This is a genomic window from Streptomyces sp. JJ38, assembly GCF_019303475.1.
Classification (GTDB): domain Bacteria; phylum Actinomycetota; class Actinomycetes; order Streptomycetales; family Streptomycetaceae; genus Streptomyces.
Map to the genome: position 1 here is coordinate 1 of NZ_JABLSI010000057.1, position 53,755 is coordinate 53,755.

Here is a 53,755-nt window from a genome sequence, read left to right on the forward strand (position 1 = left end):
CGGCAGCGCGAGCCTCCCGGGCCGCCGGGGCCGCGGCCGGGATCGTCGGGGCGTCGGCCGCGGGCGCCTGGGCCTGCGGGCCGGAGCCGTTCTCACCGGCCGGGGGCTCACCGGCCGGGGCCTCGGTGGCCGGGGCCTCGGCGGCGCGGCCGCCGCGCTCGACGATCAGCCGTGCCAGCCGCAGCGGCGTGTCGGCCTCCTCGAACAGCTCGCGCATCCCCACCTTCACGCCGTAGCCGTGCTCCAGCTCCTGCAGCATGTTGATCATCTGCAGGGAGTCGGCGCCCAGGTCGAAGAAGGGCACCTCCGGGTCGCAGTCGGCGACGTCGACACCCAGATGTGTGGCCGTCCGCGCCCGCACGTCCGCCAGAATCGGCTCGAGTTCCCGCATCGTCTCCCCGTCTCCTTCGTCGGTTCCGGGCGTCGCCGCCACGGTGGGCTCGGCGAGTGCCGGCCCCGTCCAGTACCTCCGGCGCTGGAAGGCGTATCCGGGCAGCGGGATACGCCCGCCCCCGCAGCCCTCGAGCAGCTCCGCCCAGTGCACCGGGTAGCCCCGGCAGTAGTGGGCACCGAGTGCGTGCCACAGCGGGCGGGTCCCCGCCCCCGGACGCTGGGTGGGCAGGGCCGTGAGCCGCGGGGCCTCCCGGACGGCCAGCCCGCTCAGCACCGCGTCCGGCCCGAGCTCCTGGACGAGTCCGCAGCCCGCCGCCGTGAGTTCGGTCAGCACACGGTCGAAGCGCACGCTCTCCCGGGCGTGCCGGGCGAGCCAGTCGGCGTCCGGCGTGCTCCCGGCCGGGGCGAGGCCACCGCCCGGGCCGACGGCGTGGGGCACGCGGGCGGGCGCCCAGCCCACCGTGTCGGCCAGGGCGTTCAGCGCCGGCAGCACCGGGTCGACCATGCGGCTGTGGAAGGCCCGGTCCACCGCCAGCCGCCGGGCCCGTGTGTTCCGCCCGGCCAGCTCCCGAGCGGCCTCGTCGACGGCCGCCCCGGGACCGGCGACCACATGGTGCCGCTCGCCGTTCACCACGGCCAGGCACAGCCGCGGATGCCGGGTGAGCAGTGCGTCGACGGCGGCCCGGTCGGCGAAGACCGCCAGCATGCCGCCGGGGGCGCACTCCCGCTCCATCAGCCGTCCCCGCTCGGCGGTCAGCCGCAGCCCGTCCGTCAGGGACAGCACCCCGGCGGCGTGCAGGGCGGCGAAGTCGCCCACGCTGTGCCCGGCGACCAGGTCCGGCGCGGGGCCGAGTTCGCGCCAGAGCCGTACCTGGGCCGCCTGCAGGGCGTAGAGCGCCGGCTGACCGGTGCCGGTGCCCGGCGGCCGGTCGTCCTCCGCCCCCAGCAGTTCGGCCAGGAGGGACGCGTCGTACGCGTCCCGGTACTGCTCCTCGCAGGTGTCCAGCACCTCGCGCACGGGTGGGAACCGCGCGTACAGCTCCCTCGCCATGCCGCGCCGTGCCCCGCCCTGACCGCTGAACACCCACGCCAGCGGGGCCTGTTCCGCTCGCGGCGTCACCCCGCTGGACCAGCCGTCGCCGCTCGCGGGGGCCTCCGACGCCGGATCCTTGTCCCGCGCCCCGGCGGCGAGGAAGGCGTCCAGTGACCGGGCGACACCGGCCGGGTCCTCGCCGGTCAGGGCCAGCCGATGCCGCAGTGCGCGGCGGCCGAGCCCCAGCGTGGTCGCCAGGTCCGCCTGCCGGATGTCGGGGTGCAGGGCGAGGTGCCGCCGCAGCCGCCGTGCCCCGGCGACCAGCCCCGCGTGATCCCGCCCCGAGAGCGGCACGACGCCGGGCGCCGGAACAGCGGGAACAGCGGGAACAGCGGGAACAGCCGACGCCGCGGGGGCGGCCGGAGGGGCCGGGGCCGCGGGCGCCGGTGGGGTGGGTGTGCGGGCGGGCCGTGCCGTGCCGGTCGGCAGTGCCGTGCCCGGGACCGCGGTGCGGCTCGGGGGCTGCTCGACGATCGCGTGCGCGTTGGTGCCGCCCACCCCGAGCGAGGTCACCCCGGCCAGCCGTGGGCCGTCGCCCTCCGGCCAGCGGTGGGCGCGGGTGGGCAGGCGGAAGGGGCTGCCCTCCAGGGTCAGCAGCGGGTTGGGCGCGGTGAGTCCGGCCAGCGGCGGGATGGTGCCGTACCGGACGACCAGCGCGGCCTTGATCAACCCGGCCAGGCCCGAGCACACGTCCAGGTGGCCGATGTTGGCCTTCACCGAGCCCAGGGCGCAGTAGCCGGTGCGCGCGCTCTGCTCCCGGTGCACCCGGGCCAGCGCCGCGTACTCGATCGGGTCGCCCTTGTAGGTGCCGGTGCCGTGGGTCTCGACGTAGCCGAGCCGGTCCGCCGTGGTCTCCGCGGCGGCCAGCGCGGCCCGGATGACGGCGCGTTGACCGCCTGCGGAGGGCTCGGTGAAGTGCCGCTTCGCCCCGCCGTCGTTGTTCAGGGCGGTGCCGCGCAGCACCGCGTGCACGGTGTCGCCGTCGGCCAGCGCGCGGTCGAGGCGCTTGAGTACCACCGCGGCCACTCCGTTGCCGCCCACCGTGCCGTCGGCCTCGGCGCTGAACGGAAGGCAGCGGCCGGTGCGGGAGAGGATGCTTCCCTTGACGTGCGGGTAGCCCAGCACCTGGGGCACGTGCAGCGCGGCGGCGCCCACCAGCGCCAGGTCGGCGTCCCCGGTCAGCAGGGCCTGCCGGGCGAGGTGGACGGCCGCCAGCGAGCTGGAGCACGCGGTCTGCACGCCCAGCGCCGGGCCGGTCAGCCCGAGTCGGAAGGCCGTCCGGCTCGCGGTGAAGTCCGCGTAGCCGCCGACGGTCCGGTGCAGCCCGTACATCCAGCCCCCGTCGTCGGGGCCGGACAGCGACTGCTGGTGCAGGTAGGAGCGCAGTCCGTAGAGGTGGTAGCCGGTGCTGGCGTACACGGCGGTGCGCAGGCCGCGTTGGCCGCCCGCGTACCCGGCGTGTTCGAGGGCGTGGTGGGCGCACTCCAGGAACAGCCGCTGCTGGGGGTCGGTCAGCTCCGCCTCGGTGCCGCTCATGGAGAAGAACGGCGCGTCGAAGCGGTCGATGCCGGGGAGGGTGGCGGTCGCTCCGACGAAGTCCTCGGCCTCGGCCGTCTCGCGGGGCACCCCGGCCCCGACCAGCTCCTCGGGGGTGTACCGCCGGATGTGGCTGGTGCCGGAGCGGATGGTGCGCCAGAACGCCTCGGGGGAGTCGGCGCCCGGCAGCCGCAGGGCCATGCCGACCAGGGCGATCCGCCGCCGCGTGGCGCCGGCGCTCACGAGGTGACCCCGTCGTCGGTGCGGGCTGCTTCGGGGCGCCCGGACGTCGCCGTCCGGGCGCCCGGCAATGCGGCACCGGGCCCCTGCGCGGCGGCCTCGGCACCCCCGGCGTGGCCGGTGGCGGTCGCCAGCCGCCGGTGAGTCAGGAGCAGAGCGAGACCGCAGACCAGGGCCGCGCCGTGCATGACGCCGACCACCGTCAGCGGCGTGTACCGCTCCATCAGCGCGGCGCTGACGAGCATGCCGACGCCGAAGCTGGTGTTCTCCACCGTCACGCACAGCCCGAACACCGCGCCCCGCCGCTTCTCCGGAAGGGCCTGGAGCCGCGAGACGTAGGTGTTCTCGGTGAAGCCGTCGGCCGCGCCCGCGAGCAGCATCACCGGGATGGCCAGCCACAGCGGCAGGCCGGTGAAGGCCAGGATGAAGGCGGCCGACATCACCATGACACCCACCGCGAAGGCGCGCTCCGAGGGTGCCCCGTGCCGCTTGGCGTACCGGGTGACCAGCCGCTGGGCGAGGATGTTGCCCACCGCCCAGGTGGCCCAGAACTGGCTGATGAACACAGCCGGGTGCGCCGGGTCCAGTGCGCGGGACTGGATCGGCAGGCCCACGTTGTGCGCGGACGAGCCGAAGCCGTCCACGGCCCGGACCATCAGCAGCATCAGCACCAGCGGGTAGAGCCGCAGGAAGCCGAGGAGCGCCCAGCGGCCGAGCCACCCGGAGACCCGTCCCGCGCCCCGTGCCGAGCCCCGGCCCGGGGGCGCCCCCTCGCCCTCACCCTCGTCCTCCTCGTCGCCCGTGCGGGTGCGCAACGGCAGCCAGGCGAGGTTGAGCGCGGCCAGCAGGAAGGTTCCGGCGACCAGAACGAAGGCCGCGGTGTAGCCGAGCAGCGAGACGACGACGCCGGCCGACGCGAACCCGGCCACCATCGCCACCGAACGGCAGCTCGCCAGCAGCCCGTTGGCCCAGACGCGCTGATCGGCGCCGACCATGGCCGGGATCGCGGTCCGCAGGGCGACGGTGGAGGAGGTCGAACACAGCCCGGCCACGCACACCACCCCGTACAGCAGCGCGTTTCCGGCGGTGTTCTGGAGCACGGCCAGACTGAGCAGTGCTGTTCCCTGAGTGAGTTCGGCGACGACCAGGACCCGCTTGAGATCGAACCGATGGGACAGCGAGCCCATGAGCGCGCCGCCGGCCACCCCCGCGAACAGTCGGAGCGCCATCAGCAATCCGGTCTGGAGGGCGCTGCCGGTCGTCTCGTAGGCGAACAGGTTCAGTGCGATGAGATTGAGGAAGACGCCGTACGCGGAGACCGCGTGCCCGGCCACGAGGAAACGGAAGTATCGCACTGTGTGAATTTCCCTGCGCTGGAAAAGCGGTCACTGAATCCGGACGATTTCCCCATGGGAGAGCTCGAGGGAGAATATGCCCGGAGCAGGCTGTGCGCGTCAATGGTGCTCATGGCGCCAAGTGCCCGCTGTGGCAACGGAGTTCGGTGACAGTCCGTGAACGTCTCAGGTGCGGACGGGCGTGCGCGTGCCGGCGGTCCCGCGGCCTGGTACTCCGGAGTCCTGAACGTCGCGTTCGCTCAGCGGGGCACCGGCGGGTCGCACAGTGGGGCGTACCGTGCGGAAAGCCGGAAATCGGATCTTCCGTGTATGCCGGGCCGTGTCGTCCGTGCTGTGGCGTTCTTGGCCACCGTGGTGCGCGTGGGCGCGGCGGACTCCCCAGGGCCGGTGGAGAACCGGAAAACGGGAAAGGAAACAGCGGTAGCGCGGCGCCGTCGCCACCCGGATACGCCCGCCGATCCGTTTTTCCACCAGCGGCGCCGGACTCGACGACAGGCCGTGGAACACGGGTATCCGCCGGATTCCGGAAATCCGCCGCCGTCTTCTCCGGACTCCCGTCCCCCGGCCCCGCGGCGCGGACGGAACCCGCTGCGTCATCCTGCTGTTCCGCCGCCGCCCGGTTACGGAGGATTCGCCCACGCCCGAAAGGCAACGAAGGTCTTGCCGTGCTGTAACAGTCGGGGCCCGGTGGTTCGCGGTGCGACGTCCGTGGTGTGAGATGGCGGTGACGTACGACACGACAGAGGGGGAACCGTGGCGCAATCACGGGCGCAGAACCTTCGAAGGGTGGCTTCGGCGGTGGCTTCCGGCGCCGACCCACGGCAGGTGGCCGAGGAGGAGCTCCGGCGGCGCGCCGGCGGCTCCCACGGCGGGCGGCGGAGCCCGCAGGAGCAGGGCGGGGCCGGCGAGGAGGAGCGGGAGCCGCGGTCCGAGGGGATGGACCCGGCGGACTTCCCGGCGGCCCGGGAGCAGGGCGGCTCGATCGCCACCGTGATGGCGCAGCGGACCGTGCCGCTCGACGAGGCGGGCGAGGCCCTCAACCAGAGCGGGCAGGAGGGCACACGCGGCGAGCAGACACACGTGATCTGCCCGATGGTGCTGCCGAAGGGGCGCTCGTTCCTGAGCATGCTCCCCGTCTTGTCCCTGCTGGTCCTGGGGGCGATCGGGACCGCCGTGGTGGCGACCGTGGACGACTCCCCGCTCACGAACCCGCTCTTCGGGCTCCACTACTGGTTCGTCGCCGTGGCCGCGGTCGCCTTCGTCTGGTGGCGGCAGGGCATGGTGATGGTCCCGGACGGGTGCCAGGCCCTGATCACCCGGTTCGGGAAGCTGGAGACGGTCGTCGGGCCCGGACGGGTCGTCCTGATCAGCCCGTGGAAGCGGGTGTCGTACATCGTCAACACCACCCGCGAGTACCCGTTCAACGCGCCGGTGCGCGAGGCGCCCACCAAGGGCGGGGTCAAGGCGTCGATCGACCTCTTCATCCAGTTCCGCATCAGCGACCCGACCGAGTTCGTCTACACGCTCGGCGCGGTGCGCGGCTTCGAGGAGAAGCTCAGCAACGCCGTCAGCGAGACGATCCGCAGCCTCATCTACGAGCAGGAGGCGGCCGGAATCTACGACATGGTCGGCGAGGACACCGGGCGGCTGCTGGAGCAGCTCAACCAGCAGTTCCGGCCGGCGGTCGAGCTGACGAACGCGAACATCACGCACGCCGAGCCCGCCGACCGCGGCTACCGCATGGACCTGGCCGCCCCGGAGATGGTCCGGATGGCCAAGGAGGCCTACACGCACGAGTACGCGCTGATGCTGCGCAAGGAGCAGGACGAGGGCGACCTGACCAAGGAGCTGGCGGCCAGCCACGAGACGCTCTCCGCGATCAAGGCGGAGATCGCGCAGTACCAGGCGCAGATGGACACCGCCGTGGAGCGCGAGACCAACCGGGCCGAGGCGCTGGCCCGTCAGCGGTACGTGCAGGCGGAGTCCGAGGCGAAGGCCAACGCCGCGCTGCTGGAGGCCCAGGCCCTCGACATCCGGGCGGTGACGGCGGCCGAGGCGCCGGAGATCCTGGAGTACCGCTACCAGCAGCAGGTCCTCGACGCCCTGGAGCGGGTCGCCGAGCACCTGCCGCGCCTGGTCCGCATCGGCGGCACCGGGGACGGCGACGCCGCCGGGGTCGACTTCCTGCGGCTGGCCCGCGAGCTGGTGGGCGAGCACGGGGACGAGCTGTTCTCCGAGGGCGACATGGCGGCCGTGCGCGAGCGGCTCGCCGAGGTGGGCGAGCGGATCGCCGCGCGGGAGAGCGAGGTGCAGGCGCTGCTGGCCGCCGACCGGCCGACGGTGCCGGCGGAGGCCGCCGCGGCGCCCGCCGGCACCGGGAGCGGTGACCCCGCCGACCTCGCCGGGGCTTCACCGGCCGCCACCGACGACCCCGGCGTCCCTGACGTCACCGGCGTCACCGACTTCTCCGAGGAGGCCGACAAGTGAGCAGCACCCATGTGAACCGAAGGTCGGTCATCTCCGAGGCCGTGGCGCCCTGGAGCGAGGTGGCCCAACTGCTGCGCGGCGGCGAGGCGGGGACGCTGATCCCGGTCATCATCCCGCGCCACCGGCGTCGGCTCTGGTGGATGCTGCCGCTGTGGCTCGGCCTGTTCGCGCTGCTGTCCAGCGTCATGCTGACGGTGCGTGAGTCGGGGGCCGACGGGGTGTCCGACACCGCCTACGGCGCCCTCGCCGGGTTCTCCTACACGGTCGGCGTGCTGCTGCTCGTACTCGGCCTGCTGTGGTGGTGGCGTTCCTCGATCGTCGAGATCGAGCAGGGCACCCACGGCGTCCTGACCCGGTACGGCGCCGTCACGCGCACGCTGGACGCGGGCCGCCACTACCTGTGGCACCCCTGGTCGCGGGTCGACTTCGTGGTCGACACGGCCACCGAGATTCCGTATTCGGCCCCGGTCATGGCCTGCCCCACGCGGGAGAACGTGCCGCTGAGGTCGATCGAGTTCTTCCTGAAGTTCCGCATCACCGACGCGGTGCTCTTCGTCCGGACGATCGGCGCGGGCAACTTCGACCTGGTGCTGTCCAGCGCCGTCCAGGACGCCATCCGGCAGCGGGCCCGGCAGGTGCAGACCGAGCGCGCCTACGACCTGCGCGGCTCGGACGTGGCGGACATGCAGGAGCTCCTCAACCACCTGCTCTCCCGCTACGGCGTGCGCATCACCGGTTCCAACATCCCGGACGTCCAGCTCCCGGCCCAGTACCAGCAGCACCTGGCCACCCGGGAGCGGGTCGCCAAGGAGCGCACGGCCTACGACCAGGAGTGGGGCCTCACCCGCAAGCGTCGGATCGACAGCCTCGGCATGGACATCGAGCGGGCCAAGAAGGTGCGCGACGCGCGCATCGTCGAGGTGCGGGCCGCCCTCAACCGCGCTCGTGAGGAGGTCGCCCAGCTGCTGGAGGAGCAGGAGACCAACGCGCAGCGGGTGCGGTTCGAGATCGAGACGCGCGGCCGCAGCGGGCTCATCGCCGCCGAGAACGAGGCTCGCGCGCAGCGCGCCCTCGCCAAGGCGTACCGCGACAACCGCGCGGTGCTGCAGTACGAGTTGGCCCGCCGGCGGCTGGACGTGGGTGCCGAGCTGGCGGCGAAGGCGCCGCGGCCGGTGGTCGTCCGCACCGACGGCGGCGGTGGGGACGGCTCCGCGCTGTCGACGCTGCTCGCCGCGCAGCTGCTGCCGAGGATGACGGCGCTGCCGTCGGGCGGGTCCCTGCCCGACGGCGAGGACGCCGCCCGGGCCGACGCGCCGGAGGAGGGCACCTGGTGACGCCGGTACCGGCCTGACCGTCCGGCCGAGGGCGTGTCACCCGTGCGGCCGCACGGGTGACACGCCCTCGGCGCTTGCGCACGCCGCGCAAGGCGCCGGTCAGGGGAGGGGGAAGAGGGCGGGTTCGCGCTCCACCGTCTCCGTTCCAGCCGCGGCGTCAGATCTCGATCGGGAACGTGAGCAGCAAGACCACCGCCGAGAGCAGGGTGACGATCGTGAGGGAGAGCAGGAGGACCCTGCTGCGGCCCCGCGACGCCCGTTGGGTCAGAGTGGCGAAGAACAGGACCAGCGCGAAGAGGACGGCGGTGAGGACGTAGTTGTCGGAGCGCTGGTTCGACTGCCTCGCCTTGGCGGAGAGGCTCTCGGCCTCCTTCAGCAGTGTCTCTGCCTTGTCCAGGGCGGCTGGGCGGTACTCGGGCATGGCGAACGGCGTCGACGGTGCGTCCGGGTCGCTCAGCGGTCTGGTGTCCAGCCACGCCTGTACCGCGGGCTTGAACTCGGTGCGGAACCGGTTGAACAACTCGCCCGAGAGGGTGTCGGGGTCGGGCTCGTAGTCGTCGAGGGAGGATTTCCTGTCCTCCGCGTCCCGCTCTTCCTGCAAGGCCGCGAGCCAGTCCGTGAAGGTGATCACGTCGATGGTGACGAACTGTCCGGCCGCGGTGGACTCACGGGTCGACTCCGTGCGGGACGCCGACGCCTGCGCGTAGGAGTTCGTCTGAACGCCGCCCCACTTGGCGCTCTGGAAGCCGGCCCAGGCCGTGCCCACGGCCGCCAGCGCGATGACGGCCGTCAGGATCAGCTCGTGCCACCCGTCCAGGGGCTCTCTCTCCGTCACCCTTGGATCGTGGGCCCAGACCGCCGCGCGGCGCGAGTTTTGTACGGCCTCTCAGGGGAGGTGTGCCGGTCCGGCGAAACACCCCGGACGATGCCGTGAACCCCGTGGACCCCGGGGCCCCGTCCGGACCCGCCCCTGTGGCCGTCCGCCCGGTCGGTCGCCCGCGCGGGGTCCGGGTCAGATATCCGTGATGTCAGAGAATGCGCGGTATGACGCATCCGGAGACCCTCATCCTGATCATGGCCGTGGCGGTGCTCGCCCCGCTGCTGGCCTACGGCGCGGGGCGCTGGGTCCGCGTGCCGCTGGTGATCTTCGAGATCACGCTCGGCATCCTCATCGGGCCCGACGTGCTGGGCTGGGCCGAGACCGGGGAGGTACTCGACGTGCTGGCCGAACTGGGGCTGGCCATGCTCATCTTCCTCGCCGGCTACGAGCTCGACTTCGCCGAGGTGCGCGGCGGCATCCTGCGGCGCTCGGTCTGGGCCTGGCTGCTCGCCCTGGCCGTCGGCATCGGCCTGGCACTGCTGCTCACCGGCGCGGACGTCGACCGCGGCGTCGTCATCGGCACCGCGCTCACCAGCACCGCTCTGGGCACCGTGTTGCCGATCATCCGGGACGCGGGGGACCTCGACGGGCCGTTCGGTACCGTCGTCCTCGCGTTCGGCGCGGTCGGCGAGTTCGGGCCGATCATCGCCATGGCACTGCTGCTCGGGGGGCGGCAGCCGCTCGAGTCCGCGGCGGTGCTCGCCGCCTTCGCGCTGCTCACGGCGGCCGCCGTGGTGTGGGCGCTGCGTCCCCGGCCGCCGTGGTTCGCGGACATCGTCACCAGGACGCTGCACACCAGCGGGCAGTTCGCCATGCGTTTCGTCATGCTGCTGCTGGTCTGCATGCTCGGCCTGTCGGCCGCGTTCGGCCTCGACGTCCTGCTCGGCGCCTTCGCCGCGGGCATGCTCACGCGTCTCGTCCTCACCGGTGCGGCGCCCGAGAGCAGCGCGGCGGTCCTGAGCCGGATCGAGGCCGTGGGATTCGGCTTCCTCGTCCCGCTGTTCTTCGTCGTCACCGGCATCGAGTTCGACCTCGACTCGCTCCTGTCCGGCGGGCGGGCGCTGGCGCTCCTGCCCGTCTTCCTGCTGCTCTTCCTCGTCGTCCGCGGGCTGCCCGCCTTCGCCCTGGCGCCGCCGGGGCTACCCCGCGCGGACCGCGGTGCGCTGGCCCTGTACTCCTCCACCTGCCTGCCGCTGGTCGTCGCCATCACCGCGATCGGGCTGGACGGCGACGTCATCGGCCCCGACGAGGCCGCGGCGCTCGTCGGGGCGGCCATGGCGTCGGTGCTGCTCTTCCCGTTGCTCGCGCTGCGGGTCCGCCGGACGGCCGTCCGCCCGGAACGGGCCCAGGAGGTGCGGGGGGCCTCGGAGTCCTGGTGAGCCGGGGACGGGCGCGGGCTCAGCCCTCGGCGTCGCCGTCCCGCCGGGAGTGTTCGAGCCGGCTGCGCACGTGGCGGGACAGGGCGGTCGCGGCCGAGGTGAGGAAGGCGAAGGTGTAGACGATCTGCACCATGGCGACCACGCGTGCGCTCTGCCCGCTGGGACTGATGTCGCCGTAGCCGACGGTGGCCAGCGTGACCACGGTGAAGTACAGCGCGTCGACCCGGGTCTCCAGCCCGTCGAACTCGCCCGGCTGCCGGGCGAGTGCGAAGTAGGCGGTGGCGAACACGAGGACCGTCACACACATCAGCCCCACGATGGCCAGCCCCGCGCGGGTGTCGCCGCGCTCGGTGAGGACGTTGCGGATCTGCCGCAGCAGCAGGGCCGCGATCAGGGCCAGCGCGACCGAGAAGACGGCCCAGCTCAGGGTCGGGCGGTCGGGCCCGAGGTGGCCGAGGGGCAGCGAGAAGTACGCCGCGACCAGCGCGGCGGCACCCGCGGTCAGAAGGGGCCAGCGCCATGGTGCGAGCCGGGTCCGGGCCGTGGCGCGGTCGGGCCGGGCCGGGCTCACGGCGCACCGCCCGTCCGGGCCTCCCGGCGCCGGGGCCACTGTGTGACGAGGACGGCGACGACGGCCGCGACGACGATCAGCGGCATCTGGTCGTAGGCGTCCTGGCCGAGCAGCAGCGCGGCGAGGACGGCGCCGCTCAGGGGGAGCCCGAGCACCGCGGCCCCGCTCGCCGCGAGGCCCGCGGCGAGGGCGGGGGCGGGGCCCAGGCCGGGCAGCCCGGAGCAGGCCACGCCCACCGCGGCCCCCAGCAGGAGGGCGGGGAAGACGGGCCCGCCCCGGAAGGCGCCGAGGCAGACGCCCCAGGCCAGGCCCTTGCACAGGACGAGCGCGGCCAGGGCCGCGACGGACCAGGCGTGCGGGTCCGCGGCCAGTTCGGCGAGCGTCGCCTGCCCGGAGAGCGCGGCCTCGGCGGGGTCGCGGCCGGTCAGCAGGGCGTAGCCGGAGAGGGCGCCCCCGACGGCGAGGCCGCACGCGACGGTGCGTGGCGCGGTGTGCCGGGCCGTCCAGTGGGCGGTGAGGTGGCCGAGCCGGCGCCCGAGGACGACCAGCAGGGCGACGAGCACGGCGACCGGTACGCCCCACAGGAAGTCCCCCGCGTCGGGCCGGGCGCCGGGCGGCACGGCGGGCAGGCTGAGGGCGCCGGTCTCCAGCCCCGTCCACTGGCCGAAGCCGGTGAAGACGAGGGCTCCGCCCGCGCTGGCGAGGAGGCAGGGCAGGAGCAGGACGACGAGTCGCGGCCCGGCGAGCGCCGCCGACTCGACGACGAGGACGGCCGCCACGAGGGGGCCGCCCAGGATGGTGGAGATGGCGGCGGTGGAACCGGTGGTGGCCAGGACGGCGGTCGAGCGCTTGTCGGTGCCCCGGGGGAGGTGGCGGGCGACGAGTAGCGCGAGGCCGCTGCCGACGGCCATGAGCGGGGCTTCCGGGCCGAGGACCACCCCGAGCGGCAGGGCGGTCAGCGTGGCGAGGACGACGCCGGGCACGGCTTTGGGGCCGATGGGGCTGCCGCCGAGCCCGCGCACCGGCAGATGTCCGCCGCGCCCGGGTGTCCGCGTCACGATCGGCGCGAGGGCGAGCCCGGCGGTGAGCAGCGCGGGCAGTGGCCACCACCACGGGGCGTGCTCGTAGCCGAGCCGCCGGGGCAAGGTCTCCCACACGGCCTCCTGGAGCGTGTGCTGGAGCCCGACGAAGAGGAAACAGGCGAGCGCGACGGGGATTCCCAGCAGGGTGCACAGCAGGAGGAGCCGGAGGTAGCCGCGGCTCAGCAGCACCTGGTGCAGGGCGGGTTCGGCGGGGCTCGGCGCCGCGTCGGCAGTGGTCATCGCGGCGCTCGCCCCCTCGGGCTCGCGCGGCCCGGCGCCGGCAAGGGCGCCGGGCGGGGGTCACGAGGGCGGGGCGGGCGGTGGCTCAGAAGGCCCTCTTCCGTCCGGTGTCGGTGGTCAGGGCCCAGATGATGAACACGGCGATCGCGATGGCCACCACGGACCAGACCGGCTGGTAGGGGAGCCACATGAACTGCGCGATGGCGACGAGGACCGCCAGCGCCACGCCGACGCCGCGCGCCACGGCCGCGCCCGTGAGCACACCCAGGCCGGTGAGGGCCACGAGCGCGCCGAGGACCAGGTGGATCCAGCCCCAGGTGGTCAGGTCGAACTCGTAGACGTAGTCGCCGACGCGGGCGTACACGTCGTCCTCGGCGATGCCCGCGATCCCGACGAGGATGCTCATGGCGCCGACCGTGAGCATCAGGACACCGGCGAAGATCACTCCGCCGGAGAGGTCGGAAGCCTCGGTGCTCGCGTGGCGGGTGGAGCCTGCCGTGTTGTGCGGGGTGTCGGCCATGGTCGTCCTCTCCGTCCTTCGGCCCCCGAGCCGTCGCCGCCGCCATTCGGCGGCAGGACCCGATCCTGGGCGACCGGCCTGGCCGCGGCGAGCTGTGCTGGCCCGTCCGGGTGAGGGGGAGCGCGAGCGGGAACGACGGCGTCGCCCGTGCCCGGAATCGGGTTTCCGCAGGTGGGGCTGGTGGTGGTCGCGTTCGCGGTGGTCCCGTTTCACGCTCGAAGAGGCGCCCGGTAGCATCATCTGAGCGCCGCCTAGCTCGAAAGATGAACAGTGACTGTCAACGAGGACACGTTCACCAACTGGAAGCACCGCGAGGAGATCGCGGAGTCGATGATTCCGATCATCGGCAAGCTGCACCGCGAGCGGGACGTCACGGTCCTGCTGCACAGCCGCTCCCTGGTGAACAAATCGGTCGTCAGCATCCTGAAGACCCACCGTTTCGCCCGGCAGATCGCCGGTGAGGAACTGTCGGTCACCGAGACGCTGCCGTTCCTGAATGCTCTGACCACGCTCGATCTCGGCCCGTCCCAGATCGACATCGGCATGCTCGCAGCGACGTACCGGGCCGACGACCGTGGCCTGTCGGTGGAGGAGTTCACCGCCGAGGCCGTCGCCGGGGCCACGGGAGCCAACAAGATCGACCGCCGCGAGTCGCGCGATGTCGTCCTCTACGGGTTCGGCCGCATCGGCCGGCTGGTCGCCCGGCTGCTCATCGAGAAGGCGGGCTCCGGCAACGGCCTGCGGCTGCGCGCCATCGTCGTGCGCCGGAGCGGGACGACGGACGGCGCGGACCTCGTCAAGCGCGCCTCCCTGCTGCGCCGCGACTCCATCCACGGCCAGTTCCAGGGCACGATCACCGTTGACGAGGCGAACAGCAAGATCATCGCCAACGGCAACGAGATCAAGGTGATCTACTCCGACGATCCGACGTCGGTGGACTACACGGCGTACGGCATCAAGGACGCCATCCTCGTCGACAACACCGGCAAGTGGCGCGACCGCGAGGGGCTCTCGAAGCACCTGCGCCCCGGCATCGACAAGGTCATCCTGACCGCGCCCGGCAAGGGTGACGTGCCCAACATCGTGCACGGCGTCAACCACGACACGATCAAGCAGGACGAGCAGATCATCTCCTGTGCGTCCTGCACCACGAACGCGATCGTGCCGCCGCTGAAGGCGATGGCGGACGAGTACGGGGTCCTGCGGGGCCACGTGGAGACCGTCCACTCGTTCACGAACGACCAGAACCTGCTGGACAATTACCACAAGTCGGACCGCCGTGGCCGCTCGGCGCCGCTGAACATGGTCATCACCGAGACGGGTGCCGCCTCCGCCGTGGCGAAGGCCCTGCCCGACCTCCAGGCCAAGATCACCGGCAGCTCGATCCGCGTCCCGGTCCCGGACGTCTCGATCGCGATCCTCAACCTCCAGCTCGCGCGCGAGACCAACCGCGACGAGGTGCTCGACTACCTCCGCAACGTCTCGCTCACCTCGCCGCTGAAGCGTCAGATCGACTTCATCAGCGCCCCCGACGCCGTCTCCAACGACTTCATCGGTTCGCGCCACGCCTCGATCGTCGACGCCGGTGCCACCAAGGTCGACGGCGACAACGCGATCCTCTACCTCTGGTACGACAACGAGTTCGGCTACTCCTGCCAGGTCGTCCGCGTCGTCCAGTACGTCTCCGGCGCCGAGTACCCGACGTATCCGGCTCCCCTGGCCTGACGAGAGGCCGGCACCCGGCCGCCCGGCCCAGGGCGGTCGCCGGGCACCACGCGCGACGCCCCTCGGTCCGTCCGAGGGGCGTCGCGCCGTGTGGGCCGGGCGTGGGCCGGGATCAGCTAGCGGGCCGCTCGCCCGCGAGGAGCTCCCGCAGCTCGGCCACGGCGGCGCGCAGCTCGGCGGCGAAGGTGTGCATCTGCGCCGCGACCGGAGCCGGGGTGCTCAGGTAGACGTGGAAGCGGTCGGGGAGCAGGACGTAGGCGACTCCGATGCACTGCGTGCTGGTGGAGCCGAAGCCGAAGTACCGGATGTGCGTGGACGGGGCGGAGCTGGTGCTCAGGAAGTCGTCGCGCATGATCTGCCAGCCCGGGGAGCGGTAGAGGGCCGGCTGCGGCCCGCCGCGGCGGCGCTGGATCAGCTCCAGCTCCCACAGGTGCTGTTCGGGGGCCCGGCCCGTCTGGCACTCCCTGGCCCGTTCGACGTGCGCCGTGGCGGCGGCCCGGAAGGCGGCGCGGCGGGTCTCGGCAGAGGCCGTGTCGTTCTCCATCGCGGCCACGAAGCCCTGCATCTGCGGGGTGACGACCCGCATGGCCTCGGTACGGCCGTGCCGGTACTGGCGGGTGGCGATGGACTCGTAGGTCGCGCCCAGACGTCCCTTGGCCCGCTGGTGGGCGAGCTGGTAGGCACACTGGACGAAGGCGTCGGGGGAGACGCCGAGGGCCTTGGCCGTGCCGCTGCCGAAGTCCGGGAACGCCACCGTGGCGGTGGCCGTGGCCTCGCCGTAGGCGGCGAAGGACTCGGCGGCCGAGCGCACCAGGGCGCGCAGCTCCTCGTCCAGGACGAAGCTGATCGGCTCCAGGGCGGGGAGGCCCTGGGCGGCGGCTCCCGAGCGTTCGGCGTGCTCCTGGGCGGAGGCGCCGAGGAGGGCGTCGACAAAGCCGAGGATCGTCGTGCCGTCCAGCTCGCAGTGCTCGACGTTGATGCCCGCGCGGCCGTCCGCGAAGACGACGAGGGTCACGGCCTTGTCGAACCAGCGGTTCCCGCGGTCGCCGTGGAGGAGCTCGTCACAGGCGGCCTGCTCGTCCGCGGGCGCGAAGTCCTCCAGGGAGAGGCAGAAGAGGGCGGTCTCGACGTCGTCCAGGGCCTCGGCGTTGCGCGGGTCGAGGGCCAGGAGCGAGGAGCGGGCGGCGGCCCACTCGGCCCTGGCCATCGTGGTGAGGTGGCCGACGGGCGCGGGCTCCCGCTCGGTGGCCGCCTTCGTGACGTGGCACAGCCCGGCTTCGAGGTCCTCCAGGGAGTACGGGACGCCGTCGGGGCCGATCACGTCCATGCGGTACATGGTGCCGCGGTGGAAGACGACGATGTGCCGGGCCTCCGAGGGACCGGGCCACGCCTCGGTGTACGGGGCGCGGACGGTGTCCTGCTCGGCGCCGGGGATGCGGGTGGTGGAGAACAGGTACCGGTTCTGCACCATGGACTGCGGCACCCCGCGCTGCGTCACGGGCGGCAGCTGCCCGCGGTCGATCGAGCGCTTGTAGTCCAGCGCGCCCGCGACGAGCCCGGCCGCCCGGGGGATCTGGGCCCCGCCGCCGTCCGCGCGGTCCTCACCGTCCGCGTGGTCCGCGAAGAGGAAGAAGAAGTTCGCGTTGAGTGCGATCCGGTCGCGGCGGCCCAGGTAGCGGTAGGGCCAGAAGGTGTCGAGCCAGCTGTGCACGCCTTCGGCGGCGTCGTACTCGGCCAGCGCGGCGTGCAGGGCGCGGCCGGGGCCGTCGGGGGCGAGGAAGGCGGCGACCTCGGCCTCGGTGGCCGCCAGCTCCTCGGCCGTCAGCAGCGGCGCGCACCAGGTGAGGAAGCGCTCGCAGCTCTCCTCCAGCGTGGGCAGGGGAACGCGCGGCAGCTCGGCTTCATGTCCGAAGGTGCTGTTCAACGGGGCTCTCGATTCACGTTGTCGGAACGGGACGCGGTGGGGCGGGACAGGTAGAGGTGCGCGTACATCCAGCCTTCCGCCTCCAGACCGCTCGGGTCCACCCCGGCGTCCGCCATGCCCTCCAGCAGGCGGGCCTGCTCCTCGGGAGAGGCGAACCGGCGCTGCCGGAAGAAGCCGTCGACGCGGGTGGTCTCGTAGCCGAGGTCGGCGAGAGCGGCGTCGATGGGGTCGAAGGGGAACATGCGCAGCATGAAGTGGGCCATCCACGGGCGCCGCTCGCCCTGGGCCCGGAGGACGCGGACCAGGGTGCGCTCGGAGACGTAGCCGAGCGCACCGGTGGAGACGATCAGGTCCGTGCCCGCGAGGGCGTCGCGCTGCGGGGGCGTGAGCTCGTCGCGCTCCAGGTCGGCGCGGACGGCGCCGTCGAGGAACCCGGCCTCGCGGGCGTAGGCGAGGGCCTCGGCGGAGGAGTCGAGCCCGACGACCCGCACGGCGGGGCCCGCCGGGTGGGCGGCCAGCTCGCGGTCCTGGGCGAGGAGCGCCTCGCGGGTGCGGGTGTCCGGCTCCCGCGGGCAGTAGCGCGCGTACAGCTCGTCCAGGGTCATGTCGTACTTCAGCAGCGCGGCGTTGATGCCGTACGAGCAGCCGATGTCGAGCACCTGCGGCACCGCCACGCCCCGGGCGTCGCGGTACTCGCGCACGAGCTTGGCGAAGTAGGGCTTGGCGTGCTGCGGGATGGCGTAGCCCAGGGGATGGAAGGCCCGGAAGTACGGGCGCGGGTCAGGCTGGTTGTAGACGTGGTCGAGCGAGACTTTGCCGTTCGCGTCGAGACGCACAGGTACGGGCCTCCGTCGGTAACCGTCGGTTCGTCAGTCGAGCAGCCGGTCGCCCCGGACGGCCTGGCCCCGGGCCGCCGCCAGGTGTTCTGGCAGGACGCGGCCGAAGAGCTGCCGGGTGCGGGCGACGCTGCCGACGACCCCGGGGCGCTCGCTGTACGCGAAGATCGCGGAGTGGCGTGCGATCGCGCCCCGCACGGGGCTGACACGGTGCAGCGAGAAGCGGCCCTTGAACAGTTGCAGATCACCGGGGTGAAGCGGAAGACGGCGTACCAGGCGTTCACCTTCCCCGGCGAGCACGGCTCGCACGTCGTCGAAGCGCTCGTCGTCGGCGGTCCTGATGCCCGGGCAGTACTCGAAGACCCCGCCGGCGTCGGGTTCCTGGGTGAGCATGCTGACGGTGAACTCGTTGGTGTCGAAGTGCCAGGGGTGCTCCATGCCGGGCCCCACGACGTTGAGCACGAGGCCGGAGAGCGGGTCGGCCAGCTCGTGGAGCCGGGGCAGCCCGAAGCAGCGGGCGAGGAAGTGCTGGAAGGCGGGGTCGCGGTAGAGGAGGTCGATGAGCGAGCCGTGTGGGACGCGGTCCCGGGGCACGAAGGCGTTGCCCCGCTGGAAGGTCCGCCGGCCGGGGTGGCCCTCGGGCAGCTCGGAGTCGACGGGAATGTTGTAGACGTTGACGGTCTCGACGTCGTAGTGGGCCTGCGGGGCGATGGCGGCGCACTCGCGCCGCAGCGCGTCGAGCAGTCCGGGGCGCACGAAGTCGGGCAGCACGGTGCAGCCGAGAGTGTCGAGGTCCCGGCGGGCGCGGGCGACGACGGCCGCTCCCGTCGGACCGTCGAGCTCGGCCAGGGGGTACCGGGCCGTGTCGACGGCGTGGTCGAGCGTCATGCCGTTCAAGGTGCTCATGCGTTCCTCTCCGACCTTCCGGCGGGGCGCGGGGCCGTCGCGGGCCGTCGCTGCCGGGGCATAACTCTACTGATGAGTAATGCAGTTGAACTTCCCACAGTGTCGCCTGCTTGTCTGTGACACGTCACACCCCGCGCGCAAACGGGCCGGAAACACGCGACAGCGCCGCCGCCCCCGAGGGGGGACGGCGGCGCTGTCGCGGTGGGGCTCAGCCGGCCGGGCGAGCCGCCCGGGAGAACGCGCGGACGGCCCGCGTCGGCTCCCCCGGTCGGAAGCGGTGCCCGGCCGCGGCGGGGCCGCCGTCCGCGAGCCAGCCGGCCCCGGCCGCCGGGACGTCCGTCGTCAGGCCCCAGCCGTAGGGGAACAGCGGGTCGTAGTCGGCGTCCCCGACGTTGACCGGGACCTGCTCGGCCGAGCGCGGCCAGCTCACCGGCAGGCGGCCGGTGAACGGCCGCCTGCCGTACAGGACGTCGGCGACGCCCGCTCCCTCGGTGCCGGGCAGCCAGGAGGCGACGAGGGCGTCCATGGCGCCGAGCTGTCCGGTGACGATCTGCGGACGCCCGGAGACGACGAGGACGACGCACCGCATCGCGCCGCAGACGGTGTCCACGGCCTTGCGGTCGGCGGCCGAGAGCAGCAGGTCGTGGCCGCCGTTGCCGACGTCACCCTTGCCCTCGGCGTAGGGCGTCTCGCCGACGACGACCACGCCGACGTCATGACCGCCCGTGGGGGCCGAGGCGTCCTCGGAGTACGTCATCCGGCCCGCGGGCGCCACCGCGCGCAGCGCCTCCCGGATCGTCGTGCCCTCGGTGATGTCGCCCGAGGAGCCCTGCCAGGTGATCGTCCAACCGCCCGTCTGGTTGCCGAGGTCGTCCGCGTTGGACCCGGCGAGGTACACCTTCTGGCCGGGGGAGAGCGGCAGGACGCCGTCGTTCTTCAGCAGGACCTGGGACTTGGCGACGGCCTCCCGGGCGACCGCCCGGTGCTCGGCCGAGCCGACCCGGTCGAGGTGGGTGGTGTCGGCGAAGGGCCGCTCGAAGAGGCCGAGCTGGAACTTGCGGGTCAGGATGCGGGCGACGGCGTCGTCGATCCGGGACTGCGGCACCCGGCCCGCCCGCACCTCCGCGAGCAGCGTGTCCTGGAACTCCCGGTAGGCGTGCGGGACCATGTTCATGTCCACCCCCGCGTTGACGGCGGTGCGCACGTCGGTGGCGTAGTCGCCGGGGATCTGGTCGATGGCCTTCCAGTCGCTGACGACGAACCCGTCGAAGCCCATCTGGTCCTTCAGCACGCCGTTGATCAGCTCGCCGTGGGCGTGCATGCGCACCGGACCCCGGCCGTCCCCGGCGAGGTCGAGGGAGGAGAAGGACGGCATGACGGTGCCGACGCCGCGCCGCACCGCCTCGGCGAAGGGCGGGAGGTGGACGCTCTCCAGCTCCTCGCGGGTGATCCGGGCGATGCCCTGGTCGACCGTGTAACCGTCCCCGTGGGTGGAGGAGCCGAACGCGGTGGCCCCGTCGGCCACGAAGTGCTTGGCCGTGGCCATGATCCGGTCGCGGCGGTGGAGTTCACTCCCGTCGGCAGCGCCCTGGAGGCCCTGGACGGCCGTGGCCATGGCCTTCACCAGCTCCGGATCCTCGCCGAAGGACTCGTAGGCGCGCCCCCAGCGCTCGTCCCGCGAGACGCACAGGCAGGGCGCGAAGGTCCAGGGGATGCCGGTGGCCCGTGTCTCGACGGCCGTCACCTCGGCGGCCCGGGCGACGAGGGAGGGGTCGCGGGACGCCCCGAGCCCGATGTTGTGCGGCATGATCGTCGCGCCGACGACGGTGTTGTGGCCGTGCACCGCGTCGATGGCGTGCAGGATCGGGATCTGGAGCCGGTCCGTCCGCGCCCGGAGCTGGTACCAGTCCGTCAGCGCCGCCCAGGCCGCCGGGGTGTTGGGCCGGGGCGGGTGGCTGCCGCCGTAGATCAGCGAGCCGATGTGCCGGGCCGCGAGGTCGCCCGGGGCCTTCAGCGCGTTGTGCTCGATCTGCGTCATCTGCCCCGCCTTCTCGGCCGGGGTCATGCGCGCGAGCAGGTCGGCGACGCGCTCGTGCACCGGGCGCCGGGCGTCGAGATAGGGCAGGCCGTGGGCGTCGATCACCACCGTCGGACGCTGCTCCGGGGCTCGCGCGCCCGTGACGTCCAGCTTCAGCGGCAGCGTCTCGGCGGTCTCGGCCCGGCCGTCGTCGTACGTGCGCACGGCGATGGAGCGCGTGGTACCCGAGCGGGCCCCGGCCGGGAAGGACAGCGTGCCCTCGGGCGCTTCGAGGTCCTCGCCCGGCTTCGCGCTGCCCTTCGCCGCGGAGTACCGGACGGTCACCGGCCCGGCGAGCGGCGCGGACCCGGGCGTCACGACGCGCAGCCGCACCCGCGCGGTCCCGCCCTCCCGGACGGGCTGGACGACGGAGTCGACGACGACGCGGGAACGCCCCTCCGGCTCCGCGGCCCGTGCGACGGAATCCGCCGCGCCGAGCGGGAGCAGGGCGGCGAGGGTGGCGGCGGAGGCGAGCAGGGCGCCCCCGGCGCCCCGTCTGCCGGTCTTGTGCATGACCCACTCCCCAAGGCTGAGGGCTTCAGGTGATCCGACGGCGTGGAGTCAACTGCTCGCCGCGGTACGGGGTCAACGCGTCACGCGGGAGGGCGGCGTGGGCCGACCCGATCGGCGGATCGATGGGATCGTCAGCTCATCGGTGGAGTCGGCTCATGGGACGACCGGCGTGTCGGTGTACCGGTGCGTCGACGCACCCGCCGCCCGGGCCCGTTCAGGACGGCGGGGGGCGCAGGAGGGCGTCCGGGGCGGTGGGGAGGGGGTGGCCGCGCAGGGAGTGCAGCAGCGCGTAGGCGCGGGTGTCGCCCACCAGGACGCCGCCCAGCAACGTGTCGCCGTCCGGGCCGAGGGTGAGCCGGGCGTAGGTTCCGGCGCCCGGGTTCCCGACGCTGAAGGCCAGCGAGCCCTCCGTCGTCCCGTGGGCGTCCCCGAAGCTGGCCACCTCCAGTTCCAGCAGCTTGAGCCGGGTGGCGAGGTCCGGTTCGGGCAGCGGGGCGGGGGCCTCCTCCGTGAGCTGGGCGGCCACGGACTCGGCCATCCGGTAGCCCGGGCCGACCAGCCCGTGGCAGCGGCCGCGCAGCGCCGCGCACTCGCCGACGGCCCACACCCGTGGATCGGCGGTGCGGCAGTGGCCGTCCACCCGGAAACCGCCGCGTGGCCCGCGCTCCAGCCCCGCGGCCTCGGCCAGTTCGTCACGCGGGCGGATGCCTGCGGCGAACACCACGACGGATGCCTCAAGGACCCGCCCGTCCGACAGCACGACCGCCCGGGCCCGGCCGTCCGGACCCGCCGTCACCTCGCGGACGGTCACCTCGCAGTGCGGCGTGAGGCCGAGCGAACGCAGCCGGGCGGCGAGGAGCGCGCCGCCGTCCGCGTCGAGCTGGGCGGGCATCGGCCAGGGCGCGAACTCCACGACGTGCGGGCTCAGCCCGAGCCCCCGCAGGCTGCCCGCCGCCTCCAGCCCGAGCAGGCCGCCGCCGACCACGACCCCGGGGCGCCCGGGACGGGCCGCCGCGCGGATCGCGTCCAGGTCGTCGAGGGTGCGGTGCGCGAAGCACCCCGGCAGGTCGTGCCCGGGGACGGGCGGCACGAACGAACGGGAGCCGGTGGCCAGGACGAGCGCGTCGTAGCGGACCTCGGTGCCGTCCGAGCAGGCCACCGTCCGCCGCCCGCGGTCCAGGCCGACCACGCGTACGCCCTGACGGACCGTGAGGGCGGGGCCGTCCTCGCCCGGGACGTCCCGCAGCCGCAGCTCCTCCTCGCGGCGGCCGTTCAGATACGAGGACAGGGCCACGCGGTCGTAGGCGGGCCGGTTCTCCTCGCCGAGCACCACGATCCGCCAGCGCCGCGCCGGGTCCCGTCGGCGCAGCTCGGCCACCAGCCGGTGCGCGACCATGCCGTGCCCGACGACGACGAGGGTGCCGCTCACCGCGCCCCCCGTCCGCCCGCCGCCTGCGCCACGGCCGGACGCGTGCCGTCGGCCGCGGCCAGCGCCGCGCACAGCGAGCGCAGCTCCGCCACGCAGCTGCCGCAACCGGTGCCCGCCCTGGTCGAGTCGGACAGGCCCGGCACGTCGCGGACGCCGGAGCGCCAGGCCCGCGAGAGTGTCGAGCGGGTGACGTTGTTGCAGTGGCAGACCACGCTCTCGCCGTCGGGCCGGGGCACCTCGCCCCCGCGCGGCGGGGTCCCGCGCAGCAGCGCCAGCCGGTCGGAGGGGAGGGGAAGGCCGCGCTCGTAGAGCTGGCCGACGGTGGCGGCGGCGGCCGGCAGGCCGACGAGGACGGCCCGCCGTACGCGGCCCGCGGCCAGCTCCAGGCGCGCGTAGCCGCCGCGCGCCGGGTCCGAGTACGTCACGCGCTCCACGTCGCGTTCGCCGCGGGCGTCCTCGGGTGGGCCGAACACGGCCAGCTCCAGACCGCCCACCCGGGGCCGGAGGGCCGGACGGTCGCCCCGGTAGCGCTCGCCGCGGCCGGTGAGGAGCGCGGCGAGGGTGTCGGCCTGGGCCCAGGCGGTGTGCACCGAGCCGGGGACGCCGACGGCGTGCTCCGCGCAGTCCCCGATGGCGTGGACGCGCGGGTCGGTGGTGCACAGCCGGTCGTCGACGAGCACCCCGGAGCGGACCGCGAGCCCGGCCCGCCGGGCGAGCGCCGTCTCCGGCAGCACCCCGGCGCACACCACCAGCGTCCCGGCCGGCACCTTCTCGCCGTCGGCCAGCAGCAGCCCGTCCGGCAGCCGTCGCACAGCCCGGCGCGAGGTCAGCAGCCGCACTCCGAGCCCCTCCAGGTGCCGGACGAGCAGCTCGCCCGCTCGGGCGTCCAGGCGCTCGTGCAGCGGGTGCGGGCCCTGGTGCACCAGGCTGACGTCGTGCCCCCGCCCGCGCAGCGCGACGGCGGCCTCCACCCCGAGCACCCCGCCGCCGAGCAGACAGACGGGCCCCGCCGCGGCACCGGCCGCGATCTCCGCGCAGTCCCGCGGGGTGCGCAGGACGGCGACTCCGGGCGCCGGCGCGCCGTCCGGGCCGCGCAGCCCGGGCAACTCCGGCAGCCGCGGCCGCGCCCCGGTGGCCAGCACCAGCGTGTCGTAGCGGAACCCGCCGCCGTCCTCGGTGCGCACGGTCCGGTTCTGGCGGTCCAGGGACACGACCCGCACGCCGGTACGGACGGTGGTGCCCCCGTCCTCCATCCCGGCCGCGGGCGGTGGCTCCAGCGCCTCGGCCGGGAGCCGCCCGGCGAGGACGAGCGACAGCAGCGGCCGGTGGTACGCCGCGCGCGGCTCGGCGCCCAGCACGGTGACCGGGCCGCGGTGCCCGAGCCGGGCCAGCCGCTCGGCCAGCCGGTGCCCGGCCGGTCCGTTCCCGACGACGACGACCGCGTCGTCCATACGCGCGTGCGCCGCCCCGGCGCTCACGCCGGCTCCGGGCACGGGCCGACGCGGACGGCGCACACCTTGAACTCGGGCATCTCGCTGCGCGGGTCCAGCGCCGGGTTGGTCAGCAGGTTGGCGCGGCCCCGCCCGGCGAAGTGGAACGGCACGAAGACGGTGTCGGCGCGCAGGCCGGGGACCACGCGCACCCGGGCCGTCATGCTGCCCCGGGCGGAAGCGACCCGGGCCAGCGCGCCCTCGGCGAGCCCGGCCCGCTCGGCGGTGTCCGGATGCATTTCGACGTACACCTCCGGTACGGCGTCGAGGAGTTCGGGGGTGCGGCGCGTCTGGGCCCCGGACTGGTAGTGGGCCAGGGCCCGGCCCGTCGTCGCGTACAGCGGGTACTCCCGGCTGACGTCCTCGCCCGCCGCACGGTGCTCGACGGCGGCGAAGCGGGCCCGGCCGTCCGGGTGGGCGAAGCCGTCCAGGAACAGGCGTGGTGTGCCCGGGTGCGGGGGCCCGCCCGGCGGGGCGGCGGGGCAGGGCCAGTGCAGCGCCTCCCCGGCGTCGAGCCGCTCGTAGTCGATGCCCGCGTAGTCCGCCCGGCCCCCGGACGAGGCCCGGCGCAGCTCGTCGAAGACGGCCCGGGGCTCGGCGGGGAACGCCTCCGCGGGGCGGCCGAGCCGCACCGCGAGCTCCCGCAGCACCTCCAGGTCGGTGCGCACCCCGGGCGGCGGAGGAAGCAGCCGGCGGCGGCGCAGGACCCGGCCCTCCAGGCTCGTCATCGTGCCGTCCTCCTCGGCCCACTGCGCGACCGGCAGCACGACGTCGGCCAGCTCGGCCGTCTCGGAGGGCACGAAGTCCGCCACGACCAGGAGGTCCAGCGCGGCCAGCCGCTCGGTGACGTGGCCCGCGTGCGGCGCGGAGACCGCCGGGTTGGCCCCGAAGACCAGCAGCGCGCGCGGGCCCTCCGGGCGGCCGAGCGCGTCCAGCAGCCGGTAGGCGCTGCGCCCGGGGCCCGGAAGCCCGTCCGGGTCGACGCCCCACACCTCGGCGATCCGCTCGCGGGCCACCGGGTCCGTCAGCGAGCGGTAGCCGGGGAGCTGGTCCGCCTTCTGCCCGTGCTCCCGGCCGCCCTGCCCGTTGCCCTGGCCGGTCAGGCAGCCGTAGCCGCTGCCCTCCCGGCCCGGGAGCCCGAGCGCGAGGGCGAGGTTGACGAAGGCGGCCGCCGTGTCGGCGCCCTTGCTGTGCTGCTCCACGCCCCGGCCGGTCAGGACGTAGGCGGAGCGCGCCTCGGCCAGCAGCCGCACGGCCTCGCGCTGCAGCCCGGCCGGCACGCCGGTGACCTGTTCCACCCGCTCCGGCCACCAGCCGGCCGCGTGCCGCCACGCCTCCTCGAAGCCCGTGGTGCGCTCGGCCACGTACGCGGCGTCCCAGTGGCCCTCGGCCCGGGCGATGTGGAGCAGGCCGAGGGCCAGGGCCAGGTCGGTGCCGGGCGTGGGCTGGAGGTGCAGCTTCGCGGCCCGCGCGGTGCGGGTGGGTCGCGGGTCGATGACGACGAGGGCCGCCTGCTCCAGATGCCGCAGCAGCGGCGGCATGGTCTCGGCCGGGTTGGCCCCGGCGAGCAGGACGACGTCGGCCCGGCCCAGGTCGGTGACGGGGAAGGGCAGGCCCCGGTCGAGCCCGAAGGCGGCGTTGCCCGCCGCGGCGGCCGAGGACATGCAGAACCGGCCGTTGTAGTCGATCTGGCCCGTGCCGAGGGCGACGCGGGCGAACTTGCCCAGGAGGTACGCCTTCTCGTTGGTCAGCGCGCCGCTGCCGTAGACGCCCACGGCGTCCGCCCCGTGCTCGTCCGCCGCCCGGCGCAGCCCGGCCGCGACGGCGTCGAGCGCCGTCTCCCAGCCCACCGGGGCCAGCTCGCCGTCGGCGCCGCGCAGCAGCGGGGTGCGCAGCCGGTCGGGGGTGTCGAGAACGGCGGCGGCGGACCAGCCCTTCTGGCACAGCCCGCCCCGGTTGACGGGGAAGTCCGAGGGCCGCACCCGCACGCGCCCGGCGCCGGAGCCGGACCGTGGGCCGGTTCCGGGGTCGTCGGTTCCCGGGTCGTGGGTGAGCCGGGTGCCGCACTGGAGCGCGCAGTAGGGGCAGTGGGTGGCCACCTCCCGCGGCCCGCTCACGTCGCCTCTCCGTCCGTGTCCTGCCATGCCGCCTCTCCCCCCGGGATGCCGCAGCCCGTCCGGCGGGTGCGTGCCGGGGCCGGTGGCCGGGCGCACGCGCCCGGACCCGGCACCCTCACCCGCGGCCGTCTGTGGTCACTGGTCTTCCACTCGAACCTGTGAACCGTGATCGACTATACGTTCCCCAGGTCTGCCCGTTCCGATTCCTCCTTGTGCAGGGGCCGTTGTCAGAGCCTTCTGCAAGGATGGCGAAGCACGCGGTACGACGGCAGGCGTATGGGCGATGAGAGGGATGCGCCATGGCAAACGAGCAGGTCAGCAACGTGAAAAACCCGGCGGACGAGTTCCCGAGGCTGGCGGACCCGTTCCGGCGGGAGCTGCTGGCCCACTGCTACCGGATGCTGGGCTCCGTGCACGACGCCGAGGACCTCGTCCAGGAGACCTATCTGCGGGCCTGGCGGGCGTACGAGAAGTTCGAGGGCCGCTCGTCCATGCGTACCTGGCTGCACCGGATCGCCACGAACACCTGTCTCGACGCCCTGGAGAGCCGCGGCAGGCGGCCCCTGCCCACCGGCCTGGGCGCACCCAGCGCCGACCCGGCCGACGAGCTGGTCGAGCAGGGCGAGGTGCCGTGGCTGGAGCCCGTGCCCGACGCCCTGGTCGGGGCCGACGGGGCGGACCCGGCGGCCGTCGTCACCTCACGCGAGAGCATCCGGCTGGCCTTCGTGGCCGCCCTCCAGCACCTGCCCGCCCGGCAGCGCGCGGTCCTGCTTCTGCGGGACGTGCTGAGGTGGCGCGCGGCCGAGGTCGCCGAGCTGCTGGAGACGTCCACGGCCTCGGTGAACAGCGCCCTGCAGCGGGCCCGTGCCCAGCTCAGGAAGGCGGCGCCCGAGGAGGACACGGTGGCCGAGCCCGACGAGCAGGAGAAGCGGGAGCTGCTGAACCGCTACGTCGCGGCCTTCGAGGTCAAGGACATGAGCGAGATCGTCAAGTTGTTCACGCAGGACGCCGTCTGGGAGATGCCGCCGTTCACCGGTTGGTACCAGGGCCCCGCCGTCATCCGCGAGCTGATCGACACCCGGTGCCCCGGCGGCCCCGGCGACATGAAGCTCGTCCCCGCGCCGGCCAACGGGCAGCCCGCCTTCGGTCTGTACATGCGTGCCGAGGACGGCACCTACCAGCCCTTCCACCTCCAGGTCCTCACCCTCAGGGGCACCGGGGTCGCTCACGTGGCCGCCTTCTTCGACACCGAGCTGTTCCCCACCTTCGGTCTGCCGGAGTTCCTCCCGGCCGAGGCCGGGCAGTGAGCGCGGGCTCACCGGTGGAGCACCCCCGCGTCACGGTTCTCCAGCGCCCGGCCGCGCCGGGCGCGCTGATCCTGCTCCTGCACGGGGGCCGGGCGGACGCGCTGGAGCCCCCGACGCGGTGGAACCTGCCGGGCCTGCGCATGCGCCCGTTCGCCCGGGCCGTCGCCCGCTCCTGCGCCGCCGAGCGGCCCGTCGTGGCCCAGGTGCGCTACCGGCACCGCGGCTGGAACGGCTCGCGGGCCGACGCCGCACGGGACGCCGAGAGCGCGCTGGCGGCCCTGCTGGCGGAGCTCGGCGAGCTGCCCGTCGTCCTGGTCGGGCACTCCATGGGCGGCCGGGCCGCCCTGCACATCGCCGGGCACCCCCGGGTGCGCGGTGTCGTGGGGCTCGCCCCCTGGTGCCCGGAGGAGGAGCCCGTCACGCACCTCAGCGGCCGCGCCCTGGCCCTCGTGCACGACACGGCGGACGCCACGACCCACGCCGAGGCCACCTGGAGCCTGGCCGCCCGGGCCCGGGCGGCCGGAGCCCGGGCCTGCGGCGTCGTCCTGTCCGGCAGCGACCACGCCATGCTGCGCCGCGCCGGTCTCTGGCACGCCCTGGCCGGCGTCCTCACCCAGGGCGTGTTGCGGCCCGATGCCCTGCCCGAGCGGGTGGCCGCAGCCCTGGCCCCGCCCGGCCGGGGGGCGCCCACGCCGGGCGCCGACGGGCCGCCGTGGCTGCTCACCCCGGCCGACGTGCTGGGGGAGGGCCGGGCCCGCCGTGCCGTGGAGCGTGGCCGGGCGCGTCGCGCCGTCGAGCGGGTCAACGGCGACGGGCCGCCCTGAGGAAGCCACGGTTCATCGCGGCGATGGACGGCAGCGGGACGCCCTTCGGGCAGGCCGTCGCGCACGCGCCGGTGTTGGTGCAGCCGCCGAAGCCCTCCGCGTCCATGGTCCCGACCATGGACAGCACCCGCCGGTCGCTCTCCGGCTCGCCCTGCGGGAGGGAGTTCAGATGGGCGACCTTGGCCGCCGTGAAGAGCATGGCCGAGCCGTTGGGGCAGGCGGCCACGCAGGCTCCGCAGCCGATGCACGCCGCGTTCTCGAAGGACCGCTCCGCGTCGTCCTTGGGCACCGGCACGGCGTGGGCCTCCGGGGCGCTGCCGGTGGGCGCGGTGATGTAGCCGCCGGCGCCGATGATCCGGTCGAGGGCCGAGCGGTCCACCATCAGGTCCTTGACCACGGGGAAGGCCGCCGCCCGCCACGGCTCGACGTCGATGGTGTCGCCGTCCGCGAAGTGCCGCATGTGCAGCTGGCACGCGGTGGTGCGCTCGGGACCGTGCGCCTGCCCGTCGATCACCATGCCGCAGGCGCCACAGATGCCCTCCCGGCAGTCGTGGTCGAAGGCGACGGGCTCCTCGCCCCGCAGGACGAGATCCTCGTTGAGCGCGTCGAGGACCTCCAGGAACGACATGTCGGGGGAGACGTCGGAGACTTCGTAGGCGGTCATCCGGCCGGGTGCGTCGGGGCCGGCCTGCCGCCAGACGCGCAGGGTGAGCCTCATGCGTAACTCCGCTGGGTGGGGTGGACGTGTTCGAAGGCGAGCTGCTCGCGGTGGAGCACGGGTGGTCGGCCGGGCCCGGTGAACTCCCAGGCCGCGACGTAGGAGAACTCCTCGTCCCGGCGGGCCGCCTCGCCGTCCGCGGTCTGGCTCTCGAGCCGGAAGTGGCCGCCACAGGACTCGGCGCGGTGCAGTGCGTCCAGGCACATCAGCTCGGCCAGCTCCAGATGGTCGGCGATGCGTCCGGCGCGCTCCAGGGCCTGGTTGACGTCCCGGCCGTCGCCGGGCACCCGCACCCGCCGCCAGAACTCCTCGCGCAGGGCCGGGACGCGGTCGAGCGCGCGGCGCAGCCCCTCCGCGTCCCGGGCCATGCCGCACTTGTCCCACAGCAGGGCCCCGAGCTCGCGGTGGAAGGAGTCGGCCGTGCAGTCCCCGTTGTTGGACAGCAGCGCGTACTGCCGGTCGGTGACGTCGAAGACGGCCTCGTGGACGGCCGGGTGGTCGGCGTCCACCTCCCAGGACGCGCCGCGCGGCAGCCGGGCGAGATAGTCGCCGAGGGCGGGCGGCAGGACGAAGTAGCCGTCGGCCAGGCCCTGCATGAGGGCGGAGGCACCGAGCCGGTTGGCGCCGTGGTCGGAGAAGTTGGCCTCTCCGATGGCGAACAGCCCCGGGATGGTGGTCTGGAGGTCGTAGTCCACCCACAGCCCGCCCATCGTGTAGTGGATGGCCGGGTAGATGCGCATCGGCACCCGGTACGGGTCCTCGGCGGTGATGCGCTCGTACATGTCGAAGAGGTTCCCGTAGCGCTCGGCCACGGTCCCGCGGCCGAGGCGGGCGACGGCGTCGGCGAAGTCCAGGTAGACGCCCTGGCCGCCGGGGCCGACGCCGCGGCCCTCGTCGCAGACGTTCTTCGCGGCCCGCGAGGCGATGTCGCGGGGGACCAGGTTGCCGAAGGCGGGGTAGAGGCGCTCCAGGTAGTAGTCGCGCTCCGCCTCGGGGATCTCGTGCGGGGGGCGCCGGTCGTCGGCCGCCGCGGGCACCCAGATGCGGCCGTCGTTGCGCAGGGACTCGCTCATCAGCGTGAGCTTGCCCTGGTGCTCGCCCGAGCGGGGGATGCAGGTGGGGTGGATCTGGGTGAAGCAGGGGTTGGCGAAGTAGGCGCCGCGCCGGTGGGCCCGCCAGATCGCGGTGGCGTTGGAGTTCTTGGCGTTGGTCGAGAGGTAGAAGACGTTGCCGTAGCCGCCCGTGGCCAGCACGACGGCGTCCGCGAGGTGGGTGTCGATCCGCCCCGTGACGAGGTCGCGGGCGACGATGCCGCGGGCCCGGCCGTCGACGACGACGAGGTCCAGCATCTCGGTGCGCGGGTGCATGCTCACCGCGCCCGCGGCGATCTGCCGGGACAGGGCCTGGTAGGCGCCGAGCAGCAGTTGCTGGCCGGTCTGGCCGCGGGCGTAGAAGGTGCGCGAGACCTGCACGCCGCCGAAGGACCGGGTGTCCAGCAAACCGCCGTACTCGCGGGCGAACGGCACCCCCTGGGCGACGCACTGGTCGATGATCTCGACCGACACCTGGGCCAGCCGGTACACGTTGGACTCGCGCGCCCGGAAGTCGCCCCCCTTGACGGTGTCGTGGAACAGCCGGCGGACGGAGTCGCCGTCGTTGCGGTAGTTCTTGGCGGCGTTGATGCCGCCCTGCGCGGCGATGGAGTGGGCCCGTCGCGGCGAGTCCTGGTAGCAGAACTGCTCGACGTGGTAGCCCTGTTCGGCCAGCGTGGCACCCGCCGCCGCGCCGGCCAGCCCGGTGCCGACGACGATGACGCGGTGCCTGCGCCGGCCCGCCGGGTTCACGAGCCGGGCTTCCAGCCGACGGCGGTCCCAGCGCTCGGCGAGGGGCCCGTCCGGGGCCGCGGTGTCCCGCAGGGGCGCGCCGACGCGGTAGTCGGCGTACCCGCCGCCGTTCGCGGGCGCCGGCGGCCGGGGGTGCGGGGCGGGGGTCTGGGGGGCCTGCGCGGGGGTCGAGCTCATGTCAGTTCACCACTCCGGTCATGACGGCGAGGGGGACGGAGAGGAAGCCGGCGGTCAGGACGAGCGCCAGGGCCTCGGAGGTGACGCGGACGGCCCGGGCGCTCCGCGCGCCGACGGCGCCCAGGGTGCGCCCGGCGCTGAGCAGCCCGTGCCGCACGTGGAGCCCGACGGCGAGCATGGCCACGCAGTAGATGACGTTGCCGTACCAGGTGCCGAACGTCGCGACGACGTTCTCGTAGGGCCGGCCGGGCTCGCCGTTGGGGTTCACGGTGCCCGTCGTCAGGTCCAGCACGTGCCAGACGACGAACAGCGCGAGGATCACCCCGCCCCAGCGCATCGTGCGCGTGGCGTAGTCGGTGCGGGCGCGCCGGTGGGTGTAGGCGACCGGCCGGGCGGCCCGGTCGCGCCGGGTGAGCTGGTAGGCGGCCACGCCGTGGAGCACGACCGAGGCGAGCAGCCCCGCCCGCGCGAACCACAGGAACCACTCGTACCGCAGGAAGGGTTCGCCGATCGTGCGCAGCCAGTGGGCGTAGCCGTTGAACTCCTCCGGGCCGAAGAAGATCTTCAGGTTGGCCAGCATGTGCACGACCAGGTACAGCAGCATGACCGCGCCGGTGACGGCCATGACCGCCTTCTTGCCGACGGTCGAGCGCCACACCACCGCCGCGATGGACGGTCGTCTCTCCGTCTTCGTCGCCAGAGCCATGCCCTCGACGCTAGGAGCCGCCTACTCGATCCGTCCAAGACATGGAATGCGTCAGCACGATAGTGAACACCTATCGACACCCTTAGACTGGACCCATGCAGCTCCAGCAGCTCCGCTACTTCGCCGCCGTGGCCGAGACCCGCCACTTCACGCGGGCCGCCCGGCGTGAACACGTGGCGCAGCCCTCCCTGTCCCAGCAAATCCGGGCGCTGGAGAAGGAACTGGGCACCGAGCTGTTCCACCGGGCGCGCGGCGCGGTCGGCCTCACCGACGCGGGGGAGGCGCTGCTGCCGCTGGCCCGCCGCATCCTCGCCGACACCGACACCGCCCGGCGGGAGGTCCAGGAGGTGGCCCGGCTGGCCCGTGGCCGGGTGCGGCTCGGGGCGCCGCCGAGCCTGTGCGCCAGCGTGGTCCCCGACGTGCTGCGGATCTTCCGCGATCGCTATCCGGGCGTGGAACTGGCCGTGCACGAGGGCGGCTCACGCGATCTGGTGGGGGTGCTGGCGGCCGGGGAGCTCGACCTCGCCCTCGTCATCACGCCGCTGCCCGGCCAGGCCCCCGCGCTGGTCACGGCCGAGCTGCTGCGGGAGGAGCTGGTCGTCGTCTCGGCCCCGGGGGAGCCCCCGCCGACCCGGGCGGAACGGCTGCGGATCGCCGAGCTGCGGGACCACCCGCTGGTGATGTTCCGGCACGGCTACGACCTGCGCGAGCTGACCGTCTCCGCCTGCCGGGCCGCCGGGTTCGAGCCCCGGTTCAGCGTGGAGGGCGGGGAGATGGACGCGGTGCTCGGCTGCGTCCGGGCCGGGCTGGGGCCCGCCGTGGTCCCGCGCATGGTGGCCGACCGCTCCGGCCTGCGCACCACCCCCCTCGCCCCGCCGGGGCTGCACCGCACCGTCTCGGTGGCGCACCGCTCCGACGTCTCCCCGCCCCGGGCGGCACGCGAACTGCGGCGCATCCTCGTCGGGCACCTCGGGCACCTCGGGCAGACGACGACGGGCCCCGGGCACGAGGCGCCCGGGCCCGGCTAGCCCTCGGCGGGCCGGCGCACGGCGTACGCGGCCAGATACCCGAAGGAGTTGAGCGCGCTGTGCGCCAGGGCGGGGGCCAGTACGCTGTCGCCGCGCCGCCGCAGCAGCCCGAACAGCAGCCCGCCCGCCGCGGTGACCAGCACGTTGCCGACCGCCGTCGCGGCCCGGGACGGCTCGGAGCCACCCGCCGAGGCTCTGGCCAGCGCCGGGTTGGCCGCACGGAGGGCACCGGAGGGCAGCACGTGCCACAGCCCGAAGAGCGCCGCCGTGAGGGCCTCCGCGCCCCGGGTCCCGTACGGTTCCCGCAGGAGGGCGGGCAACACGGCCCGGAAGCCGGTCTCCTCCAGCAGGACGGTGCCCAGCGGCACGTCCACCAGCGCCTGCCGCAGCGCCCCGGGGAGCGTCCGGGCGGCCCGGGCGTCCGCGAAGAGGGGCCGGGTCACGGGCAGCGCCGCCCCGGCCGTGTACGCCGCGGCCACGGCGAGCGCGGGCGGCGTCCCGTACCGCGCCCCGCGTCCGAGCCGGCCCCGGGCGAGCCCGAGTTCGTCCCAGCCCGCCCCCGCACGGCGGGCGATGCCGACGAGCGCCCCCGACGCCGCGACGGACACCGGCACACCGGCGGCGCGGGGCAGCCGTTCCCGGAGGAACTGGGCGGCGCCGAGCACGCCGAGGGCCGCCACGCAGGCGGTTGGTCTGCCGAGCCGCACACGGGTCACAGCAGCACAGGGTACGGCGGCACGGCGTCAGGCGGCGGGCGTACGGGGCCCGGGCAGCCGGAAGCGCCGCTCCTCACGGGCTGGAGAGGTAGGAGCGGCGCTCGCCGGTGTCACGCCTCCTCACTGCAGTGCCGGCACTTCACGGACTCGGGTTGACCACCTGACGGTCAGCGCTCCGCGCGTGTCACGCGCAGTGCTGTCGCCGCGCAGGCAAGGCCCAGGACGAAGGCGACACCGCCGACGATGACCTGGTTCAGGATGACGCCCGCGTCCGGACTGGTTCCGACGACCCAGGGCGAGATGATCAGCCATGCGCCGACGGCGCAGATGGCCCAGCTCAGCCCGTACATACGGGCGGGCGCCATGGTGAAACCGAGTGCCATGAGCCCCAGAGCGATTCCGATGATCAGGTTGTGGGTCGCCAGCGATGCCTGGTTGCCCGAGAAGTGCACGACCCACGGGGACACGGCGCAGTACAGACCGACCAGGAACACCGGCCCGTCAACGAGCGCCACGTCCTTGCCGCCGAGTACGCGGTCATAGCGTTCCCGCATTTCGGTGGCGTCGGGGTGACCTGCCAGGTCGCCCCTTTGATGTGAGACAGAGGCCATTGCGACTCGCCCCCTTCAGGACTGGTATACGCAAGCCTTGGCCGCACTCTCATTGTGCGCCTGACAACCGCAGAACGATACTTTTACGACCGGATCGTGATGTACCGGCAGGTAATCGGCAAATGGTGCGTACCCATATGAGGTGCTGCCCGGGCCCGTCCCGTGGGGCGGCGCGGCGCCACGCCGCGCCCGTACATTGGGCGCCATGGAGATCTGGATCAACCCCGCCTGCTCTAAGTGCCGCAGCGCCCTCACGGAGCTGGACGCCGCGGGCGCCGGCTACACCGTGCGGCGCTACCTGGAGGACCCGCCCGGCGAGGAGGAGCTGCGCGAGCTCCTGGTCCGGCTCGGGCTGGAGCCCTGGGACATCACCCGCACCCAGGAGCCGCGGGCCCGGGAACTGGGCCTGCAGGACTGGCCCCGGGACGAGGCGTCCAGGCCCCGGTGGACGGCCGCCCTGGCCGCCCACCCGAAGCTGATCCAGCGCCCGATCATCACGGCGGACGACGGCTCCGCCGTCGTGGCCCGCTCCCCGGAGGCCGTGCGGGACGCCCTCGGCCGCAACGCCCCGGGCCCGGTCACGCCGTGAGGAGCACACCGACGTAGGACAGCCCGGCGATCACCACCCAGGAGCCGGAGCCGACCGCCGCCATGCGCCATCCGGTCCGGGCCAGGGAGGGCAGGAACACCCCGCTGCCCAGCCCGAACAGCGCGGCGGCCAGCAGCCCCTCACGCAGCGTCGCGGCGCCCTCCAGCAGCCCCTCGGGCAGGACGCCGGTGGTGCGCAGGGCGGCGGACGCCAGGAACCCGGCGACGAAGAGCGGGACGAGCGGCGGCCGTCTCGGCGCCGGGCCACCGCCCGCCGCTCCGCCGGCGCCGGCCTCCTCGGGGCCGGCGGCCGCGGCGAACCTCCGCCGGGCCACGGCGGCGGCGAGGACGGCGACGAGCGGGGCCAGCAGCACGACCCGCATGAGCTTCACGAGGACGGCCTCGCCGAGCGCCTCCTGACCGGCGGTCTGCGCCGTCGCCACGACCTGGCCCACATCGTGCACCCCGGCGCCCACCCACCGGCCGAACTCCGCGTCGCCGAGGCCCAGCGGCTGGTGCAGCAGCGGCAGGACGGCGATCGCCAGCGTCCCGCACAGCGTCACCAGGGCCACGGAGGCCGCGACATCACGCTCGTCGCTGCGCCGGACCTCGCTCACCGCGCCGATCGCGGACGCCCCGCAGATCGAGTAGCCCGTGGCGACGAGGAGCGGCTGGTCCCCCGTCAGTCCGACCCGGCGCCCGAGCCAGATCGTGCCGAAGAACGTGGCGACGACGACGCCGAGCACCATCGCCGCCGTCGCCCAGCCCAGGTCCAGCACCTCGGCCAGGCTCAGCTCCAGGCCGAGCAGGACGACGCCGAGCCGCATGAACCGGCGGCCCGCGAGGGAGAGTCCGGGCCGCCCACGGCCCCGGGTGAAGCCCCCCGCGCGCGGCAGGTGGGCGACGAGGAGGCCGAGCACGATGGCCGCTGTCAGCAGCGGGACGGCGGGGAGGAGCCGGTGGACGCCCCAGGCGGCGGCGACGCCGCCGGCCACCAGGGCGAGCCCCGGCCACGGCGGTGCGGTGCGCCGCGGCCGGGGCGCACCGCTCGGCCCGCGCGCGGCGCGGGTGAGGGGTACCGCCATCAGCGGTCGGCGGGCACGTCGTAGACGCGGCGGACGCTGCTGCCCAGCCGGGAGACATCGGCCCCGTAGACGTGCAGGGATATGGCCGTCCCGGCGCAGCCGTTCCAGACGCGGTGGATGTCGCCGGGCGGGGCGAACCCGCACACGGCGCCCCGCGGGTTCACGACCTCCTCGGTGGCCACGAGCCGGGCCCGGTCACCCGTCGCGGTAGCCGGGACCAGCCGGTAGCGGCGCTCGTGCTCCTCGCCCTCGTGCACCCCGGTGACGCACCAGGAGACGTGGTCGTGCACGGACGTGCCCTGGCCCGGCAGCCACACGAGCGCGACCGCGGAGAACGAGCCGTCCGGCTCGGCGTGCAGCAGGTGCTGACGGTAGCGGTCGGGGTCGCCCTCGCGCTGCCGCGGCGTCAGCAGGTCCTCGGCGCCCAGATGCGGGGCCAGGCGTTCGCCCACCAGGTAGGCGGTGATGTCGGGAGGCAGGCCCCGGCCGACGACGTCGCGGATCTCGCTGACGAGGGCGCTGAGCCGGTCGGTGGTGTGCGGGCCGGTCGCGGGGGATTCGGTTGACGGCTGCATGCTCGCAGGTTCCCGCCGCCCGGCCATCAGGTCCAACGAGGGTTTCTTCGGTAAGCCTCAAGCATTGCTTATGGATTCGCGGGGTCAGCAGCCCGTCCGGTTCCCGGCCACGGCGCGTAGTTCGTCGACCACGAGCGCCGTCGCCGGTATGTCGAGGTGCTCGCGCAAAACATAAGCGGATATACGGCGCCGCGAGGCCGGGTCCAGCGCCCGTCCGACGACCTTGCGGTGAGCGAGGAAGGAGAGCACGAGCCCCGGCATCATCGCGATGCCCAGCCCCTCGGCGACCAGGCTCTGCACCACCAGGTTGTCGTCCGTGGTGAAGACGACGTCCGGGGCGAAGCCCAACTCCGCGCACTCGTGCAGGAAGTTGGAGCGGCAGCGCAGACAGCCGGCGATCCAGCGCTCCTCGGACAGCTCCGCGAGCCGTACCGCCCGGCGGCGCGCCATGGGGTGTCCCGCCGGAAGGAGGACGGTGAGCTGGTCCTCCAGCAGCGGTATCTCCACCAGCTCCGGTGGCACCTGCTCGTCCAGCCCGGGGTAGGTGAAGGCCAGCGAGATGTCGCACTCGCCGCGCACGACCCGGTGCAGGGACTCCGGCGGCTCGCTCTCCTGCAGCTCGGCGCGTACGCCCGGATGCCCGGCCGCCAGCCGCGCCAGTGCCTCAGGGACGAGCGTCGCGGACGCGCTGGGGAAGGCGCAGATCCGCACCCGGCCGGTGTTCAGGCGGCTGAGTGCCCGCACCTGCTCCTGGGCGACGGCCATGCTGTCCAGGATCGCGCCCGCGTGCCGGGCCAGGGTCTCCCCGGCCTCGGTGAGCCGCATCCGCCGCCCCACCCGCAGGAACAGCGGCGCCCCCACCTCCCGTTCCAGCGCCTTGATCTGCTGGGTGATCGCGGGCTGCGTGTAGCCGAGGGACCGCGCTGCCGCCGTGTAGGACCCGGTGCGGACCACCTCGTGGAAGGTCCTGATGTGCCGCGATTCGAACATGGCCGAACGATAAGCGGAATTCCGGGGACGCCCCAGAGGGCCGAGCGCCCTCCGGAGCGCCCCGCGGTGTCAACCGCGCGGGAGGACGGTGGAGAGCACTCGGGGCAGGGACGTCCAGTCGCTGCTGACGACGCTGGCGTGCGCCTCCGCGAGCCGCTCCACCCGGGCCCGGGCCTCCGCCTCGGTGGGGTTCACGGCGTCGATGGCGGGCGGGACGGCGTGGGCGTTTGTCATGACGAGGAGATAGCCGTTGCGGGCGTACCAGCCGGTGTCGACGGCGCCCGCGGCGTAGGTGGCGGCGTCACCGTCGAAGACGACGAACCACGGCCGCAGCCCGGCGTCCTCGTAGCGGGTTCTCGGGTCGCCGGACACGGCGTGGTGGACCGCCGGGAACGCCACGGCCCGCTCGATCGCCCCCTCGGCCTTGAGCGCGCGCAGGTGCCGGGCGTACTCGACGTCGGTCCACAGCGTGTCGAACGGGTTGTCCTGTTCGAGGGTGCCGGGGATGAGGTGGATGATGAACTTCCCGGCCATGGCGTCCCGGCCCGGCCACGCGCCCGCCCGGGCCGCCGCGTCGAGGGTCGCGTGCCCGCCCAGCAGGTCGGCGGGGCGGAACAGGGCGTCGCCCAGCTCGCGGGCGACGAGGGCGTCGAACGCCGCGGGCCCGCGGCCCCCGGTGCCGTTGAAGCCGTCCTTCATCTCCAGCTTCAGCAGCACCGGACGGTGTCCGGGGTTCGCCTCGTGCCAGGCCCGCAGGTCGGACAGGCAGCCGGCGAGGTCCTGGTTCCGGCTGTTCGTGCGCAGTTCGGCGGCGGTGTCGGCGGCCACGCAGTTGTTCTGGTTCCAGAACGGCGTGTCGTGGGCGACCCGCCAGCCGAAGCCGAAGCCGTTGGTCCACACGTCGAGTTCCAGCATGGCCGCCCCGGAGTCGAGGGCATCGGCGAGGTACGGGTAGCGGCTCTGTTCGTAGGCGTTGTGCACGCCCACGCCCGTGCTGAGGGCGTAGGAGAGCGCGTCGGCGTCGGAGACGGGGAGGTCGGCGGGGGAGCCGGCGTGGGCCGGGGCCGCGACGAGGACGGTCGAGAACGCCGCCGCGGCCAGGCAGGAGGGTATGCGCACGCGTGTCGCCTTTCGCTGAGGGACGACCAGAACAGCGAAAGATTAGGGGAGTTGGGCCCACCGGGGGAGGCGGACGGGTGAACGGAGCGGCGCCGCGCGCGGAACCGACGGCGAGCCGGAGCCGGTGGTGTCAGACGGCGTACGCGGTGTGCGGGGCGGGGGGAGGCGCGTCAGGCGGTGCGCGGGGCGGGGGAAGGCGCGTCAGGCGACGTGCGCGGCGTGCGGCGCGACGGCGGGCGCCCGGACGCCGAAGTCCCGGCACACCGCGTCGGCCGCCCGCGCCGCCGAACGCAGCGCACCCTGGGGCGTTCCCACGTCACGGTGGTCCCCGCACACGTACAGCCCGGTGAGTACCCGGACGGTGCGCTGGGCGTCGTGCGGCGCGGGCGTCGCCGGTGCCGCGTGGGCGTCGTGGTGGGCTCCGACCAGCTCCCAGCGCTCGGCCCGCACCCCGTGCAGCGCGCCCAACTGCGGCCGGGCCGCCTTGTCCAGGACCCCGGGCGGGTCCCCGGCGGCGGGGCCCAGCACCACGGACGTGACGAGGGTGTGGCCCGGCAGCGCGCGGGAGGGGTCGACCGCGCTGGTCACCATCGTGTGGGCGACGGGGCCGCGCCGGTCGGCGTCCAGCAGCAGGGCCGGATCGCTCGGCGGGGCGGCGTCGGCGGCGTGGTGCAGCACCGTGACGGGGTGGTAGGCGGGCACCCGCAGCCCCGGCAGGAGCCGTGCGGCGTCGTGCGCCCCGGTCGCGATGACCACTGCGCGGCAGTCGAACGTGCCGTGTTCCTCCGTGTCCACCGCGTTCGCCGAGACGCCGACCGCGCGCACCCCGGTGCGCAGGCGTCCGGGCGGGAGCCCGGCGGTGAGCAGCCGGGGCAGGGCCGCCCCGCCGCCCGCGGGCAGGCACAGCCCGTGCCGCGCGAAGGAACGCAGGGCGAGGTCGACGACGCGGCTGGACGTCATCAGCTCCGGGTCGCACAACAGGGCGCCCACGAGCGGTCGCAGGAACGATTCGACGGTCCGGGCGGGCACGCCCCGGGACGTCAGCGCGCGGGCGGCCGGCGCCTCGACCCGGGTGAGCAGCCGGGCGGGCGGCGCCGTGGCCAGCCGGGCGAGCTGGCTCCGCAGCCGGGCCGCGTCCAGCGCGCTGGTGAGAGCGCGCGCCGGGTGGCGTGCGCCCCCCATGCCCCCGCCACCCGAGGCCACCGCGCCGACCGCGCCCACGCCCACTCCCACGCCGGGCCGCAGGACGCGGGCGGCACCGAGCCGCACCGTCCGCTCCGCGCCGCGGACGACGACGCCCGGCGTCAGGGGGCGCAGATCCAGGTCCCGCAGGCCCGGCGTCGCGGCCAGCTCCGGCCAGTCCGCGCAGAAGAGCCGGCCGCTGCGGTCCAGCACGAAGCCGTCCACCTCCTCGGCCGCCAGCCTGCCGCCCGCCCTCTCGGCGGCCTCCAGCACGGTGACGGTGAGCCCTGCGGCCACCAGGTGCCGGGCCGCCGCCAGTCCGGCGAGCCCGGCTCCGATGACGACGACGTCGCCGCCGTCCGTGCGAGGTGCGGGTGCAGCGCTGAGCACGTGCCCTCCCCGGGGGGTCGGAGAAAAAGACGCGGAGCTGTGGAGCGAAGAGTTGCCCGGCTCATGCCCTTCCCGGGGCTCCGGCAAAGCTCCAGCGGCGTCCGACCCTACGGACCTACGGGATGCGACGGACACGCGCATGGACAGGGCACGGGCGCACGGCGGTCGCACACCCCCGCGTCCCGTCCGCCCCGCGGCGGGGGCCGTGGCGGGGGCCGAGAGCCGCGGGCGCCGTCCGCGCCCGTCCCGCAACGGTCACCGGGCCCATGACGTGGGCCAGAGCCGCGGGAGCCACTCCTGCCCTACACCCCGAGGAGTGGCGTGTGCGGCAGAGGGCAGGGAGCGCGCAGACGCCGGGGCCGCCCAGTTCGAGCACGGCACCGGCCGGGTAGCCGTCCCACGCGTCGAGCTGCACGAGCCGACGGTGCCGACGGAGCCGAGAAGGCCGGGGGCCCGTTGGGGCCGACGGGGCCGACCGGTCCCGCCGCGAGGGGTCAGCTGCGGAACCGGGCCCAGAGCTGGGGGAAGCGCTCCGCGAGCACGCGGTCGTCCTCGAAGTTCAGCGGGGTACCCAGCGGTTCCCGCGGCGGCTCGGGCAGCCCCAGGTCCGGCACCTCGGTGCCGAGCAGTTCCTCGTACGCCTCGTCCGCGGCGAAGCCCAGCTCCTCGGCCTCCCCGTCGATCTCCGGGTCGAAGTCCTCCAGCAGCTCGGCGAGGTCGTCCGGGTCGCCGTGCAGCGCGCCCTCGAACACCGCGCGCCCCTGTGCGATGAGCCAGCAGCGGAAGGCGTCGAACACGTCGTCACTCGCGCCGTCCAGCAGGACCCAGGCGGCGCCCCACACGTCCCAGCGGTAGGCCCGCTGGAAGCGCGTCTCGAAGTGCCGGGAGAAGTCGGTGACCGTCTCCGGGTCGAGTTCGGCCAGCCGCTCGACCAGCAGCTCCGCCTGCTCGTCCGGGTCGCCCTCGGCAGCCTCGCGGGTGCTGTCGACCAGCTCCCAGAACTCGTCCTCGTGCATCGTCACGCGACCCAGCATCCGCCCGGCGCACCCGTCCCGCCACGTGGAGTCCCGCAGCCGGGCGACGGCCTTCGGCCAGGCGGCGGCAGCGGGGCCTGGGGGAACGCGGAAAACAGGACAGAAGGTGTCGGGTATCGGTGTGAGCGTGGAACCGGCTTAACGCGGCGGAGGGTCCGCGGGCACGACGGAAGGACGGACAGGGCATGACCAACAGCGAATCCCCGACGGCGGGAAGGGCGGACCGGCCGCTGCGCGGCAGGGTGGCGCTCGTCGCGGGCGCCACCCGGGGCGCGGGCCGGGCGATGGCCGTCGAGCTGGGACGCGCCGGGGCCACGGTCTACGCCACCGGGCGCACGACGCGGCAGCGGGTGAGCGAGATCGGACGGGCGACCGAGACGATCGAGGGCACGGCGGAACGCGTCACGGCGGCGGGCGGCACCGGCATCGCCGTTCCCACGGACCACCTGGTCCCCGAACAGGTGGCCGAGCTCCTCACCCGTGTCGAGCGGGAACAGGGCCGCCTCGACATCCTCGTCAACGACATCTGGGGCGGGGACCACCTCGTCGGCTGGGACCAGCCGATGTGGGAGCACGACCTGGACGACGGGCTGCGCGTGCTGCGCCTGGGCGTCGAGACCCACATCGTCACCAGCCGGTACGCGATCCCGTTGCTCGTGCGGGAGCCGGGCGGCCTGGTGGTGGAGGTGACGGACGGTACGGCCGACTACAACCGCCGCTACCGCAAGCCCCTCTACTACGACCTGGCCAAGAGCGCGCCGCTGCGCATGGCCCGCGGCCTCGGCGAGGAGCTGTCGGGCCACGGGGCGACGGCCGTGGCGCTGAGCCCCGGCTGGCTGCGCTCCGAGACGATGCTGGACACCCACTTCAAGGTGACCGAGGACACCTGGCGCGAGGGCGCCAGGCAGAACCCCGACTTCGCCGTCTCCGAGTCCCCGCTGTACGTGGCCCGCGGCCTCGCCGCCCTGGCCGCGGACCCCGGGCGCGCCCGGTTCAACGGGCGCTCGCTCTCCAGCGCCGACCTGGCCCGCGAGTACGGCGTCACGGACGCGGACGGCTCGCGCCCGGACGCCTGGTCCTACCTGGAGGACCTGGAGGCCCACCAGAGAGCCGGTGCCGACGCGGGCCCCCGCCCCGACCCGGAGGACTATCGCTAGGCCCGGGCCCCGGCGTCGTCCTCAGCCCGGGTCGGGGGCGTCGTCGTCCGGGCCGGGGGCGTCGTAGAGGGCCGCGGTGCGGCGGGCGGCCTCGGCGAAGCGGAGGCGGAGGTCTGCGGGGGACAGGATCTCCACCTCCGGGCCGAGGGCGAAGAGCTGGCCGAAGGCGACGTCCGGGGACTCCACGGGCAGGGTGACGGTCAGGGTCACCCTGCCGTCGGTCTCCGCGCGGTCGGCCGCGGCCAGTGCCTCGTCCGCCACGGCGCGGTCGCTGTACACGTGCCGCAGCCGCCGTGCCCCGGCCTCGGTGAGCCGCAGCACGACCCGCGTGCGCAGGATGGAGCGGGCGAACTCCGCGGCGCGCTGTTCCCAGAAGGCGGGGAGGTCGAACGACTCCTCCCGGGTGAACCGGAAGCCGGTCGGTTCGGCGGAGGCGATCCGGTCGACGCGGTAGACGCGGAAGCCGCCCTCGGTCCGGGCGGCCAGGTACCAGACCCCCGCCTTGAGGACGAGGCCGTGCGGGTCGAGGAGGCGGTCCACCGTCGTGTCGCCCCGCCGGCGGTAGCGGACGGCGATCCGGCGGTCGTCCCAGACCGCCTCGGCGAGCGTGGGCAGGGGCTCCGGCGTGGCCGGCTCCTGCCACCAGGCGGGTGCGTCGAGGTGGAAGCGCTGGGACACGCTGCGCTGAGCGTCGCTCAGGTCCGGGTTCAGCGCGGCGAGGACCTTGAGTCCGGCGGCGGAGGCGGCGTCGGCCAGGCCCAGGTCGCGCAGGGCGGTGGGCACGCCGGACAGGAAGAGGGCCTCGGCCTCCGCGCGGGCCAGCCCGGTCAGCCGGGTGCGGTAGCCGCCCAGCAGCCGGTAGCCGCCCGCCCGGCCCCGGTCCGCGTAGACGGGTACCCCGGCCTCGGCCAGCGCCGCCACGTCACGGGTCACCGTCCGTTCGGAGACCTCCAGTTCGGCGGCGAGTTCGGCGGCGGTCATCGTCTGCCGGTTCTGGAGCAGGAGCACCAGCCGGACGAGTCGAGCTGCCCGCATGGCCCCGCATTCTGCCGCGTCGTCAGCACCACCCGCACGGGCGGGCGTACGCGGCCCCGTCCGGGAGGCGGAGCGGACGGTGCGCTGTTAGCGTGCAGACACCCATAACGCCGAAAAACGACAAAGAATCAGCATCCGGCGCATACCGCCGCACACCTGACCAGAGCAACCGGCACCGAGGGATTGGGACCATGAGCGATCAACCTCGCGAGAGGTGGGGCACCCGGGCGGGCTTCATCCTGGCGGCGATCGGATCGGCGATCGGGCTCGGGAACATCTGGCGGTTCCCGGCCGAGGCGGCCCGCAACGGCGGCGGCGCCTTCATGCTGCCGTATCTGATCGCCCTGCTGACGGCCGGTCTACCGCTGCTGATCATGGAGTACACGATCGGACGGCGGTACCGGGGGTCGGCGCCCGCCGCGTATCTGCGGCTCTCCCGGCCCGCGCAGTTCATCGGCTGGTGGCAGGTGGCCATCTGTTTCGTCATCGCCACCTACTACTCGCTCATCCTGGCCTGGGCGCTGCGCTACGTCGGCTTCTCCGTCGGCCAGAAGTGGGGCGACGACGCCGAGACCTTCCTGTTCGCCGACTTCCTGAAGGTGGGGGACTCCCCGGGAGACCTCGGCGGCTACGTGGGCGGCGTCTTCTGGCCGCTGCTGGCGGTCTGGCTGGCGGTGCTCGTCGTCCTCGCCCTCGGCATCCGGCGCGGCATCGAGAAGGTCGCGCTGATCTTCATCCCGCTGCTGGTGGTCTTCTTCGTCATCCTGGTCATCCGGGCGCTCACGCTGGACGGTGCCGACGTCGGCCTGGACGCCCTGTTCACGCCGGACTGGGACGCGCTGACCGACGGCGACGTGTGGGTCGCGGCCTACGGGCAGATCTTCTTCTCGCTGTCCGTCGGATTCGGCATCATGATCACCTACGCCTCCTACCTCGGACGGCGTTCGGACCTCAGCGGCTCCGCGCTCGTCGCGGGCTTCGCCAACAGCTCCTTCGAGATCCTCGCCGGCATCGGCGTCTTCGCCACGCTGGGCTTCCTCGCCGCGCAGGGCGGCACCGAGGTCCTCGACACGGAGGGCGGCCTCGGCCTCGCCTTCGTCGCGTTCCCGACGATCATCTCGGAGATGCCGTGGGGCGGCTTCTTCGGCGTGCTGTTCTTCCTGTCCCTGGTGATCGCGGGCTGGACGTCGCTCATCAGCATCATGCAGGTGATCGTCGCCGCCGTGCAGGACCGGCTCCGGATGTCCCGCGTCCCGGCCGTGGCCATCGTGGGCGGCGCCGTGGCCCTCGCCTCCCTGCTGCTCTACCCGACCAACGGCGGGCTGTACCTGCTGGACGCCGCCGACCGCTTCATCAACCGCTACGGCATCGCCCTCGCGGCCCTGACATCCGTCGTCGTCGTGGCCTGGATCGTGCGCAAGCTGCCCGTCCTGCAACGGGACGCGGACGCCACCTCGGCCGTGAAACTGGGCCGCTGGTGGAAGATCTTCCTCGGCCTGATCACCCCGATCGTGCTCGGCGCGATGCTGGTCGACTCCCTCGCCCAGGAGATCGACGAGAACTACGCGGGCTACCCGACCAGCTTCCTGCTCTGGGCGGGCTGGGGCGTGGCCGCCGGTGCCCTGGTCATCGCCGTCCTCCTCTCGCTCATCCCGTGGCGGGGCGGAGAGATCAAGCCGCCGCAGGAGGCGGACGAGGAGAGGAGTGCCTGATGTCGGCCAGTGCCATCGTGATGCTGATCGTGTCGATCGTGGTGGTCTGGGGCGGGCTCGTCCTGGCGATCCTCAAACTGCGCGGCCACCCCGAGGTGGAGCTGCCGCCCGAATCCCCGGAGGAGCACTCCATCTGACGGCCTGCCACGCGACACACCGACGGGACGGTGGCCCCACCGTCCCGTCGGTGTGTCGGTGTCGGTGTCGTGTCGGCTCAGGCGAGGCCGTAGCGCTCGGCCGCCTGCCGGACCGTCTCCTGCTTGACCTCGCCGCGCCGGGCGAGCTGAGCCAGCGCGGCCACGGCGATCGACTGGGCGTCCACCCCGAAGTGGCGCCGCGCGTTCTCGCGGGTGTCGGACAGGCCGAAACCGTCGGTGCCCAGCGAGCTGTAGTCGCCCGGCACCCACTGGCTGATCTGGTCCGGCACCTGGCGCATCCAGTCGCTGACGGCCAGGATCGGGCCCGGAGCGCCCTGGAGCACGCGCGTCACGTACGGGGTGCGCTCCTCGCCGCGCAGGGCGGCGGCGTCGCACTCCAGCGCGTCCCGGCGCAGCTCGCCCCAGGACGTCGCCGACCACACGTCCGCCGCGACGCCCCACTCCTCGGCCAGCAGCCGCTGTGCCTCCAGGACCCAGTGGATGGCCGTGCCCGAGGCGAGCAGCTGGGCGCGCGGCGCCTCGGCGTCGTCCGCCACCCGGCCCTCGTTGAACCGGTACAGGCCCTTGACGATGCCCTCCTCGACGCCTTCCGGCATGGCGGGCTGCGGCTTGGGCTCGTTGTAGACGGTCAGGTAGTAGAAGACGTCCTCGGGGTTCTCCCCGTACATCCGCCGCAGCCCGTCCCTGACGATGACGCCGATCTCGTAGGCGAAGGCCGGGTCGTAACTGAGCGCCGCCGGGTTGGTGGCCGCGATGAGCGGGGAGTGCCCGTCCGCGTGCTGGAGGCCCTCGCCCGTCAGCGTGGTGCGGCCGGCGGTGGCGCCGACGACGAAGCCGCGGCCGAGCTGGTCGCCGAGCGCCCAGAACTGGTCGGCCGTGCGCTGCCAGCCGAACATCGAGTAGAAGATGTAGAACGGGATCATCGGCTCGCCGTGCGTGGCGTACGACGTCGCGGCGGCGGTGAAGTCCGCCATGGCGCCGGCCTCGGTGATCCCCTCGTTGAGGATCTGCCCGTCCTTGGCCTCCTTGTAGTACATGAGCTGGTCGCGGTCGACCGGCTCGTACGTCTGGCCGAGCGGCGAGTAGATGCCGGCGGAGGGGAAGAGCGCCTCCATGCCGAAGGTGCGGGCCTCGTCCGGAACGATCGGCACCCAGCGCTTGCCGGTCTCCTTGTCCCGCATGAGGTCCTTCACCAGCCGGACGAACGCCATGGTGGTGGCGATCTCCTGGCTGCCGCTGCCCTTGGCCAGCGCCGCGAAGGGCCGCTCGGCGGGCTCCGGCAGCGCGACCGGGTGCACCTTGCGGGCCGGGGCCGGTCCGCCGAGGGCCGCGCGCCGCTCCTTCAGGTAGCGCACCTCGGGGCTGTCCGCGCCCGGGTGGGCGTAGGGCACCAGCTCCTCGTCGAGCCGTGCGTCCGGGATCGGCAGCTCCAGCAGGTCCCGCATGGCGCGGAACTCCTTGCCGGACAGCTTCTTCATCTGGTGGTTGGCGTTGCGCGACTCGAAGCCCGGGCCGAGCGTCCAGCCCTTGACCGTCTGCGCGAGGACGACGGTCGGCGCGCCCTTGTGCTCGACGGCCGCCCGGTAGGCCGCGTACACCTTGCGCGGCTCGTGCCCGGCACGGGAGGTCTGGAAGCACTCGGCGATCTTCGCGTCCGAGAGCAGCTTCGCCATCTCGACGAGGGCCGGTTCGGCACCGAAGAAGTGCTCGCGGATGTAGGCGGCGTCGCGGGTGGCGTAGGTCTGGAACTGGGCGTCCGGCACCTCGCGCAGGCGCCGCAGCAGCGCGCCGCTGGTGTCGAGCTGGAACAGCTCGTCCCAGGCGGAGCCCCACAGCGACTTCACGACGTTCCAGCCGGCCGCGCGGAACTGGGCCTCCAGCTCCTGCACGATCTTGAAGTTGGCGCGGACGGGGCCGTCGAGCCGCTGCAGGTTGCAGTTGATGACGAAGGTCAGGTTGTCGAGCTGCTCGCGGGCGGCGAGTGCGAGGGCGGCCGTCGACTCGGGCTCGTCCATCTCGCCGTCGCCCAGGAAGGCCCAGACGTGGCTCCGGCTGGTGTCCTTGATGCCGCGGTTCTCCAGGTACCGGTTGAACCGGGCCTGGTAGACGGCGGAGAGCGGGCCGAGCCCCATCGAGACGGTGGGGAACTCCCACATCCACGGCAGCCGCCGCGGGTGCGGGTAGGAGGGCAGGCCCTTGCCGCCCGACTCCTGGCGGAAGTTGTCGAGGTGCTCCTCGCCGATCCGGCCCTCCAGGAAGGCCCGGGCGTAGATGCCGGGGGAGGCGTGGCCCTGGATGTAGAGCTGGTCACCGGAGCCGTGCCGCTCCGGGTCCTCCTTGCCGCGGAAGAAGTGCTGGAAGCCCGTCTCGTAGAGCCAGGCCGCCGAGGCGTAGGTGGCGATGTGCCCGCCGACGCCGTACCGGCTGCCACGGGTGACCATGGCCGCGGCGTTCCAGCGGTTCCAGGCGGTGATGCGCCGCTCCATCTCCGGGTCGCCGGGCAGCTCGGGCTCGGCGGCGGTGGGGATGGTGTTGAGGTACTCGGTCTCCAGCAGCGAGGGCACGGCCAGGCCCTCGCGCCGGGCGTGCTCCACCGTCCGGCGCACCAGGTAGGCGGCGCGCTGGGGACCGGCGGCCTCGCGGACGGCGTCCAGGGACTCGCGCCACTCGGCGGTCTCCTGTGGGTCGCGGTCGGGCAGCTGGTCCAGCTCGCTCGCCTGGGTGCGTACGGGGTCAGTCATCGTGGCCGCCTTCCGGGATGAGGACGGTGGTGGGGCTGTGAAAGGTGCAGGGCAGGACAGGGGTGAGCCCGCGGCGATGACCATAAGCCTCGATCGATGATCGATCAAAGTCTCCCCAGGGGAAAATCTCTTCCACGGGCCAAAATCGGCATTCCGTGCCATGAAATCCGGCACTCAGTGTCGAGTGAGTGCGGTGCGATTCGCCGCTTTCATCCGACGAGGGGCGGTACGCCCCTCACATGTCTTCTATGGTCGAAAGTTCCCTTCCTGCAAGGTCGTCCGAGCCGAGGCGGCCGCCCGCCCCTGCCGCTCGGACGCCCTGGGCGGCGGTCCCGGTGTGGCCCCGGGCGGCGGAGTGCGGGCCGCTCCTCCGTGGCCCCGGCGGCGTCCCCGCACGTCGGGGCGTGGGACGGGGCTCATGGCGAGCGAGGGCCGAGGCAGGGCCGGGTTCCGGCGGCCGGCCCGGCCGCCCGGCCGGACTCGGTGCGCGGCACCCGTCGCGACCGGTGGTTCAGCCGCGCGGCGTCTCGGATCATGAGACGCCGTGCTCGGCCGGATGACGCGGCCTCAGCGATGCTGCAACCGTTGCGTAGGCTCGGATCGTCTCGTCACGCAGGCCGAAAGAGCTGGTCAAGCGCGGCACACGGGAAATGGGGCAGCAGTGGGGCAGTCGGTGGAATTCCGCGTTCTGGGACCGGTGGAGGCCGTGGACGGCGAGGGCCGCCCGCTGCCGGTCACCGCGCCGATGCTCCGTGTCCTGCTCGCCGCCCTGACCCTGCGTCCGAACCGGCCCGTACCGGCCGACGAACTGTCCGAGCAGCTCTGGGGGGAGCAGCTCCCCGCCAACGTCCGGACCACCCTGCGCAACTACGTCATGCGGCTGCGCAGGGCGCTGCCCGACGACCTCATCCGCACCGTCCCCGCGGGCTATCTCCTGGCCGTCGAGCCCGAGCACACCGATCTGGGCCGGTTCCGCGCCCTGCTGCTCCGGGCCCGCGAACTGGCGCCGACCGACCAGGCCCAGGCCGCCGCCCTGCTGCGCGAGGCCCTCGGCCTGTGGCGCGGCGCGCCCCTCGGCGACCTGCCCGACGTCCCCCTGCGCACGGCCCAGCAGCCGCGCCTGGAGGAGCTCCACCTGACCGCCGCCGAGGAGTGCTACGAGCTCGAACTCGCCCTCGGCCGCCACGAGACGCTCGTCGACGAGCTGAGCGCCGCCGCTCACCGGCACCGTCTCCGGGAGCGGCTCACCCGGCTCCTCATGCTCGCCCTCCACCGCTGCGGCCGGACCGCGGAGGCCCTCGCCGTCTACCAGGAGGCCCGCCGCGAACTCGTCGCCGAACTCGCCATCGAGCCCGGCGCGGAGACCCGCGAGCTGGAACAGGCCATCCTGCGGGACGACCCCGCCCTCGCCCCCACCGCGCGCCCCGCCCCCGTCGGCCGCGCCGCACCCCGGCCGCGCGCCGCCTTCCCGCCGGGCACCTCCGGCTTCGTGGGCCGCGGCGTCGAGCTCGCCCGGCTGCGCGAACAGCTCACGGGCACGCTCAGCGCCCCGGCCGTGTGCCTCATCGACGGCCCCGGCGGCGTCGGCAAGTCCGCCCTGGCCACCCGGGCCGCGCACGACGTCGCCGACGGCTTCCCCGACGGCCTGCTCTACGTCGACCTGCGCGGCGCCGACCCGCAGCGCCCGCCCCTGGAGTCGGACGACGCCGTCCTCACCCTGCTCTCCGCCCTCGGCACGCCCTCCCAGGCGGCACCGGGCGACCCCGAGGCCGCCCTGCGCCTCTACCACGAGCTGCTCGCCAACCGGCGCGTCCTGCTCCTGCTGGACAACGCCGTCAGCGCCCCGCAGATCGCCCCCCTGCTGCCCGCCGCGCCCGGCAGCGCGGCCCTCGTGACCAGCCGCACCGTCCTCACCGGCATCGAACAGGCCCGCCACTTCCACCTGGAGACCCTCGGCACCGAGGAGGCCGTCGCGCTCATCGGCACCGTCTCCGGCCGCCCCGTCGAGACCGCGGACCGGCCCCACTGGGAGGAGCTCGCCCGGCTGTGCGGCAACCTCCCCCTCGCGCTGCGGATCATCGCGACCCGCATGGCGTCCCGGCCGCGGTGGAGCCCCGCCGACTGGACCGAGGTCCTGCGCGACGAGCGCGGACGGCTGGAGGAGCTCGTCACCAGCGACGTCGACGCCCGCGCCAGCCTGCTGCTCAGCATCGACCAGCTCGCCGAGGGCGACCCCGCCGACCGGCGGGCGGCCCACCTCTTCCCGCTGCTCGGCGCCGCCGCCGTCACCACCTACAGCGTCCCCGCCGTCGCCGCGCTCAGCGACCACACCCCGGCCGACGCCCGCGACGCCCTGGAGCGCCTCACCGACGCCCAGATAGCCGCCAGCCCGCGCCCCGGCGCCTACGCGCTCCACGACCTCGTCCGCACCGCCGCGGTCGGCCAGGCCGCCGCCCTGCCCACTGCCCGCACCCGCGCCGCGCTCGCCGGTCTCGCGGAGTGGTACCTCGGCTCCCTCTACCGCGCCAACGTCCCCCTCCAGAGCGGCAAGCCCGCCCGCATCCGCGACGGCGCCGCCCGCTTCGGCCGCGGGCGTCCCTTCGACCGCGCCGACGAGGCGCTCGCCTGGATCGACGGCGTCATCGAGGACGTCACCGGACTGACCGACCAGCTGACCGACCCGGCCTTCGACGACGCCGCCCCGGCCCTCTCCCGTTTCCCCCTCGAAGCCTGCCGCGCCCTGGAGGCGTACTTCGTCCTCCGCCTGCGCTGGCGCGCCCAGGAGCACCTGTGCGAAGCCCTCCTGCGCACCGCCGAACGGCGCGGCGACACCTGGTCCCGGGCCGTGGCGCTCAGCCAGCTGGGCAAGGTGGCCGGCCAGCGCGGCGAGGGCGAGCGAGGGGAGCGGCTCCTGCGGCGGGCCGTCCACCTCTTCGACGAGCTCGGCGAGGTCGTCGAGGCCGGGGGCACCCGCAACAACCTCGTGCCCTGCCTGGCCATGAGCGGCCGACTGGACGAGGCCGCCGCCGAGGCGAGCGCCCTGTGCGAGGAGTTCCACCGCCACGACGGCGCCGAGCACTCCTCGATCCGCCACTCCGCGCTGAACAACCTCGGCCGCTGCCTGCGCATGATGGGCCGCCGCACGGAGGCCGTGGACCTGCTGACGCAGGCCTACGCCACGGCCCCGCTCGAATTCCACCTGACGTCCATCGCCGCCGTCCTGGGGGAGTGCCACCTGGAGGGCGGCGAGCTGGAGGAGGCGGCGCGCTGGGCCGACCGCGGCCTCACCCACGCCTCCGAGCAGCCCTTCGACCCGTTCCAGGTGGCCGGGCTGCACACGACGGTGAGCGCCGCCCTGCGCGGCCTGGGCCGCCACGAGCAGGCCCGCGAGGCGCACGCCCGCGCCCGCCGCCTGGTCGACGAGCTCAACGAGCGCGAGGCCGCCTCCCTCACCACCCGCCTCCGCGGCGCCGAGGAGCCCGGAACCCCGGCGCGCAACGGCCACGCCTGACGTCCTGTCACGCCGTCGGACCACCGGTTGACACGCCCCCGCCCCGGCCCGTGATACGCCCGCCGCTCGCCGCTGATACGCCGTTGATACGCCCGCTCCCTACGCTTCAGCGGACCGTGCCGCTCGCGCGGCACGCACGTTCACGGTGAGACACGACCGGAGGGGGATAACCGCGGTGACGGACTACGACGTCAATGTCAGTACCGAACGGCTCAAGGAGATCGAGGGCATCGTCACCGACGCCTTCGACCGCATGGCCCAGTCCGCCAAGACCGTCGGCGGCCAGGGGGAGCAGATCGCCCTCGCCTACCAGGGCTCCGGCACCGAGACGGCCATGTCCACCTACAGCAACCTCGCGGGCGCCGGGAACGCCCTCAGCGAAGCGCTCGAAGGACTCAAGGACGACCTCGGCCTCACCGGCGAGCACGGCCACGAGACCGACGAGGCGGCCCGTCAGGCCATGAGCAGTGCCAACGGCGTCAGCAGCCAGGTCACCGCCGGGATGTAGGACCCGGCCGCACACCAGCGCAGACGCCGGAGACACACAGCGCCGCCACCACCGCGCGCGGAACGAGGAGAAAGGGCAAGCATGGGGCACTACCGGTTCCAGGACATGGGCATGGCCGAGGTCCAGCGGGTCGGCAACCTGCAGGTCGAGGAGTGCAACGAGATCTGGAGCGACGTCATGTCGCAGATCAACGCGCTGTTCCCGGAGGGCGAGATCGACGCCGGACTGGCATCCGTGCTCAACGACCGCAACGAGCAGTACCAGCGGGACGTTCAGGGCTACATGGACGACCTCGGGCTCCAGAACACGGCCGTCGGCCGCACCCGGGAGATCGCCGCCGAGGGCGGCGAGGCGATGCGGCGCGCCGCCAGTCTCTGAGCGCGGGCGCCGCTGACACATCCAGAACCACCCACCACCCAGGGCTCACGGCGAGGAAGGACCGGCAATCATGTCCGCGGGGGACACCGAACACCACAACTCCGACGAGCTGTACGACGTGCAGCGGCGCACCGGCGACCTGGACGGGCTCGGCCAGATGCGGAAGCGCTTCGTGGAGATCGCCTCCGTCGACGGCGTGTTCGGTGACGTGGCCAACGGTTCGGCCGCCGAGTCGGCCCTCGCGGGCGCCGCCGACGCGATGCTCACCGAACTGGAGCGCGCCGGGATCTCGGTGGACAACATCGCGGGCAACGCCGGAACCGCCGGGGAGATCGCCGACATGACCGACGAAGAAGCGGCGCTCCAGCAGAAGCTCGTCACCGGCAACAGCAGCGGCGGCCAGTTCTACGAGGTGGAGTGAACCATGGCCGACGACTTCCGGGAGACCTGCCGGACGATCTACAGCCCGAGCGAGTACGGCATGCGCGCGGCGGCCGGAGCCTGGCTGGCCCTGGCCGGGGCGGCGACGCAGAGCAACGACCGGCTGCGCGGCATCGCCGGTGACGCGCAGGCCGAGCCGGGCGTGGGCCTGCTCGAACTCGCCGACCGTCTCGGCGCCGTGGGCGGCTGGGGCGACGGGGCCGGGGCCGTGGCCGTGGCCATCGCGCGGCAGCTCCAGACGGCCGCCGACGCCACGTCCAAGACCGTCGAACGCGTCATGGACCTGGAGGACGAGTACGACGAGCAGGAGCGTCTGCGCAACGAGAAGTCCGAGCACGACGTGATGACCGCAGCCTCGATGCACCAGGGCAACATGGGCAAGCTCACCCGCGAGGTCAACGACGAACTCGACGCCCTCAACAACGTGTACGCGACCGTGACCGGCGGCAACGCGCCGACCGCGCCCGAGGTGAACTCGGCCGGCGGGCCCGGCGCCCCGGCCCGCTCGTCCTACACGGCCGAGTCCGGCACCGTAGGCGGCCCCACGGGGGAGGCCGTCTACGCCACCGCGCCCAACGGCAGCCGGGTCGGGGCGGGCGACTACCCGTACTCCAGCGTCATCGGCCCGGACGGCGGCGACTTCGCGGGCTGGGTGCGCTCACCCAACACGGGCTTCCTCGTGGACCCGGCGACGGGCCGGGAGTTCGACCCCGCCTCCGGGCGGTGGATCGACCCCGTCACCGGGCGGCCCTTCGGCGAGGTCACCGAGTACGCCACCCGGCTCGCCGGGCTCGGCGGCGGCCCCGGGCCCCTGACCGGTGGCCCCGTCGGCCTGGGCGTCGCGGCCGTCGGCGGAGGCGGCACCGCCGCCGCCTTCGCCGGTCTCTACGGCGGGCCCGTCCCGCCCAGCGTCGCCCACGCCGGTCCCGCGCAGGGGCAGGTGGCGCGGCAGGCGGCGCACAACCTCTCCCGGCGCGCCGGCGTCGCCGGACGGCTGGCCATGCGGGAGGCGGCCCAGGGCGGCCGACCGTACATGCCGCCGCCCGGCGCGCACGGCTCCGCCGGGCGCGACCGCGCCGGTGCCCCCGCGGGG

General features: G+C 74.2%; 41 protein-coding genes and 1 pseudogene. 16 read left to right on the forward strand and 26 right to left on the reverse strand.

Annotated elements, in window-relative coordinates:
* Positions 1–3,265, reverse strand: a 3,265-nt coding sequence (locus HPT28_RS23340; RefSeq protein ID WP_219093247.1) for a type I polyketide synthase, incomplete at its 3' end; no start/stop codon positions are given.
* Entirely contained in the window at positions 3,262–4,617 is a 1,356-nt protein-coding gene (locus HPT28_RS23345; protein ID WP_219093249.1) for an MFS transporter, read from the reverse strand. The genes HPT28_RS23340 and HPT28_RS23345, both read right to left, overlap by 4 nt.
* 786 nt (positions 4,618–5,403) lie before the next feature.
* Here HPT28_RS23345 and HPT28_RS23350 point away from each other — a divergent pair.
* Both HPT28_RS23350 and HPT28_RS23355 read left to right on the forward strand, forming a co-directional pair.
* Complete coding sequence (locus HPT28_RS23350; RefSeq protein ID WP_374227004.1) at positions 5,404–7,104, forward strand: SPFH domain-containing protein; 1,701 nt, start codon at positions 5,404–5,406, stop codon at positions 7,102–7,104.
* Positions 7,101–8,438, forward strand: a complete 1,338-nt coding sequence (locus HPT28_RS23355) for an SPFH domain-containing protein (RefSeq protein WP_219093253.1) — start codon at positions 7,101–7,103, stop codon at positions 8,436–8,438. Before HPT28_RS23350 ends, HPT28_RS23355 begins: the two co-directional genes overlap by 4 nt.
* Before the next feature lie 157 nt (positions 8,439–8,595).
* Here HPT28_RS23355 and HPT28_RS23360 read toward each other — a convergent pair whose 3' ends face one another.
* Complete coding sequence (locus HPT28_RS23360) at positions 8,596–9,273, reverse strand: hypothetical protein (protein WP_219093255.1); 678 nt, start codon at positions 9,271–9,273, stop codon at positions 8,596–8,598.
* Between the two features lie 209 nt (positions 9,274–9,482).
* Between HPT28_RS23360 and HPT28_RS23365 the strand changes: the two genes are divergently transcribed.
* The gene (locus HPT28_RS23365; RefSeq protein WP_219093257.1) at positions 9,483–10,697 is read left to right on the forward strand and encodes a cation:proton antiporter; all 1,215 of its coding nucleotides are present in this window, start codon (positions 9,483–9,485) and stop codon (positions 10,695–10,697) included.
* A gap of 19 nt (positions 10,698–10,716) precedes the next feature.
* Here HPT28_RS23365 and HPT28_RS23370 read toward each other — a convergent pair whose 3' ends face one another.
* The 3 genes from HPT28_RS23370 to HPT28_RS23380 form a co-directional block, all read right to left on the reverse strand.
* A complete protein-coding gene (locus HPT28_RS23370) occupies positions 10,717–11,268 on the reverse strand; it encodes a potassium channel family protein (protein ID WP_374227005.1) in 552 nt (183 codons plus the stop codon).
* Positions 11,265–12,590 (reverse strand): chloride channel protein, encoded by a 1,326-nt coding sequence (locus tag HPT28_RS23375; RefSeq protein ID WP_219093259.1) that lies wholly within the window; start codon positions 12,588–12,590, stop codon positions 11,265–11,267. Before HPT28_RS23375 ends, HPT28_RS23370 begins: the two co-directional genes overlap by 4 nt.
* Before the next feature lie 85 nt (positions 12,591–12,675).
* Complete coding sequence (locus HPT28_RS23380; protein WP_219093261.1) at positions 12,676–13,110, reverse strand: hypothetical protein; 435 nt, start codon at positions 13,108–13,110, stop codon at positions 12,676–12,678.
* 270 nt (positions 13,111–13,380) lie between these two features.
* Here HPT28_RS23380 and HPT28_RS23385 point away from each other — a divergent pair, with 270 nt between their 5' ends.
* On the forward strand, positions 13,381–14,835 hold the full coding sequence (locus HPT28_RS23385; RefSeq protein ID WP_219093263.1) for a glyceraldehyde-3-phosphate dehydrogenase: 1,455 nt from the start codon (positions 13,381–13,383) through the stop codon (positions 14,833–14,835).
* 112 nt (positions 14,836–14,947) lie between these two features.
* On the opposite strand, the gene HPT28_RS23390 is transcribed toward HPT28_RS23385, so the two are convergent.
* The 7 genes from HPT28_RS23390 to HPT28_RS23420 form a co-directional block, all read right to left on the reverse strand.
* On the reverse strand, positions 14,948–16,759 hold the full coding sequence (locus HPT28_RS23390) for a choline/carnitine O-acyltransferase (RefSeq protein ID WP_219093266.1): 1,812 nt from the start codon (positions 16,757–16,759) through the stop codon (positions 14,948–14,950).
* A complete protein-coding gene (locus HPT28_RS23395; RefSeq protein ID WP_219093268.1) occupies positions 16,756–17,595 on the reverse strand; it encodes a class I SAM-dependent methyltransferase in 840 nt (279 codons plus the stop codon). The genes HPT28_RS23390 and HPT28_RS23395 overlap by 4 nt, the downstream gene beginning before the upstream one ends.
* 33 nt (positions 17,596–17,628) lie before the next feature.
* On the reverse strand, positions 17,629–18,501 hold the full coding sequence (locus HPT28_RS23400; RefSeq protein ID WP_219093270.1) for an arpA protein: 873 nt from the start codon (positions 18,499–18,501) through the stop codon (positions 17,629–17,631).
* Between the two features lie 208 nt (positions 18,502–18,709).
* A complete protein-coding gene (locus HPT28_RS23405; protein ID WP_219093272.1) occupies positions 18,710–21,091 on the reverse strand; it encodes a glycoside hydrolase family 3 N-terminal domain-containing protein in 2,382 nt (793 codons plus the stop codon).
* 214 nt (positions 21,092–21,305) lie between these two features.
* Positions 21,306–22,520: an FAD-dependent oxidoreductase gene (locus tag HPT28_RS23410; protein WP_219093274.1), complete on the reverse strand. Its 1,215-nt coding sequence runs from the start codon at positions 22,518–22,520 to the stop codon at positions 21,306–21,308.
* Positions 22,517–23,998: an FAD-dependent oxidoreductase gene (locus HPT28_RS23415; RefSeq protein ID WP_308119467.1), complete on the reverse strand. Its 1,482-nt coding sequence runs from the start codon at positions 23,996–23,998 to the stop codon at positions 22,517–22,519. The genes HPT28_RS23410 and HPT28_RS23415 overlap by 4 nt, the downstream gene beginning before the upstream one ends.
* Positions 23,995–26,154: a molybdopterin oxidoreductase family protein gene (locus HPT28_RS23420; protein WP_219093276.1), complete on the reverse strand. Its 2,160-nt coding sequence runs from the start codon at positions 26,152–26,154 to the stop codon at positions 23,995–23,997. The genes HPT28_RS23415 and HPT28_RS23420 overlap by 4 nt, the downstream gene beginning before the upstream one ends.
* A 272-nt stretch (positions 26,155–26,426) precedes the next feature.
* Here HPT28_RS23420 and HPT28_RS23425 point away from each other — a divergent pair, with 272 nt between their 5' ends.
* Positions 26,427–27,434 carry a sigma-70 family RNA polymerase sigma factor gene (locus HPT28_RS23425; protein ID WP_219093277.1) on the forward strand — a complete coding sequence of 336 codons (1,008 nt, stop codon included), beginning with the start codon at positions 26,427–26,429 and terminating at the stop codon, positions 27,432–27,434.
* Positions 27,431–28,258, forward strand: coding sequence for an alpha/beta fold hydrolase (locus HPT28_RS23430; protein WP_308119468.1), 828 nt, complete (start codon positions 27,431–27,433; stop codon positions 28,256–28,258). The genes HPT28_RS23425 and HPT28_RS23430 overlap by 4 nt, the downstream gene beginning before the upstream one ends.
* Here the strand turns inward: HPT28_RS23430 and HPT28_RS23435 are convergent.
* Genes HPT28_RS23435 through HPT28_RS23445 form a run of 3 tightly spaced genes read right to left on the reverse strand, consistent with a single transcriptional unit; the run spans position 28,236 to position 31,703 of the window.
* Positions 28,236–28,976 carry a succinate dehydrogenase/fumarate reductase iron-sulfur subunit gene (locus tag HPT28_RS23435; RefSeq protein ID WP_219093280.1) on the reverse strand — a complete coding sequence of 247 codons (741 nt, stop codon included), beginning with the start codon at positions 28,974–28,976 and terminating at the stop codon, positions 28,236–28,238. The two genes, HPT28_RS23430 and HPT28_RS23435, sit on opposite strands and share 23 nt — an antisense overlap.
* On the reverse strand, positions 28,973–30,997 hold the full coding sequence (locus HPT28_RS23440) for a fumarate reductase/succinate dehydrogenase flavoprotein subunit (protein WP_219093282.1): 2,025 nt from the start codon (positions 30,995–30,997) through the stop codon (positions 28,973–28,975). Before HPT28_RS23440 ends, HPT28_RS23435 begins: the two co-directional genes overlap by 4 nt.
* Position 30,998: 1 nt before the next feature.
* On the reverse strand, positions 30,999–31,703 hold the full coding sequence (locus HPT28_RS23445; RefSeq protein WP_219093283.1) for a succinate dehydrogenase cytochrome b subunit: 705 nt from the start codon (positions 31,701–31,703) through the stop codon (positions 30,999–31,001).
* Positions 31,704–31,798: 95 nt separating this feature from the next.
* Between HPT28_RS23445 and HPT28_RS23450 the strand changes: the two genes are divergently transcribed.
* Entirely contained in the window at positions 31,799–32,731 is a 933-nt protein-coding gene (locus HPT28_RS23450) for a LysR family transcriptional regulator (protein WP_219093286.1), read from the forward strand.
* Here HPT28_RS23450 and HPT28_RS27510 read toward each other — a convergent pair.
* Both HPT28_RS27510 and HPT28_RS23460 read right to left on the reverse strand, forming a co-directional pair.
* Positions 32,728–33,447 (reverse strand): CPBP family intramembrane glutamic endopeptidase, encoded by a 720-nt coding sequence (locus tag HPT28_RS27510; protein ID WP_219093289.1) that lies wholly within the window; start codon positions 33,445–33,447, stop codon positions 32,728–32,730. The two genes, HPT28_RS23450 and HPT28_RS27510, sit on opposite strands and share 4 nt — an antisense overlap.
* 167 nt (positions 33,448–33,614) lie before the next feature.
* Positions 33,615–34,058 carry an SPW repeat protein gene (locus HPT28_RS23460; protein ID WP_219093291.1) on the reverse strand — a complete coding sequence of 148 codons (444 nt, stop codon included), beginning with the start codon at positions 34,056–34,058 and terminating at the stop codon, positions 33,615–33,617.
* 205 nt (positions 34,059–34,263) lie between these two features.
* On the opposite strand from HPT28_RS23460, the gene HPT28_RS23465 reads away from it, so the two are divergent.
* The gene (locus tag HPT28_RS23465; protein ID WP_219093293.1) at positions 34,264–34,647 is read left to right on the forward strand and encodes an arsenate reductase family protein; all 384 of its coding nucleotides are present in this window, start codon (positions 34,264–34,266) and stop codon (positions 34,645–34,647) included.
* On the opposite strand, the gene HPT28_RS23470 is transcribed toward HPT28_RS23465, so the two are convergent.
* The 6 genes from HPT28_RS23470 to HPT28_RS23495 form a co-directional block, all read right to left on the reverse strand.
* Positions 34,637–35,731: a YeiH family protein gene (locus HPT28_RS23470; protein WP_219093296.1), complete on the reverse strand. Its 1,095-nt coding sequence runs from the start codon at positions 35,729–35,731 to the stop codon at positions 34,637–34,639. The two genes, HPT28_RS23465 and HPT28_RS23470, sit on opposite strands and share 11 nt — an antisense overlap.
* Positions 35,731–36,306: a cysteine dioxygenase family protein gene (locus HPT28_RS23475; protein ID WP_257579300.1), complete on the reverse strand. Its 576-nt coding sequence runs from the start codon at positions 36,304–36,306 to the stop codon at positions 35,731–35,733. Before HPT28_RS23475 ends, HPT28_RS23470 begins: the two co-directional genes overlap by 1 nt.
* Before the next feature lie 84 nt (positions 36,307–36,390).
* Positions 36,391–37,296: a LysR family transcriptional regulator gene (locus HPT28_RS23480; protein ID WP_219093297.1), complete on the reverse strand. Its 906-nt coding sequence runs from the start codon at positions 37,294–37,296 to the stop codon at positions 36,391–36,393.
* Between the two features lie 69 nt (positions 37,297–37,365).
* On the reverse strand, positions 37,366–38,409 hold the full coding sequence (locus HPT28_RS23485; RefSeq protein ID WP_374227006.1) for a phosphatidylinositol-specific phospholipase C domain-containing protein: 1,044 nt from the start codon (positions 38,407–38,409) through the stop codon (positions 37,366–37,368).
* 207 nt (positions 38,410–38,616) lie between these two features.
* Positions 38,617–40,128 (reverse strand): FAD-dependent oxidoreductase, encoded by a 1,512-nt coding sequence (locus tag HPT28_RS23490; RefSeq protein WP_219093303.1) that lies wholly within the window; start codon positions 40,126–40,128, stop codon positions 38,617–38,619.
* Between the two features lie 353 nt (positions 40,129–40,481).
* Positions 40,482–41,003 (reverse strand): DUF4240 domain-containing protein, encoded by a 522-nt coding sequence (locus HPT28_RS23495; RefSeq protein ID WP_219093336.1) that lies wholly within the window; start codon positions 41,001–41,003, stop codon positions 40,482–40,484.
* Positions 41,004–41,206: 203 nt separating this feature from the next.
* Between HPT28_RS23495 and HPT28_RS23500 the strand changes: the two genes are divergently transcribed.
* The gene (locus tag HPT28_RS23500; protein ID WP_219093305.1) at positions 41,207–42,178 is read left to right on the forward strand and encodes an SDR family oxidoreductase; all 972 of its coding nucleotides are present in this window, start codon (positions 41,207–41,209) and stop codon (positions 42,176–42,178) included.
* A 21-nt stretch (positions 42,179–42,199) separates the two neighbouring features.
* Here HPT28_RS23500 and HPT28_RS23505 read toward each other — a convergent pair whose 3' ends face one another.
* Positions 42,200–43,213, reverse strand: a complete 1,014-nt coding sequence (locus HPT28_RS23505) for a YafY family protein (RefSeq protein ID WP_219093308.1) — start codon at positions 43,211–43,213, stop codon at positions 42,200–42,202.
* Positions 43,214–43,404: 191 nt separating this feature from the next.
* On the opposite strand from HPT28_RS23505, the gene HPT28_RS23510 reads away from it, so the two are divergent.
* Entirely contained in the window at positions 43,405–44,925 is a 1,521-nt protein-coding gene (locus HPT28_RS23510; protein ID WP_219093310.1) for a sodium-dependent transporter, read from the forward strand.
* Positions 44,925–45,062 carry a methionine/alanine import family NSS transporter small subunit gene (locus HPT28_RS23515; RefSeq protein ID WP_219093313.1) on the forward strand — a complete coding sequence of 46 codons (138 nt, stop codon included), beginning with the start codon at positions 44,925–44,927 and terminating at the stop codon, positions 45,060–45,062. The genes HPT28_RS23510 and HPT28_RS23515 overlap by 1 nt, the downstream gene beginning before the upstream one ends.
* A gap of 77 nt (positions 45,063–45,139) precedes the next feature.
* Here the strand turns inward: HPT28_RS23515 and aceE are convergent, their stop codons facing one another.
* Positions 45,140–47,824: a pyruvate dehydrogenase (acetyl-transferring), homodimeric type gene (aceE, locus tag HPT28_RS23520; RefSeq protein ID WP_219093315.1), complete on the reverse strand. Its 2,685-nt coding sequence runs from the start codon at positions 47,822–47,824 to the stop codon at positions 45,140–45,142.
* Between the two features lie 673 nt (positions 47,825–48,497).
* Between aceE and HPT28_RS23525 the strand changes: the two genes are divergently transcribed.
* The 5 genes and pseudogenes from HPT28_RS23525 to HPT28_RS23545 form a co-directional block, all read left to right on the forward strand.
* On the forward strand, positions 48,498–51,335 hold the full coding sequence (locus HPT28_RS23525) for an AfsR/SARP family transcriptional regulator (protein WP_219093318.1): 2,838 nt from the start codon (positions 48,498–48,500) through the stop codon (positions 51,333–51,335).
* A 175-nt stretch (positions 51,336–51,510) separates the two neighbouring features.
* Positions 51,511–51,843 carry an aliphatic sulfonate ABC transporter substrate-binding protein gene (locus tag HPT28_RS23530; protein WP_219093320.1) on the forward strand — a complete coding sequence of 111 codons (333 nt, stop codon included), beginning with the start codon at positions 51,511–51,513 and terminating at the stop codon, positions 51,841–51,843.
* A gap of 81 nt (positions 51,844–51,924) precedes the next feature.
* Complete coding sequence (locus HPT28_RS23535; protein ID WP_219093323.1) at positions 51,925–52,221, forward strand: hypothetical protein; 297 nt, start codon at positions 51,925–51,927, stop codon at positions 52,219–52,221.
* Positions 52,222–52,291: 70 nt separating this feature from the next.
* Complete coding sequence (locus tag HPT28_RS23540; RefSeq protein ID WP_219093325.1) at positions 52,292–52,642, forward strand: hypothetical protein; 351 nt, start codon at positions 52,292–52,294, stop codon at positions 52,640–52,642.
* A 3-nt stretch (positions 52,643–52,645) separates the two neighbouring features.
* A pseudogene (locus tag HPT28_RS23545) lies at positions 52,646–53,755 on the forward strand (hypothetical protein); the annotation flags it as partial.

Coding starts and splice junctions, on each gene's coding strand:
- HPT28_RS23515 (WP_219093313.1), top strand. CDS start 44,925: ATGTCGGCCAGTGCCATCGTGATGCTGATCGTGTCGATCGTGGTGGTC.
- HPT28_RS23510 (WP_219093310.1), top strand. CDS start 43,405: ATGAGCGATCAACCTCGCGAGAGGTGGGGCACCCGGGCGGGCTTCATC.
- HPT28_RS23470 (WP_219093296.1), bottom strand. CDS start 35,731: ATGGCGGTACCCCTCACCCGCGCCGCGCGCGGGCCGAGCGGTGCGCCC.
- HPT28_RS23400 (WP_219093270.1), bottom strand. CDS start 18,501: ATGAGCACCTTGAACGGCATGACGCTCGACCACGCCGTCGACACGGCC.
- HPT28_RS23460 (WP_219093291.1), bottom strand. CDS start 34,058: ATGGCCTCTGTCTCACATCAAAGGGGCGACCTGGCAGGTCACCCCGAC.
- HPT28_RS23495 (WP_219093336.1), bottom strand. CDS start 41,003: ATGCACGAGGACGAGTTCTGGGAGCTGGTCGACAGCACCCGCGAGGCT.
- HPT28_RS23475 (WP_257579300.1), bottom strand. CDS start 36,306: ATGCAGCCGTCAACCGAATCCCCCGCGACCGGCCCGCACACCACCGAC.
- HPT28_RS23500 (WP_219093305.1), top strand. CDS start 41,207: ATGACCAACAGCGAATCCCCGACGGCGGGAAGGGCGGACCGGCCGCTG.
- HPT28_RS23535 (WP_219093323.1), top strand. CDS start 51,925: ATGGGGCACTACCGGTTCCAGGACATGGGCATGGCCGAGGTCCAGCGG.
- HPT28_RS23440 (WP_219093282.1), bottom strand. CDS start 30,997: ATGAGCTCGACCCCCGCGCAGGCCCCCCAGACCCCCGCCCCGCACCCC.
- HPT28_RS23505 (WP_219093308.1), bottom strand. CDS start 43,213: ATGCGGGCAGCTCGACTCGTCCGGCTGGTGCTCCTGCTCCAGAACCGG.
- HPT28_RS23480 (WP_219093297.1), bottom strand. CDS start 37,296: ATGTTCGAATCGCGGCACATCAGGACCTTCCACGAGGTGGTCCGCACC.
- HPT28_RS23490 (WP_219093303.1), bottom strand. CDS start 40,128: ATGCGCGTGTCCGTCGCATCCCGTAGGTCCGTAGGGTCGGACGCCGCT.
- HPT28_RS23420 (WP_219093276.1), bottom strand. CDS start 26,154: ATGGCAGGACACGGACGGAGAGGCGACGTGAGCGGGCCGCGGGAGGTG.
- HPT28_RS23540 (WP_219093325.1), top strand. CDS start 52,292: ATGTCCGCGGGGGACACCGAACACCACAACTCCGACGAGCTGTACGAC.
- HPT28_RS23405 (WP_219093272.1), bottom strand. CDS start 21,091: ATGCACAAGACCGGCAGACGGGGCGCCGGGGGCGCCCTGCTCGCCTCC.
- HPT28_RS23445 (WP_219093283.1), bottom strand. CDS start 31,703: ATGGCTCTGGCGACGAAGACGGAGAGACGACCGTCCATCGCGGCGGTG.
- HPT28_RS23365 (WP_219093257.1), top strand. CDS start 9,483: ATGACGCATCCGGAGACCCTCATCCTGATCATGGCCGTGGCGGTGCTC.
- HPT28_RS23375 (WP_219093259.1), bottom strand. CDS start 12,590: ATGACCACTGCCGACGCGGCGCCGAGCCCCGCCGAACCCGCCCTGCAC.
- HPT28_RS23465 (WP_219093293.1), top strand. CDS start 34,264: ATGGAGATCTGGATCAACCCCGCCTGCTCTAAGTGCCGCAGCGCCCTC.
- aceE (WP_219093315.1), bottom strand. CDS start 47,824: ATGACTGACCCCGTACGCACCCAGGCGAGCGAGCTGGACCAGCTGCCC.
- HPT28_RS23435 (WP_219093280.1), bottom strand. CDS start 28,976: ATGAGGCTCACCCTGCGCGTCTGGCGGCAGGCCGGCCCCGACGCACCC.
- HPT28_RS23425 (WP_219093277.1), top strand. CDS start 26,427: ATGGCAAACGAGCAGGTCAGCAACGTGAAAAACCCGGCGGACGAGTTC.
- HPT28_RS23450 (WP_219093286.1), top strand. CDS start 31,799: ATGCAGCTCCAGCAGCTCCGCTACTTCGCCGCCGTGGCCGAGACCCGC.
- HPT28_RS23380 (WP_219093261.1), bottom strand. CDS start 13,110: ATGGCCGACACCCCGCACAACACGGCAGGCTCCACCCGCCACGCGAGC.